At 33.9% G+C, this 48,956-nt stretch carries 50 protein-coding genes and 1 tRNA gene; 27 read left to right on the top strand and 24 right to left on the bottom strand.

Going from position 1 to position 48,956, the window contains the following annotated elements:
• Window positions 1–6 precede the first annotated feature (6 nt).
• Window positions 7–597: a 6-phospho-3-hexuloisomerase gene (hxlB, locus tag IJI93_RS03675; protein WP_292820076.1), complete on the bottom strand. Its 591-nt coding sequence runs from the start codon at window positions 595–597 to the stop codon at window positions 7–9.
• Window positions 598–665: 68 nt separating this feature from the next.
• Between hxlB and IJI93_RS03670 the strand changes: the two genes are divergently transcribed.
• The 5 genes from IJI93_RS03670 to lysS all read left to right on the top strand — a co-directional run bounded on the left by IJI93_RS03670 (window position 666) and on the right by lysS (window position 7,184).
• Window positions 666–1,532, top strand: coding sequence for a LysR family transcriptional regulator (locus tag IJI93_RS03670; protein WP_292820074.1), 867 nt, complete (start codon window positions 666–668; stop codon window positions 1,530–1,532).
• A gap of 177 nt (window positions 1,533–1,709) precedes the next feature.
• Window positions 1,710–2,624: a carbohydrate kinase family protein gene (locus IJI93_RS03665; RefSeq protein WP_292820072.1), complete on the top strand. Its 915-nt coding sequence runs from the start codon at window positions 1,710–1,712 to the stop codon at window positions 2,622–2,624.
• Between the two features lie 243 nt (window positions 2,625–2,867).
• Window positions 2,868–4,166: a phosphomethylpyrimidine synthase gene (thiC, locus tag IJI93_RS03660; RefSeq protein WP_292820070.1), complete on the top strand. Its 1,299-nt coding sequence runs from the start codon at window positions 2,868–2,870 to the stop codon at window positions 4,164–4,166.
• A 157-nt stretch (window positions 4,167–4,323) separates the two neighbouring features.
• Window positions 4,324–5,514, top strand: coding sequence for a proteasome-activating nucleotidase (locus IJI93_RS03655; protein WP_292820069.1), 1,191 nt, complete (start codon window positions 4,324–4,326; stop codon window positions 5,512–5,514).
• An 86-nt stretch (window positions 5,515–5,600) separates the two neighbouring features.
• Window positions 5,601–7,184, top strand: coding sequence for a lysine--tRNA ligase (gene lysS / locus IJI93_RS03650; protein ID WP_292820068.1), 1,584 nt, complete (start codon window positions 5,601–5,603; stop codon window positions 7,182–7,184).
• 26 nt (window positions 7,185–7,210) lie between these two features.
• On the opposite strand, the gene IJI93_RS03645 is transcribed toward lysS, so the two are convergent.
• Genes IJI93_RS03645 through IJI93_RS03635 form a run of 3 tightly spaced genes read right to left on the bottom strand, consistent with a single transcriptional unit; the run spans window position 7,211 to window position 9,190 of the window.
• Complete coding sequence (locus IJI93_RS03645; RefSeq protein WP_292820067.1) at window positions 7,211–7,591, bottom strand: GNAT family N-acetyltransferase; 381 nt, start codon at window positions 7,589–7,591, stop codon at window positions 7,211–7,213.
• On the bottom strand, window positions 7,588–8,058 hold the full coding sequence (locus IJI93_RS03640) for a nucleoside deaminase (protein WP_292820066.1): 471 nt from the start codon (window positions 8,056–8,058) through the stop codon (window positions 7,588–7,590). The genes IJI93_RS03645 and IJI93_RS03640 overlap by 4 nt, the downstream gene beginning before the upstream one ends.
• Before the next feature lie 34 nt (window positions 8,059–8,092).
• The gene (locus IJI93_RS03635) at window positions 8,093–9,190 is read right to left on the bottom strand and encodes a hypothetical protein (RefSeq protein ID WP_292820065.1); all 1,098 of its coding nucleotides are present in this window, start codon (window positions 9,188–9,190) and stop codon (window positions 8,093–8,095) included.
• A 203-nt stretch (window positions 9,191–9,393) separates the two neighbouring features.
• Here IJI93_RS03635 and polC point away from each other — a divergent pair, with 203 nt between their 5' ends.
• From polC to IJI93_RS03595, 8 genes are all read left to right on the top strand, one after another.
• Window positions 9,394–12,690, top strand: a complete 3,297-nt coding sequence (gene polC / locus IJI93_RS03630; protein WP_292820064.1) for a DNA polymerase II large subunit — start codon at window positions 9,394–9,396, stop codon at window positions 12,688–12,690.
• Window positions 12,691–12,907: 217 nt separating this feature from the next.
• Complete coding sequence (gene nrdD, locus IJI93_RS03625; protein WP_292820063.1) at window positions 12,908–15,226, top strand: anaerobic ribonucleoside-triphosphate reductase; 2,319 nt, start codon at window positions 12,908–12,910, stop codon at window positions 15,224–15,226.
• 267 nt (window positions 15,227–15,493) lie between these two features.
• Window positions 15,494–15,784: a 50S ribosomal protein L21e gene (locus IJI93_RS03620; RefSeq protein ID WP_292820062.1), complete on the top strand. Its 291-nt coding sequence runs from the start codon at window positions 15,494–15,496 to the stop codon at window positions 15,782–15,784.
• 5 nt (window positions 15,785–15,789) lie between these two features.
• Window positions 15,790–16,137, top strand: coding sequence for an RNA polymerase Rpb4 family protein (locus tag IJI93_RS03615; RefSeq protein ID WP_292820061.1), 348 nt, complete (start codon window positions 15,790–15,792; stop codon window positions 16,135–16,137).
• 157 nt (window positions 16,138–16,294) lie between these two features.
• Entirely contained in the window at window positions 16,295–16,936 is a 642-nt protein-coding gene (locus IJI93_RS03610; protein ID WP_292820059.1) for a DUF655 domain-containing protein, read from the top strand.
• A gap of 9 nt (window positions 16,937–16,945) precedes the next feature.
• Window positions 16,946–17,818, top strand: a complete 873-nt coding sequence (rsmA, locus tag IJI93_RS03605; protein WP_292820057.1) for a 16S rRNA (adenine(1518)-N(6)/adenine(1519)-N(6))-dimethyltransferase RsmA — start codon at window positions 16,946–16,948, stop codon at window positions 17,816–17,818.
• Between the two features lie 5 nt (window positions 17,819–17,823).
• The gene (locus IJI93_RS03600; protein ID WP_292820055.1) at window positions 17,824–18,408 is read left to right on the top strand and encodes a HemK2/MTQ2 family protein methyltransferase; all 585 of its coding nucleotides are present in this window, start codon (window positions 17,824–17,826) and stop codon (window positions 18,406–18,408) included.
• A gap of 12 nt (window positions 18,409–18,420) precedes the next feature.
• Window positions 18,421–18,579 carry a hypothetical protein gene (locus IJI93_RS03595; RefSeq protein ID WP_292820053.1) on the top strand — a complete coding sequence of 53 codons (159 nt, stop codon included), beginning with the start codon at window positions 18,421–18,423 and terminating at the stop codon, window positions 18,577–18,579.
• An 11-nt stretch (window positions 18,580–18,590) separates the two neighbouring features.
• Here IJI93_RS03595 and dapF read toward each other — a convergent pair whose 3' ends face one another.
• Window positions 18,591–19,451 (bottom strand): diaminopimelate epimerase, encoded by an 861-nt coding sequence (gene dapF, locus IJI93_RS03590; protein ID WP_292820052.1) that lies wholly within the window; start codon window positions 19,449–19,451, stop codon window positions 18,591–18,593.
• 10 nt (window positions 19,452–19,461) lie between these two features.
• The gene (gene lysA, locus IJI93_RS03585) at window positions 19,462–20,745 is read right to left on the bottom strand and encodes a diaminopimelate decarboxylase (RefSeq protein WP_292820050.1); all 1,284 of its coding nucleotides are present in this window, start codon (window positions 20,743–20,745) and stop codon (window positions 19,462–19,464) included.
• A 132-nt stretch (window positions 20,746–20,877) separates the two neighbouring features.
• On the opposite strand from lysA, the gene IJI93_RS03580 reads away from it, so the two are divergent.
• Window positions 20,878–21,282, top strand: a complete 405-nt coding sequence (locus tag IJI93_RS03580) for an NUDIX domain-containing protein (RefSeq protein WP_292820048.1) — start codon at window positions 20,878–20,880, stop codon at window positions 21,280–21,282.
• Here IJI93_RS03580 and IJI93_RS03575 read toward each other — a convergent pair.
• From IJI93_RS03575 to IJI93_RS03565, 3 genes are all read right to left on the bottom strand, one after another.
• Window positions 21,279–21,980 carry a hypothetical protein gene (locus IJI93_RS03575; protein WP_292820046.1) on the bottom strand — a complete coding sequence of 234 codons (702 nt, stop codon included), beginning with the start codon at window positions 21,978–21,980 and terminating at the stop codon, window positions 21,279–21,281. The two genes, IJI93_RS03580 and IJI93_RS03575, sit on opposite strands and share 4 nt — an antisense overlap.
• A gap of 29 nt (window positions 21,981–22,009) precedes the next feature.
• Window positions 22,010–23,170 carry an acetylornithine transaminase gene (locus IJI93_RS03570; protein WP_292820044.1) on the bottom strand — a complete coding sequence of 387 codons (1,161 nt, stop codon included), beginning with the start codon at window positions 23,168–23,170 and terminating at the stop codon, window positions 22,010–22,012.
• 148 nt (window positions 23,171–23,318) lie between these two features.
• Window positions 23,319–23,549, bottom strand: a complete 231-nt coding sequence (locus IJI93_RS03565; RefSeq protein ID WP_292820042.1) for a hypothetical protein — start codon at window positions 23,547–23,549, stop codon at window positions 23,319–23,321.
• A 193-nt stretch (window positions 23,550–23,742) separates the two neighbouring features.
• On the opposite strand from IJI93_RS03565, the gene IJI93_RS03560 reads away from it, so the two are divergent.
• Window positions 23,743–24,174, top strand: coding sequence for a peptidylprolyl isomerase (locus IJI93_RS03560; protein ID WP_292820040.1), 432 nt, complete (start codon window positions 23,743–23,745; stop codon window positions 24,172–24,174).
• Between the two features lie 37 nt (window positions 24,175–24,211).
• Here IJI93_RS03560 and IJI93_RS03555 read toward each other — a convergent pair whose 3' ends face one another.
• From IJI93_RS03555 to IJI93_RS03520, 8 genes are all read right to left on the bottom strand, one after another.
• Window positions 24,212–25,582 carry an MFS transporter gene (locus IJI93_RS03555; protein WP_292820038.1) on the bottom strand — a complete coding sequence of 457 codons (1,371 nt, stop codon included), beginning with the start codon at window positions 25,580–25,582 and terminating at the stop codon, window positions 24,212–24,214.
• Window positions 25,583–25,612: 30 nt separating this feature from the next.
• Complete coding sequence (locus IJI93_RS03550; protein ID WP_292820036.1) at window positions 25,613–25,966, bottom strand: VOC family protein; 354 nt, start codon at window positions 25,964–25,966, stop codon at window positions 25,613–25,615.
• Window positions 25,967–25,995: 29 nt separating this feature from the next.
• Entirely contained in the window at window positions 25,996–26,904 is a 909-nt protein-coding gene (locus tag IJI93_RS03545) for a DNA glycosylase (RefSeq protein WP_292820035.1), read from the bottom strand.
• Window positions 26,901–27,725, bottom strand: a complete 825-nt coding sequence (gene hisF, locus IJI93_RS03540) for an imidazole glycerol phosphate synthase subunit HisF (protein WP_292820080.1) — start codon at window positions 27,723–27,725, stop codon at window positions 26,901–26,903. The genes IJI93_RS03545 and hisF overlap by 4 nt, the downstream gene beginning before the upstream one ends.
• Window positions 27,726–27,775: 50 nt before the next feature.
• Window positions 27,776–27,937, bottom strand: a complete 162-nt coding sequence (locus IJI93_RS03535) for a preprotein translocase subunit Sec61beta (RefSeq protein ID WP_292820033.1) — start codon at window positions 27,935–27,937, stop codon at window positions 27,776–27,778.
• Window positions 27,938–28,007: 70 nt separating this feature from the next.
• The gene (gene moaC, locus IJI93_RS03530) at window positions 28,008–28,475 is read right to left on the bottom strand and encodes a cyclic pyranopterin monophosphate synthase MoaC (RefSeq protein ID WP_292820031.1); all 468 of its coding nucleotides are present in this window, start codon (window positions 28,473–28,475) and stop codon (window positions 28,008–28,010) included.
• A gap of 5 nt (window positions 28,476–28,480) precedes the next feature.
• A complete protein-coding gene (locus tag IJI93_RS03525; protein ID WP_292820029.1) occupies window positions 28,481–29,689 on the bottom strand; it encodes a tRNA pseudouridine(54/55) synthase Pus10 in 1,209 nt (402 codons plus the stop codon).
• A gap of 1 nt (window position 29,690) precedes the next feature.
• Window positions 29,691–31,040 (bottom strand): signal recognition particle protein Srp54, encoded by a 1,350-nt coding sequence (locus IJI93_RS03520; protein ID WP_292820027.1) that lies wholly within the window; start codon window positions 31,038–31,040, stop codon window positions 29,691–29,693.
• 106 nt (window positions 31,041–31,146) lie between these two features.
• On the opposite strand from IJI93_RS03520, the gene hpt reads away from it, so the two are divergent.
• Window positions 31,147–31,716: a hypoxanthine/guanine phosphoribosyltransferase gene (gene hpt, locus IJI93_RS03515; RefSeq protein WP_292820025.1), complete on the top strand. Its 570-nt coding sequence runs from the start codon at window positions 31,147–31,149 to the stop codon at window positions 31,714–31,716.
• 1 nt (window position 31,717) lies between these two features.
• On the top strand, window positions 31,718–32,725 hold the full coding sequence (dph2, locus tag IJI93_RS03510; RefSeq protein ID WP_292820024.1) for a diphthamide biosynthesis enzyme Dph2: 1,008 nt from the start codon (window positions 31,718–31,720) through the stop codon (window positions 32,723–32,725).
• Here the strand turns inward: dph2 and IJI93_RS03505 are convergent, their stop codons facing one another.
• A complete protein-coding gene (locus tag IJI93_RS03505; RefSeq protein ID WP_292820023.1) occupies window positions 32,726–33,433 on the bottom strand; it encodes a hypothetical protein in 708 nt (235 codons plus the stop codon). It abuts the gene before it with no gap.
• Window positions 33,434–33,529: 96 nt separating this feature from the next.
• Window positions 33,530–33,856, bottom strand: coding sequence for a hypothetical protein (locus IJI93_RS03500; protein ID WP_292820022.1), 327 nt, complete (start codon window positions 33,854–33,856; stop codon window positions 33,530–33,532).
• Window positions 33,857–34,167: 311 nt separating this feature from the next.
• Between IJI93_RS03500 and IJI93_RS03495 the strand changes: the two genes are divergently transcribed.
• From IJI93_RS03495 to IJI93_RS03470, 6 genes are all read left to right on the top strand, one after another.
• Window positions 34,168–34,734, top strand: a complete 567-nt coding sequence (locus tag IJI93_RS03495; RefSeq protein WP_292820021.1) for an exosome complex RNA-binding protein Csl4 — start codon at window positions 34,168–34,170, stop codon at window positions 34,732–34,734.
• A 17-nt stretch (window positions 34,735–34,751) separates the two neighbouring features.
• Window positions 34,752–35,033, top strand: a complete 282-nt coding sequence (locus IJI93_RS03490) for a DNA-directed RNA polymerase subunit L (RefSeq protein WP_292820019.1) — start codon at window positions 34,752–34,754, stop codon at window positions 35,031–35,033.
• Between the two features lie 28 nt (window positions 35,034–35,061).
• The gene (locus IJI93_RS03485) at window positions 35,062–35,484 is read left to right on the top strand and encodes an NUDIX hydrolase (RefSeq protein WP_292820017.1); all 423 of its coding nucleotides are present in this window, start codon (window positions 35,062–35,064) and stop codon (window positions 35,482–35,484) included.
• Window positions 35,485–35,558: 74 nt separating this feature from the next.
• Entirely contained in the window at window positions 35,559–35,870 is a 312-nt protein-coding gene (locus IJI93_RS03480) for a transcription factor S (RefSeq protein WP_292820015.1), read from the top strand.
• A 9-nt stretch (window positions 35,871–35,879) separates the two neighbouring features.
• Window positions 35,880–36,878, top strand: coding sequence for a topoisomerase IV (locus tag IJI93_RS03475; protein WP_292820012.1), 999 nt, complete (start codon window positions 35,880–35,882; stop codon window positions 36,876–36,878).
• A 21-nt stretch (window positions 36,879–36,899) separates the two neighbouring features.
• Window positions 36,900–36,973 (top strand) — tRNA-Arg (locus IJI93_RS03470).
• Here IJI93_RS03470 and IJI93_RS03465 read toward each other — a convergent pair.
• Window positions 36,974–38,803 (bottom strand): helicase C-terminal domain-containing protein, encoded by a 1,830-nt coding sequence (locus IJI93_RS03465; protein ID WP_292820009.1) that lies wholly within the window; start codon window positions 38,801–38,803, stop codon window positions 36,974–36,976.
• Window positions 38,804–38,898: 95 nt separating this feature from the next.
• On the opposite strand from IJI93_RS03465, the gene cobI reads away from it, so the two are divergent.
• Entirely contained in the window at window positions 38,899–39,603 is a 705-nt protein-coding gene (cobI, locus tag IJI93_RS03460; protein ID WP_292820006.1) for a precorrin-2 C(20)-methyltransferase, read from the top strand.
• Here cobI and IJI93_RS03455 read toward each other — a convergent pair.
• A complete protein-coding gene (locus IJI93_RS03455) occupies window positions 39,600–40,370 on the bottom strand; it encodes a V4R domain-containing protein (protein ID WP_292820003.1) in 771 nt (256 codons plus the stop codon). The two genes, cobI and IJI93_RS03455, sit on opposite strands and share 4 nt — an antisense overlap.
• A gap of 171 nt (window positions 40,371–40,541) precedes the next feature.
• Entirely contained in the window at window positions 40,542–41,291 is a 750-nt protein-coding gene (locus IJI93_RS03450; protein WP_292820000.1) for a TatD family hydrolase, read from the bottom strand.
• Between the two features lie 120 nt (window positions 41,292–41,411).
• Between IJI93_RS03450 and IJI93_RS03445 the strand changes: the two genes are divergently transcribed.
• The 3 genes from IJI93_RS03445 (at window position 41,412) to IJI93_RS03435 (ending at window position 45,999) form a co-directional block, all read left to right on the top strand.
• Window positions 41,412–42,125, top strand: coding sequence for a tRNA threonylcarbamoyladenosine dehydratase (locus IJI93_RS03445; protein WP_292819997.1), 714 nt, complete (start codon window positions 41,412–41,414; stop codon window positions 42,123–42,125).
• A gap of 266 nt (window positions 42,126–42,391) precedes the next feature.
• A complete protein-coding gene (locus IJI93_RS03440) occupies window positions 42,392–44,233 on the top strand; it encodes an ABC transporter transmembrane domain-containing protein (RefSeq protein ID WP_292819994.1) in 1,842 nt (613 codons plus the stop codon).
• A 77-nt stretch (window positions 44,234–44,310) separates the two neighbouring features.
• Entirely contained in the window at window positions 44,311–45,999 is a 1,689-nt protein-coding gene (locus tag IJI93_RS03435; protein ID WP_292819991.1) for an ATP-grasp domain-containing protein, read from the top strand.
• A gap of 88 nt (window positions 46,000–46,087) precedes the next feature.
• Here the strand turns inward: IJI93_RS03435 and IJI93_RS03430 are convergent, their stop codons facing one another.
• Both IJI93_RS03430 and IJI93_RS03425 read right to left on the bottom strand, forming a co-directional pair.
• A complete protein-coding gene (locus IJI93_RS03430) occupies window positions 46,088–47,680 on the bottom strand; it encodes an AarF/ABC1/UbiB kinase family protein (protein WP_292819988.1) in 1,593 nt (530 codons plus the stop codon).
• A 91-nt stretch (window positions 47,681–47,771) separates the two neighbouring features.
• Complete coding sequence (locus tag IJI93_RS03425; protein ID WP_292820078.1) at window positions 47,772–48,605, bottom strand: amino acid ABC transporter substrate-binding protein; 834 nt, start codon at window positions 48,603–48,605, stop codon at window positions 47,772–47,774.
• Window positions 48,606–48,956 lie beyond the last annotated feature (351 nt).

The raw sequence follows: 48,956 nt of genomic DNA, 5'->3' as shown, positions 1-48,956 counted from the left end.
TTCTAATTATTCCAATACAGTGTGTCTTGCTTTCAAATCACTTTCGGTTTGTTGCATTTTTTCCATTAGCTCAGAAACGATAGCATCCAAAAATACTAAAGTAGTTAACTCAAATGCAGTTCCAAGCGGAGTTAAAGAAGTATAGTTTCCATGAATTTGACGTTTCATATAATTTTCATCATCAACTTCCTTTTTAGTTCTTCCTTTAACCAGAAGATAACCGTCAGCCAATTGACCTAAAGTTGATTCAGGATAAGAAGTAACAGCTAACACTTTAGACCCTCTATTTTTAGCTATTCTTGCAGCAGAAACAATTGTGTTTGTCTCTCCAGAACCTGAAATGGCAATTATGCAGTCTTCTGCGTTAATGGCCGGTGATATTGTCTCACCTACCACATATGAACTTAAACCCAAATGCATTAATCTCATTGCAAATGCTTTAGCTGCAAGTCCGGATCTCCCAGCTCCGGTGACAAAAACATTTTCAGAGTTGATGATAATGTCTTCGAATTGGTTTACTGTTTCTTCATCTAAAAAATCTTGTGCAGTCTCAATATTATCCAATATAGCTCGTATAGAAGTTTTCATTATTTCCATTTTATCTAATTCCCAAAAAGTTTAAAACCAACATTATTAATTATGACAATGATTATTATATATAATTAATGAAATTTCAAAGCGAAGGCCTGATAAGTCTAAATATAAATGGCAACATTTATGATTATAAACTGTATCAAAGTTTAGAATCACTAGCTAGAACCAAATCCCAGAGAAAATCAGCTAAAGAGTTAAATATTTCCCATACTGTCTTCAATAGAAGATTACTGAAAGCTGAAGAAAAATTAGGTTTGAAATTAACTCAAAAAGTGGGAAACGGTACACTATTAACCGAAGATGGAGTTGACCTGCTTAACGAGTATAGGAAATATGTTATTCAAATTGAAAAAACTTCAAATATTAATATTGCCGGAGGACACATTAGTTCTGGGCTTTTGGAAAGTATCAGGCAGCCATTTAACATAAACGTTTACAGCAGCAGCGATAAAGATGCATTTGAACTTGCAAAAAGGGGTGCTGTGGATATTTTAACACTTGACGATCCTTTGATTGCTTATGAATTGAATATTGATTTTACACCAATAGCCTACGATTATCTCGTTTTAATTTCAAATCCGAATTCAAAAGAGATAAAAAGCATTAATGATTTGCAGGGCCTTGAATTTGTAAACGTTGAAGGCTCGGCACAAAGACTTGCCTGGAACAGTCTTGAACATTATGACATAGACTATAATCTAAAATATACCGTCAACTCACAATTCGATGCTTTTAAGATGGTGAAAAACTCCGAAAATTTATACAGCTTTTTAAATGCGAGCTATTTTAAGGGAAATGAAATCTTAAAATTCGATACAAGACATGTAATTAGCGTGATTAAAGTAAATGAAGATAAGCCTGAAGTTGATGAGTTTATTGAATTTCTGCTTAATGACGGCCAGGAACTTATTGAAAAACAAGGATTTACATTAATCTAAAAGTACTTTTCAAATGCTCTTGGATAATAAAATTTTAATTAATAATATATAATTATTTAGTACCTTCATATGAAATTATGATTTTGTGAAAAATCATATCACTGACCAATACGATTTTTCAAAACATTAAATAAGGATAAGGACTAATATTAAATTGTAATAAAAAAAGGCGATATTATGGCGAAAAACAGAGATTTACTAGCAATCGGACACTCTGCTCATGATTATATAATTAGAGTACCTGAATTTCCAAAAGCTAATTTTTCAGCCCCTATAACCAATATGAAAACATTTAATGGCGGAGCGGCTGCAAATGTGGCTTGTGTTGGAGCAAACTTAGGACTGAAAACATCATTGGTATCCGCTGTTGGTGGAGACTTTAAAAAAACCGAATACTATGAACATATGCAGAATCTGGGCATTGATACTAAATCATTGATTATAGTTCCAGGTGAAGCAACACCTACCGCATTCGTTTTGACTGATGATAATGGAGACCAAATCAGTTACTTCTATTGGGGAGCTGCACGTGAATTTGCAGAAAGTAAAGTACCGACATCTGCAATAAAAAATGCTTCAGCGGTTCACCTTGCAACCGGAGACCCTAACTACAACTGGAAATGCTCAGAAGAAGCAAAAAATGAAGACATACTTGTATCCTTTGACCCAGGCCAAGACCTTGGAATGTATGATACCAAAAAATTGAAAGACGTGATTGAAAACACTACAATCCTCTTTGCTAACCATCATGAAATCGAAAGAATTTTGAATGCGTTAGAAGTTGACCTTGACGGTTTAAGGGAATTAGGTCCAAAGATAATTGTTAAAACTTGTGGAGCTAACGGTAGTGAAATTTACTCCAATGAAGAAAAGATTAAAATTGATGCAATAACCAGAGAAGCAGTTGACCCAACCGGAGCTGGAGATTCATACAGGGCAGGATTTTTATCAAGATTCCTGAATGGGGAATCCCTAGAAGAATCTGCCAAATTCGCATCATCTGTCTCATCATTCATTGTAGAGCATCAAGGTTGTCAAACCAACATGCCTAGTTTTGATGATGCATTTGAAAGAATGAATGGATTTTACTAAATCCTTTCTTTTTACTTTTTTTAAAGTACATTTTATTTTTATCAATAATGCTTTAATTTAACTATAAAAAATTACAATAACTTATTTTTTAAAAAAAACTTTATATATCTCAAATATAATAGAATTAAAAATAATCCTATTAATTTAAATAGTATTAAATAAAAATAACAAATTATCAATTAGTATGAGAATATTTTAAAATAAATTTGACTGTTATAAATCTTAATTGAGGGATGATTTAAGATGACACAAATTAGTGATGCAAAAAAAGGTATTTTAACCGATGAAATGAAACATGTTGCAAAAGTAGAAAATGTTTCAGAAGATTTCATTTTAAAATCCGTTGCAAACGGAACTATAGTAATACCAGGAAATGTAAACAGAGATATTGAAGCTGCAGGTATTGGTGCAGGACTTAGAACAAAAGTAAACGCAACCGTTGGAACTTCAACTGACATTGTTAATTTTGATGAAGAAGTATTAAAAGCACAAATTGCTATCGATAATGGTGCTGACTGTTTAATGGAATTGAGTATTGGCGGAGATTTAGACGTGATCAGAAATAGAGTTTTAGATATGTCTCCATTACCAGTTGGTTCCGTGCCGGTATATCAGGCAGCTATTGAAAGCATTAGAAGAGACGGTTCTGTAATTTACATGACTGAAGATGACTTATTTAACACCATCGAAAAACAAGCAAAAGATGGTATTGACTTCATGGCTGTCCATAGTAGTATCAACATTGAAACATTAACCAGACTCAAAAGACAAGGCCGCGTAACCGGACTTGTTTCAAGAGGAGGTTCATTCATGTCCGGATGGATTGTTGAAAATGAAAAAGAAAATCCATTATATGCAAATTTCGATTATGTTTTAGATATTGCAAAAGAACATGATGTTGTTCTTTCACTTGCTAACGGTATGAGAGCAGGATCTATCGCAGACTCAACTGACAGGGCCCAAATACAAGAATTGATCATTTTAGGGGAATTAATTGATAGATCCCGTGAAGCTGGAGTACAATGTATGATTGAAGGACCAGGACACATTCCAATTAATGAAATTCCAACAAACGTAATGATTCAAAAGAAAATGTGTTCCAACGCTCCGTTCTACATGCTAGGACCTATTGTATGTGATGTGGCGCCTGGTTACGATCACATCGTATCCGCTATAGGAGCAGCATCTTCCGCAAAAGCTGGAGCAGACTTCATTTGTTATGTAACTCCTGCAGAACACTTAGCTCTCCCATCCCCAGATGATGTGAGAGAAGGTGTAATTGCAACTAAAATCGGAGCTTATGCTGGAGACCTGGCAAGTGGTCAAATCGACGGTTCACAAGATTTGGCTATGGCTCAAGCAAGGAAAAATCTCGATTGGGAAGCACAATATGCCTGTGCGATGTTCCCTGAAGCTGCACGTGCAAAAAGAGACCAAAGACCTCCTGAAGAAGAGGACACATGTACCATGTGTGGTAACTACTGTGCAGTAAAAATCGTTAACGAATGGTTAGACCAATCCGATTCTGACCTTATTAAATAGATAATTTTATCTATTTTCTCTTCTTTTTTTAATTAATTACTTTTTTTACATTAAAATTGATATTTTTTAACTATTATACTCAAGCCAAAATCTTTTTTAGCAGAATGTATAGCAAATTTTAAAATGTAACAATAACAGAGTTATATTGAGGGGGATTATGGAATCTGTAAAACAAGCTTCAAAGGAAGAATTGATTGAAACAATCGAATCATTAAAAGAAGAAAATGGCAAAACAAAAAAAGAGCTGATGGAGAAAGTCCGAAACCTTGAAGGCGAACAGCTCAAAACAAACATCAGCAATCGCCAGTTAGAAGGAAAAATCAAAGAACTGAAAGGCGAAATCAACTCATTTAAGAAAACCCCATTAATACTTGCAACAATAACAGAAGTTTTTGACAACAACCAAGTTGGAATTAAAGGCAATGTAGGGCACGAATTTCTAGTAAATTACCCAAAATCAATAAAAACAGAACTGCTTGAACCAGGAGCCAGAGTTGCGCTCAATCAGAATACTTTAACTGTCGTTAATGTATTTCCTGCAAAAAAAGACAAAGATGTAACAGCTATGGAAATTGATGAAAAACCTGACGTCACATACGATGATATCGGAGGGCTTGACCCTCAAATCGTTGAGGTTAAAGAAACCGTAGAGCTTCCAATTAAAAAACCTGAACTATTTGAAGAAATCGGAATCGATCCGCCAAAAGGAATATTGCTTTACGGACCTCCCGGAACAGGTAAGACATTGCTTGCAAAAGCAGTAGCTAATGAGACAAACGCCCGATTCATTAAAATAGTTGCTTCGGAATTTGTCAACAAATATCTGGGAGAGGGTTCAAGAATAGTTAGAGACGTTTTTGACCTTGCAAAGGAAAAGACTCCCGCAATAATATTCATAGATGAACTCGATGCTATTGGAACTAAAAGGGTTGGAAACAGCGAAGGTGCCGACAGAGAAGTTCAAAGAACATTGATGCAGCTTCTTGCAGAACTTGACGGATTTGACCCAAGAGGAGACATTGGAATAATCGCCGCTACAAACAGACCGGATATTCTGGATGAAGCACTCTTAAGACCCGGAAGGTTTGACAGGACAATTGAAGTGCCTAATCCAAACAAGGAGAGCCGACAAAAAATCCTTGAAATACACACCCAAAGGATGAAATTAGATGAAAATATTGACTTTGATACCATAAGCGCAATAACAGAAGGTTTTTCCGGTGCTGATTTGAAGGCTGTATGTACCGAAGCTGGAATGTTTGCTATAAGAAGCGAAAGGAAAAAAGTTATTTCTAAAGATTTCCTAGATGCAATCGATAAAATTTTAGGAAATATTAAGGTTAGTTAATTTTAACTAATCTTTTTATATTAATAAAAACAAAATTTAATTATAACTTATTTTATGATAATTTTTTTATTATATGGTGAATTTAGATGACACACTGGATAGAAAATGTTGCTAATGAATTAGCTAAAAGAGATGTAGAAGAACACGTTATTGCAAGTGGTACTTCCATATCCGGGAGTATTCACATTGGAAACTCATGTGACATATTTGTAGCAAATGGAATTGGAAAGAAATTAAGAGAAAAAGGAAAAAAAGCCAAGACAATTTGGATTGCTGATGACCACGACCCATTGAGAAAAGTTCCTTATCCATTGCCTGAAGATTATGACAAATACCTGGGAATGCCTTACTCCATGATTCCATGTCCTGACGGCTGCTGTGCAAACTTTGTAGAGCACTTCGAAAAACCATTGCTTTCAGTAATGGATGATTATGGAATAGAAATGGAAGCTAAATCCGGTTTTGAAATGTATAAAAATGGAGATTACAACGATTACATTAGAACTTCTTTAGAGAAAGTTGAAGAAATCAAAGAAATATTCAACCAATACAGAAGAGAACCTTTAGCTGATGACTGGCTTCCTTACAACCCTATCTGTGAGGAATGTGGACGTGTAAATACCACATATGCCTACGATTACGATGGAGACATCATCAAATACAGATGCGAATGTGGACATGATGGTGAAATGGACATTAAATCCGGAAACGGTAAACTCACCTGGAGAGTTGAATGGGCGGCAAGATGGAAAATATTCGGAACCACCTGCGAACCATTCGGAAAAGACCATGCGGCAAGTGGAGGATCCTATGATGTAAGTAGCGTGATTTCAGAAAAAATCTTTGACTATCCTGCACCATATCCAGTGCCATACGAATGGATTACACTTGACGGGGAAGCGATGAGTAAATCTCACGGAGTATTCTTCGCACCGGATGAATGGTTAAAAATCGGACCTGCTGAAAGTCTACACTATTACCTGTTCAGGTCAAAACCTATGAAAGCAAAAGATTTCTCACCAAAAATGCCTTACTTAGACTTTATTGACCAATTTGATACTGTTGAAAAAGTATTCTACGATGAAGTAGAGGCACCATCTGAAAAAGAAGCAAGAAAATTCAAGGAAATCTATGAAATAGTTCAAATCAACGAAGGTAGTCCTTTACCTTTCAGACCTCCTTTCAGATTCCTGGTCAATGCTTACCAAATTGCGGGAGACGACTTGGAGAAAATCTTTGAAATCTTGAAGAAAAACTCACAATTGACTAAAAGCTTTAAAGATAAGGAATTTGGTGATTTAACCGAAACCGAATTGGCCCAATACAGAGAAAGGGTTGACAATGTAATTTACTGGTTAGATACCTATGCACCTAAATTTGTTAAATTCCAAGTGCAAACTAAAAGTATTCCTAAATTACCATTGACTGATGAACAAACCCAATTCTTAACTGATTTGGCTGATTTAATGGAAAAAACAGAATTCAATGATGCAACAGAGTTGCACGATGCAATGTATGAAATCTTGGAAGGTCAAGGCTTAAAACCTCAAAAAGGTTTCCAAGCAATCTATAAAATGATTCTTGGTCAAAAACAAGGCCCTAGAGCAGCATCATTCTTATTATCCTTAGATAAGGACTTTGTTGTAAAAAGATTAAGACAAGAAGCTTAATCTTTTAATTTTTTATTTTTTAAAAACTAATTAAATATCTTAAACTCTTTTTCCATGCAAACATCATCAATGAACTGATAATCTAATTTTTCAAATATCTCCACCAGGATATCCTCTCTGCTGTCAAAACTAACCCTGACTTTTTTGAAGTCATAGTCAATAGCTATCTTTTCAAGCTGTCTGATTAGTTTATAAGCAATTTTTTCACGATTATCGTATGAATTTAAAAATAAAGTTGTTATTTCACATGAATCTGCATCATAAACCTTAAAACTGGTACAGCCTACGATTTTGCCAAAATTATTTAAAAGTAAAACAACCTGAGGTTCATCCATAGAACAACCGAATGAATCGCAAAATTCAATAAACCTTTCATCCCTTTCATCAGTTACAATAATTTCCATCATTTAACCTCTGTTGTGTTTCCAACCTTTGCAAGTTCATCCTCCCAAACTCCTGGATTATTACAAGCAAATTTTAAAAATAAATCCCTACATTCAATATCATTTAAAACAACGACTTCCACGCCATTGCATTCAAGTAAACTTTCAGCACCCATCAAAGTTGTATTTTCCCCTATTACAACACGGGGAATATTATATAAAATTACTGCACCGGAACACATCGGGCATGGCGAAAGAGTTGTATATAATGTACATTTTACATAATCTTCATAATTTAAGCGACCTGCATTTTCAATTGCATCCATTTCGGCATGTAAAACTACAGAATCGTTTTGAATTAATCTATTATGGCCTCTAGAAATTATTTCACCATCTTTAACAAGGACTGCCCCTATTGGAATTCCTCCTTCAGTCAAAGATTTTTCAGCTTCCTTAATAGCTTCATTCATAAAATAAGCATCATCAGTCATTTTAAAAAAAATAATTAATAGATGAAAAAATCATCTATTTAAATCTGTTAAACAATCCTTTGTTGGATTCTTTTTCTAAAGCTTCCTCTAGTTTAGCTATCTGTTTTTTCAAATCAGAAATAGTTTTATTTGAATCATTGGATAGCTTATCATAACTACTTTCTTTGATTTTCAATTGAGATGTAAGAGAGGAATTTTCTTCTTTGAGCTTAGCGATTGTATGATTGTTCTTCTTATCGACTTCATCCTTATAATCGCCAATTTCTATTAAATCATTTCTCAAATCAATGACTTCATCATTAAGTTTTTTGTTTTCATCTTGGTATTTATTTAATTTATCGTTTACTTCTTTAAGATCATCACGTAATTTCTGATTCATTTCTTTTAAATGATCAGCTTCAGAAGTGTCAAATGACTCTAACTCTTTTTTCAAATCATTGATTTTAGCTTCAAAAGATTCTTTAATAGTGTCAATTTCAGATTCTAATTTGTCTGCCCTTACTTTATTGACAGCACTTTCAGCACCGATTTTTCCAATTTTATCACTTAAATCTTCACTAATATCCAATTGATCAAAGTATTTTCTAGTAGTTTTTTCTAAAGCATTGGTTAATTCAATTTTTACACTTTTAAGCTCTGAATTTTCTTTTTTAAGCTTAGGAATTACTTTATTGGTCAAATAGTTAAGTTCGCTGGATTGATTAGACAATTTTTCTGATTTTTCAGAAATTTCTTTTTTCAATTTATTAACAAGACTGTCATCATTAGATTTTTTTGAAGTTTTCTCAGCAGGTTCTTCCTTTTGAACTGGTTCTTCAATTTCAGGTTCTTCAATTACCTCTTCAGCAGGAGCTTCTTCTTCCTCAACCACTTCCTCAGCAGGAACAACATCTTCCTCTTCAACAGGAACATCCTCATTTTGAGGGGCAATTTCCTCTTCTGCTTCCTCAACCACTTCCTCAACAGGAGCAACATCTTCTTCTTCCACTGAAACTTCTTCAACAACAGGTTCTTCAACAACAGGAGCCTCATCAATAGGCTCTTCTACTACTTCTTTAGATTTTTTAATTTTATCAAGATTTAAACTCATTTTAGTACCATACATGGCATTAATAGGTTTTTTATCAGACATTTATATCACCAAAATAGCAATAATAAAAAAGTTCGACAACAGTATACTAAAAATAACTTTTTCTTTTACAATATATTTAATATTTTTTAAAATGATTTTTCAATAGTGATTTCAATGCATAATTTCACACTTGCAAATAATATTAATATTATGAAAATCAATAGATAATTACTGAATTAATTTTTATAATTTGTGGCGATAAAATGGATTATTTTGACAGATTAGAAGCTGAAACCCATCACCTATACGAAATAGCTAATGAAGCTAGGTCAAAAGGTTTGGATGTTGAAACAAAAACTGAAGTGCCTCTTGCAAAGGATTTAGCTGAAAGAGTAGAGGGGCTTGTTGGTCCCGAAGGTGTGGCAAACCGTATAAAAGAATTAGAACAAGACATAACAAGAGAAGAAGTTGCTTTTGAAATTGCTGCCGAAATCGCTTCCGGAAAATTTGAACTTACCGGCGAAAAGGCAAATTACGACCAAGAACAGAGATGTGACCAAGGTCTAAGGACAGCACTGGCTATCCTAACAGAAGGAGTAGTAGCCGCCCCTCTGGAAGGTATTTCACAAGTGAAAATTAAAGAAAACTTCGATGGAACAAAATATATTGGAGTTTACTTTGCAGGACCTATCAGAAGTGCGGGAGGTACTGCTGCAGCACTTGCGGTCCTTTTAGGAGATAAAATCAGACAAGCTATCAATATTGATGCTTTCAAACCGATTGATGATGAAATAGAAAGATATGTGGAAGAAGTTGAACTTTACGAATCAGAAGTTACAAATCTACAATACTCACCAACACCAGAAGAAGTGAGATTCGCTGCAAACCACATTCCTGTTGAAGTCACAGGAGAACAGACTGATCAAGTTGAAGTATCACACAGGGATTTAGAGCGTGTTGAAACAAATAATATTCGTGGAGGAGCGCTCCTTGCGATGGTAGAGGGAGTTATCCAGAAATCTAAAAAAATTCATAAAATTTCAAAGAAATTGAATCTTGATTGGGAATGGCTTACTGAATATTCAAAACCTAAAGATGATTCCGGAAGTGATGACAGTGCTGATGCAGACATCGTTAGTGAACCAAAATATATCCAGGATATCATTGGCGGAAGACCAATTTTAGGTTATCCTTCTGAAAAGGGAGGTTTCAGATTAAGATATGGAAGAAGCAGAAATACCGGTCTTGCTACAATGGGAGTTCACCCAGCAACCATGGCACTGCTTGATTTTTTGGCTGTCGGAACACAGCTTAAGATTGAATATCCCGGAAAGGGTAACTGTGTTGTTCCGGTGGATTCCATCGAAGGGCCAACAGTGAAACTTAAAAATGGCGACGTTGTAATAATCGATAGCATCAAACAGGCCCGTGAACTTAAAAAAGATGTAGTTGAGATTTTATTCTTGGGAGATATGCTCGTTGCTTTTGGAGAGTTTTTAAGAAACAACCAGCCTTTATACCCTTCAGGATGGTGTGAAGAATGGTGGATTCAATTATTGACAAGAAGCGAAAACTTTGATGAAAGCAATAATGACCTGGATTTGAACAGACTCGAACATGATTACATCCCATCTATTGAAGCATTTAAACTATCTAAGGATTACGACATTCCACTTCATCCAAAATACACTTACTGCTATAACGATGTAACCATCGATGATTTGAATTCATTGATTGATTTATTGAATAAATCCAAATCAGGCTATAAACCTAATGAGGAATTAAAGTTAGATTTGTCTTATCCAAAAAGAATATTGGAAGTTATCGGCGTTCCACATACTGTGCGCGATGGAAAAATCATAATAGACAAAGACCACTCATATTCCCTGCTTGTTACACTGCCTAAAAAATTGCCTCAAAAGAATACAACCCTTGAAGCGTTGAATGAAGTGTCACCAGTTGAAATTAAAGACAAGGCTCCGGCATATATCGGTACTCGTGTCGGTAGGCCTGAAAAGTCTAAAGAGAGGTTAATGAGACCGGCACCTCATGGATTGTTCCCTATTGGTAATTATGGAGGCGCTAGAAGGTTAGTAGCCACCGCAGCTAAAAAAGGAAAAATTAAAGTCGATTTATCAAGAAGAAAATGTACCAATCCCGAATGCGGAATCAGCTCTTTCAATTCAATCTGTCCGAAATGTGGCCATCCAACTGAAATGGGCACACCAAGCACAAAAAACATTCCTCTTGCAAGCATGCTCAAAAAGGCATCAGATAATGTTAAGGTAAGAAGAGTTGACGAGGTAAAAGGAGTAGTCGGAATGATATCCGAAGCAAAACTACCTGAACCTCTTGAAAAAGGAATTTTAAGAGCTAAAAATGAAGTGTTCACATTTAAAGATGGTACAATTCGTCACGATTCAACTGATTTGCCGTTGACCCATTTTATTCCAAAGGAAATTGGAGTTAGTGTTGAAAAATTGCTGGAAATGGGTTATGAAAAAGATTGTTACGGCAATCCTATTGAAAATGAAGATCAAATCATTGAGTTAAAAGTTCAGGATATTGTAATATCCGACAATTGTGGAGAATATCTGCTTAGAACTGCACAATTCATTGATGATGAACTTACAAGATATTACGGAATGGATGCATTCTATAACGTTGATGATAAAAGTGATCTGATCGGACATCTAGTTGCGGGGCTTGCACCCCACACATCTGCTGGAGTTTTAGGCAGAATAGTTGGATTTACAAAGGCATTAGGTTGTTATGCGCATCCTTATTTCCATTCTGCAAAACGTAGAAACTGTGACAGTGACGAAGATGCAATAATGTTGCTTTTAGATGCCCTAATTAACTTTTCAAAGACATACTTGCCAAACACCAGGGGAGGAAGTATGGATGCTCCTTTAGTTTTATCTTCAAGAATCGATCCTGAAGAAATTGACGACGAATCCCATAACCTGGACATATTTGAAAGATTCCCTGTTGAATTCTATGAAAAAACATATAGTCCTCTGAAGCCTGCTGAGGTTTTAGAATATATTGACAATGTAGAAATGCATTTGGGAACACCTGAGCAATATGAAGGACTGATGTTTTCACACCATACCTCAAGCATTCATGCCGGACCGACAGTATGTCTTTACAAAAGATTGCCTTCAATGAGAGAAAAGGTAGAAGCCCAAATTAGTCTTGCCGAGACAATAAGGGCGGTTGACCAAAGAGGGGTTGTGGAGAAAGTCCTGTCATCTCACTTCCTGCCGGACATTATGGGCAATTCCCGTGCATTTTCCAAGCAAAAGGTAAGATGCACAAAATGCGGTGCGAAATACAGGAGAATGCCTCTTACCGGAAAATGCAGATGTGGAGGTAACTTAATCCTTTCAGTTTCAAAAGGTTCCGTTACAAAATATCTGGAAATTTCAAGGGATTTGGTTAGCAGATATCCTGTTTCACATTACCTGAAACAGCGCCTAGAGATACAGGAATTTGGTATTAACTCGCTTTTCGAGAGTGACAAATCAAAACAAAGTTCTTTGGATATTTTCTTCTGAAGAACATAATACTTTTCTTTTGCTCTCGGACTTTTAATTTTTAATATGGAATACATAATAGTTTCAGAGTAAAGAAATATTGTTCGTTACAAGACGAACAATATATATACTAAAAAATACAATATTATTAATTAGAAATATGTTCGTGTTTAAACGAACAATATTTATACAATTAAGTTCAATATTATAATTGACTATATAATTAAGGTGAATAATAATGGAAAGAAGTTCAGAAATCGGAAATAACTTAAATGAATCCGTTAAAATAAACGTAGAGAAAAATAACGGGATCAAAGAAAGGTTCAGTTATGAAAAATTAGTAAAGTCTTTAGTAATGGTTGAAACACCATTCTTTGAATCTGATAAGATTGTGGCAACTGTTGTATCCCAATTATACGATGGAATTACAACAAAAGAAATCAAAAAAATAGTTTATGAATGTTTAGAAGACATCGATAGTGAAATTGCAAACAAATATTTAGCAAGCACTCAATTAAAAGTACGTACTTCAAGAGACACTATCGAATCATTCGACTTATCCAAAATTGCTAACACATTAATTGAAGAAACCGGTGCTAGCCAAGAAACTGCTTTTGAAATTGCTACTGAGACTTGGAAAGAACTCAAAAAATTAAATGTCGAATATTTAACCGCTCCAATGATCAGGGAAATGGTTAACACAAAATTAATTGAATATGGTTTAGAAGATTTAAGAAGCCGTTATACTCGTTTAGGTATTCCTGTATACAACATCACCTCATTAATTGAAAATGGAAACAGGGATAACGCAAACATGATTCACAACCCTGAAAGTATTCACAAACATGTAGCAGACGAAGCTTTAAAACAATATGCACTTTTAAAAATGCTTCCGGCACACTTGGCAGATGCACACATGGCCGGTGACATTCACATTCACGATTTAGAATTCTTCGCAGGCAGACCTTTAAACTGTATGCAACATGATATAAGAACTTTCATCAAATATGGCCTTAAGGTAGACGGTACCGGTGACCACACCTCAATTGCAGGTGCGCCAAACCACATGGAAACCTTAATGAACCACACTGGTGAAATTATGCTTGCAGCACAACAAAACATGTCCGGTGGACAAGGCATGTCCCTCTGGAACGTATTTGTAGCACCATTTGCAAGAGGAAGAACTTACGATGAAATCAAGCAATCCGTTCAAATGCTTGTCTATAACTTGAACATGGCATACGCTGCAAGAGGCTCACAAGTTCCATTTACAAGTATGGCATTGGAATTTGGTGTTCCAGACTTCTTGAAAGATGAAACCGCATACGGACCAAAAGGTAAAGTGGTTGGAACCTACGCTGATTTTGAAGAAGAAACTAGATTAATCCAAAGAGCATTTACCGAAACATTACTCGAAGGAGACAATGAAGGTAAACCTCACTTATTCCCAAATACTATTTACACATTACGTAAAGAAACTATGACCAGCGAATATGAAGATGATATCCGCTTAGTTCACGAATTATCTGCAAAATATGGTTCATCTTACTTTGTAAACATGTTCCCTAAATACAGAGGAAAAATGGCAAACTATATGGGTTGCAGAACTTGTTTACAAGATACCTGGACTGGTGACTGGGATCAAGACTGTTTAAGAACAGGTAACTTAGCTTACGTAACCTTAAACTTCCCAAGAATCGGATACCAATCCAAAGATGAAAACCAAGTATTTGAATACTTGGACGAATACATGGATTTAGCTGTTGAAACTTTAATGCTTAGAAGAGAACAAGGATTAAAATGTTTAAATGATTTCCACATTTTACCATTCTTAAAACAAAAAGTAGCTGAAGAATCATACTACAGAATCCAAAATTCAACTTTATCCTTCGGTTTCGTCGGACTTAACGAAATGTTATTATCCCTATTCGGTGAAGGAATTGAAAATTCTGATGCTAACAAATTCGGTGTAAAATGTCTCGAATATGTTAACCAAAGAGCTGACGAATTGAAAAATGAAACTGGACTCAGATGGAGTGTTTTACAAACTCCTGCAGAATCTACTGCATACAGATTTGCAACACTTGATAAAAAACAATTTGGCGATCAAGCTATTGTGCAAGGTGAAGGAAATGCAAACTACTACACCAACTCTTCACATGTGCCAGTAGATACAGGTGCATCCTTAATTGAAAAAATCAAAATTGAAGAACAATATCACAGTTTAACTCCTGGTGGACACATCTTCCATGCATTCATGGGAGAATCTTACTCAGACCCAGATTCATTAATGAGTTTAACTAACAAAATTGCTAAAAAATCCGATATCGGATTCTGGGCTTACAGTTCTGCTTTAAGTTTCTGTCTTAAATGTAAAACCTTGATGAAAGGTTTAAACAACACTTGCCCTACTTGCGGTGAAAGTGAAGATGTAGAATGGTATGACAGAATTACCGGTTACGTGCAACAAGTAGGACGTGCAAAATCCGCTTCCGGCGGATGGAACCCAGGTAAACGTCAAGAATTAATTGACAGAAGAAGATTTGAAGATAACTAAATTTTAGTTATCTTTATCCACCTTATTTTTTACACCACAACCCTAAACCATAATTTTAAAATATATACTAAAATTTTTAAAAATCACCTAAAAACTAAAAGTATATTAATACCATCAAACTAAAATTATAATATTATCATATCACTGATGATAATTTATTATTTTCACATTCTATGTTACTAGTATTTATGGGCTTTTTAATACTAGGTAGCTGATAACATAGATTAATTATATACCCAGTGCAGAACTGATTAAGAGGTTATTTAAATGCAAAGATCAAGAGGATTAAAAAGTAGATCAAGAAAAAAAATGACTAAAGTACAAAGGCCAGGTAGAACTAATCCAATTACAAACAGACTCCAAAAATTTGAAGAAGGAGACTTAGTTCACATTACCATTAACCCAAGTATTCAAAAAGGACAACCAGCTCCTAGATTCCATGGAAAAACTGGTAAAATTACTGGTCAAAAAGGAAAAGCTTACATCGTATCTTTAAAAGATGGAAACAAACCTAAAGAATTGATTGTTAGACCAGACCACTTAAAATTACAAAACTGATTTTTATGATCGGAAAAGAAATAATTGAAAACGAACCAATACCAAGTGCAAAAGTAAAACAAATTCTTGATGAGTTTTCTGAAGAACATGAATTAAACTATGAACAAAATCTAACTTTAAACCATCTTTCAAGATTTAAAAAATACTCTGTGGAAGATACTGAAGAAATCATGGAAAAACTCCAAGAAGCATTCCCTAACTTAAGGGCTAGAGTGCTGGTTCATATTGTAGATTTAGTTCCACAGGATTTAGCAGATTTAAGATTAATATTTGCTAAAGAACCTTACCAACCAAGCAAAGAAGAAATGGAACAAATTTTAGAAATTTTAGAACCATACGATATTCTCGAATAGTTCTAAAACTATTCTCTTTTTTTTATTTATTTTACAAATTTTTTAAAATTATTAGCTATTTTTAGATATGTTTATTACATTTGAAAAATAAAGTTTAACAGTAAGGTTATCTTTAGTCAATTAGACAAAAGAAAAAAAACAATAGTGAAGTGATAAAATGGATACTAAAAACAAAAAAGATAAAGCTCCAACAGTAAAAAAGGAAGAATATGCTGTTGTACTTGACTATTTAAGTCGTGGATATGTTAAATCAGACATGTCCAAATTTGGTGGAAAAGCTATTGCTCAAGCTATTGGTACAGAACAATTCACTTTACTAGAATTAGCTCCTAAAAATGGAGTGGATTTAGAGATTCAAGATACTGTATATATCGGAAAAGGAAAGAGAGATAAGATATATAGGGTTCTTGGCAGATTAGATTATGAAAACTTAACAGCAACTAGTAGAATTGAATTAGAATATGCAATTCGAGATATTGTTGAACAGCAAGAAGACAAATTTGTTGAATTCTTTAATACTGCTGAAGCATTAAGTACAAGACTTCATAAATTAGAGTTAATTCCGGGAATTGGTAAAAAATACATGTGGGAAATTATTGAAGCAAGGGAAGAAAAACCTTTTGAAAGCTTTGAAGATATTTCAAAAAGACTTCCAACACTTGCAGATCCTGCAGGAATGATTGTAAAAAGAGTACAGCTAGAATTAGATACTACTAATCCTAAAAGAGGCAAAAACAAATACAATCTTTTTACACAACCTCCTAGATCTCAAAGGAGACAACAAAGAAAACCAAGATAAAGTGATAAATTGACTAGTGATACCTCCCAATCCTTATCTAAAACAACCAAAAGTATTTTAAAGCAACATGGGATTACATTAAACAAAAATCTTGGTCAGAATTATTTAATTGATAAGAATAAACGAGACCAAATTGTTCGATTTGGAAACATTGATAAAAAGGATACTGTTTTGGAGATAGGGGCTGGAATAGGTACACTGACAATTGAACTTGCTAAAAAATCTAAAAAAGTAATAGCCATTGAGCAAGATGAAAATATCTATAAGATATTAGCCAAACGACTTAAAGACGAAAAAATCGATAATGTAGAACTAATTAATGATGATGCATTAAGTGTTGATTTTCCAAAATTCAATAAAATCATTTCAAATCTACCTTATCAAATCTCATCACCAATCACCTTTAAATTTTTAGACTATGATTTTGACCTGGCAATTCTAATGTATCAAAAGGAATTTGCCGATAGAATGAATGGTGAAGTCGGAAGCAAGAATTATTCCCGGCTTTCAGCAATGCTATACTTCAAATGCAATGTAGAAAAATTAACCGATGTTAGCGCTGAAAGCTTTATACCAAAACCGAAAATTGACTCCACTGTTGTTAAATTAACGCCGAAAGAAAATAAAATTTCGGATAACGACTTTAAAATCTATTCAAATTTTACAAAAGCACTTTTCCAACATAGAAATAAAAAAATTAGAAATGCTTTGATTGATTCAAGACATATTATAAGCAATATTGATAAAAAAGTTTTAAAACAGAGATTGAATGAGATTGAATCAGAAGAGATTAATGAATATTTATCTGAAAGGGTGGTTACATTAACTCCCGAGGAAATATTAGAATTATCAAGAGAATTAAATCCTATTTTTAATGAGTAGATACTATGCCTGATTTTATAATAAATACAGATGATAACGTTTACATTCCGGCTGAAGATAGCTATTTACTTGCAGATAATTTATTGATTGAAGAAAATCAAAGTGTTTTAGAGATTGGAACCGGATCCGGAATTGTTGCAATGTATGCTTCAAAATTAACGGATAAGATTACAGTGACTGATATAAATTTTGATGCATGCCAGCTTGCAGAGAAAAATTTCAAGGAAAACGGCATCGAAAATATTGAAATATTGTTTGGAAATTTATTTGAACCCGTGGAAAATAGAAAGTTTGATGTAATTTTATTTAATACTCCATATCTGCCAACTGAAGATGGGGAAGTTTTAGAAGACACAATAAATTATGCGTTTGATGGTGGATTAAATGGAAGGAAAGTTATTGATCTTTTTTTAAATGAAGTGAAAAATCATTTAAATGATGGTGGAATTGTGCAGATGATACAGTCTTCACTTTCAGGCAATGAAGAAACTTTGCAAAAGTTAGATGAGTTGGGTTTTATTGCAGAAATAGCTGATAGTGAACACTTCTTTTTTGAAGACATAACATTAATTAATGCTTATAAAATATGATTAGGTGATACTATGGAACAATGGAAAACATCAATACTTATTGGAGTTGCCCTTATAATACTGGCAGCAATATTTGCTCTACTAAGAAACGAATTTAATATTTGGATAATATTGATAATCATACTTGCTGTACTTGATATTATAGCAGGATTATACAGAATGAATAAATAAATAAGGGAGAATTATAATTCTCCATCAAAAACGAGAGTTGCAGGACCTTCCATGAAGGCTCCTAACTTATCTTCTTTTTCATAAACATTGAATTTTAAGTCTCCACCAGGCAAGTGAAGCAAAACATCACTATCAAACAAACCTAGTTTGAAACCTGAAATTGCAGTGGAAGTAGCTCCGGTTCCGCATGCAAGAGTTACGCCAGCACCACGCTCCCAAGTAATCATTTTTCCTTCATTTTTAGAAATAACTTCTACAAAATGTACATTGATTTTTTCGGGAAATACTTCATGGGCTTCAATAGCAGGACCATATTTGTTAATGTCAACTTCATCAACATTGGCGACAAATATAATCGCATGAGGGTTTCCGACGCTGATTGCGGTTACATTGAATGTAGTATCCAAAACATTAAGTTCGCCGTCGAGGAATTCATCTTTATCAGAAGTCATTGGAATTTCAGGTGTTTTGAATGTAGATAAACCCATATCCACTTTAAACAACACTGGCTCATCATTTTCCAAGGTAATTTCAATTGTTTTGATTCCAGCTCTGGTTTCAACAGTCATTTTTTCCTGTTTTAAAATACCTTTTCTGTAAACGAAATCTCCAAAGCATCTGATACCATTTCCACACATTTCAGCTTCGCTTCCATCAGGGTTAAACATTCTATACCCAATATCAGCTACATCAGAAGGTTCGACAAATAATACTCCATCTCCACCTACGCCAAAATTCCTGTGGCACAATATTCTGCATGCTTCAGGTTTATCCGCTTCAGGAATAACTTCCCCTTTACTTTCATCAATTATAGGAAAGTCATTGCCTATTCCATGCATTTTTGAAAATTTTAATCCTTTTAAATCAACCATAATAATCAACTTATTCCAAATGTGGTGGTATGCTTTGTTTTGCATATAAGTCTTCAAAGCTTTCTCTTTCACGTACTAATGAACATTTACCATCAGTTACCAATACTTCTGAAGCTAATGGCCTTGAATTGTAATTTGAAGACATAGTAAATCCATATGCTCCAGCATTTAATATTCCTAAGACATCTCCCTCTTCCACATCAGGCATTGGCCTGTCACGTGCAAACAAGTCTCCGGATTCACATACGTTACCTGCAATGTCAACTTCCTGAGTGTTTTGAGCATCCATTTTGCTTGCATCAACAATGTGGTGATATGAATCATACATTGCAGGTCTGAGAAGGGTGTGGAAACCTGCATCTACACCAATGAATTTTCTATAGCTTTGTTTTACGCTGTTTACGGTTACAAGAAGTACACTTGCATCACCAACCAGGTATCTTCCAGGCTCCAAATACATTGTAGGTGAACCCATGTCATATTGCTCTAATTTTTCTTTAAATAATCCAATGTTGACTTCAGCAAATTTATCCAAATCAACAATGTTTTCTTCTGGAGTGTATGGAATTCCCACACCTCCACCAAAATCAACAAATTCAAAGTCAATGCCTACTTCTTCATGAACTTTACCTGCAATGTCCATTGTTGATTCAATAGCTAATTTGAATGGTTCTGGGTCTAAAATTCCAGATCCTATGTGGGAGTGCATACCAATTGGATTGAATCCTAATTCTTTAGCTAATGCATAAACATCACTGGCTTCTGAATCCATTATACCGAATTTACTCATTACTCCACCAGTAATACAGTGGTCGTGGTGTCCTGCACCAACCATAGGGTTTACCCTAAATGAAATTTTTAATCCTTCAGGATCAACTATTTTTGCCAATCTTTTTAAGGCTGAAACTGAATCTATGTTTAAAACAGCCCCTTCATCATGCACAAATTTCAATTCATCATTGGTAATGTTATTGCCTGTAAACAATATTCTGTCTCCTGAAAATCCAAGCATTTTGGAAATATGGACTTCTCCTGGAGAAACTGCATCAATACAACATCCTTCACTTTCTAAAATTTTCATTACAGCAAGATTGGTATTAGCTTTACATGCATAGAATACTTTAAAATCAGAATAATATTTAGTAAAAGCTGAATAAAATCTATTATAATTATCTCTAATCCTATTTTCATCAATTACATAGGTTGGAGTTCCGAATTCTTCTGCAATATCAATTGCATCTGCACCACCAATATCCAAGTGGTTTTTATCGTTTACTTTAATATTCAAATCCATGATTAAAACTCCTAAAAAAAGTTACATTATGTTTTTACATATTAATTTTATAATATTTATAACTTATTAAGGAAAATGATTTTCCGTTGAAATTAATTACTATTAAAAAATAATATAGTAATAGGTGATAGAATGGATATGCCATATGGCCTTACAGTAAGAGGCATTATCAAAAACGAAAATGATGAAATTTTAATAGTTAAAAGACACCCAAAATCAAGAACTGACCCTGAAATGTGGGAACTGCCGGGCGGAAAAGTGGAAAAAGGTGAATTTTTCACTGATGCCCTTGTTCGTGAAATCAAAGAAGAAACTAACTTGAATGTTAAAGTAGGTGACTTCTGTGAAGCTATTCAAAATGATTACATGCACAAAAGAACCGTGCAAATAATGATGTATCTTACTGACATCACCGGAGAAGTGAAAATAAGCGATGAACATACCGACTGGATGTGGGCCAGTTTAGAAAGGATAAAAAGTTTAGAGCTTTCGACATCACTAAAAAAAGTATTAAAAAAAAGAAAAGGAGAGCTTTAATCGACCACAATATGGTCTGAAATGTGCAATCGGTCTCTTCTGCAATTTGGACATGTTGAATTCTGGTCTAGATAATATATCTCTTCACCGCAATCGGGACATATATCATAATCACTGCGGATAAATATGGTTAAATCATTTGTGTGATCTTCAAGAATCTCTTTTATTTGTGAATCGTTCAGATTTGCATTATTTTCTGTAATAACAAACTTATTAATTTGTTTTTTGCAGTTTGAACAGTAATATCCATGATAAATTCCCGCGAATTTGAAGTCTTTGCCTTTAGAAAAGTCATAGTCATCTTCACCAATATGGAATTCACCATCAACATCTAATGCAAAGGAATAATCTGCTTTTGAAGGTAGTTCTGCACCGCATTTTAAGCATTTTTGAAATACATCATCAAATTGGATAATTTTTGAATTCTCGTTGTATTGTTCCAGTATGTGGATGATCTTTTCATCATCCAAATCAGAAGATTTTTTATAAATAATGAATTTGTTAATGAACTTTTTACATTCATAACAATAATAATTGGTAAAAAATCCCTTAACCGGAGCATTAGAACTTTCAGATGATGCGGACATCACTAAAGGTTTAACTATGACTTGCTCATTTTCATCAATCCAAAATATTTGGTCTACTGAAGTATAACTGAATCCACATGTATGACATAGGTATTCCACTTTCCTTGCCATGATTAAACCGCCAAATTTTAAATTAAAAACTATAAAATTTCATTTAAAGCTTTAACAAATACATCAATGTCCTCTTTAGTAATTATTAATGGAGGAACAAATCTTAAGACGTTTCCAGAAGTGCAGTTTATTAAAAATCCTGCTTCTCTTAATTTGTCCACATATTCCGCTCCAGGTTTGGTTAATTCCAAACCGACCATTAAACCTTTACCTCTTACATCAGCGATGATTTCCTTATCCAGTTTTTTCAATTCTGAGATGAAGTATTCACCGACCTCCTTAACATTATCCAGGATTTTTTCTTCTTCAAATGCATCCAAAACAGCATTTGCTGCAGCACAGACTAAAGGTCCGCCGCCGAAAGTGGTTCCATGATCACCTGGTACAAATGCACCGGCTACCTTTTCTGTTGCAAGAATTCCGCCCATTGGAACTCCTCCACCAATTCCCTTAGCCATTGTCATGATGTCCGGCTTTACGCCAAACTGTTCATAGGCAAAGAGTGTTCCGCATCTTCCAAATCCTGTTTGAACCTCATCAACAATGAACACTATATCATTTTCATGACAGAGCTCCTCAATTTGTTTGAGATAATCCATATCCGGAACATTCACTCCACCTTCACCCTGAATAGGTTCTACAATAATGGCAGCAGTATTTTCTGTTATTGCTTCCTTAATTGCGTCAATATTGTTATATTCAACATTAATGAAACCTTCTGGCATTACTGCTTTAAATGGTTCATGATACTCCTCATGACCTGTTGCGGCAAGAGTCATGATGGTTCTTCCGTGGAATGAATCGACAGTGGAAATCACTTCACTTTTTCCAGTATATTTAACGGCCAATTTAATGGCCCCTTCATTAGCTTCAGCACCGCTGTTTGCATAAAATATTCTGTCAAAGTCTGTCAAGTCAACTAATTTTTTAGCATAAATTAAGGCTGGTTCGTTGTAATAGATGCTTGAAATGTGAATAAGCTTTTCTGCTTGTTCTTGAATAGCCTTTACAAGTTTTGGGTGATTGTGGCCTAATGCATTTACAGCTATTCCAGCAAACATGTCTAAATATTCATTTCTATCAATATCTGTAACTTTTACACCTTCACCGTGATCTAAAACGATTGGTTGTCTTGTAAAAGTGTTAATAAAGTAATCATCTTCAATCTTAATCAATTCTTGAGTTTTCATATAAAAACCTCCACAAACTATTTAATCATAAAATATATTGGATTTCATATATAATAAATACTTCTACGAGTTATTAAGTATTAAAAAATAGTTAACCATGAATAAATAAAAAAAAGAAAAAAATTAAATAAAATACGGATTGTGAATTCTATTCACCATTTACTGCCTTGACTTGTTTGTAAGTTGCATACATTGAATAAATCCAAACAATGAAAACAACCAATCCAAAGATTTGGCTTACAGTATACATTAATATATAACCTATTACAGCCAAAACAGCTAAAATAATACCTTTTTTGATATCTTCAGCATATATCAATCCTAATCCGGACCATATGAACGAAAGAATCAATGCAATAATCAGATTTTTCTTAGCCATGATTAACCTCCTTGATTTAATATACATAAACCATATTATTTAAAAATTGACATGAATGAGGTGTTTTTAAAAATTTCTAAAATAAAATTCCTTTTTCAATATTTATTTTTACAATCAAATTCAATATAAACTACTAAAAATATATTAAATACCTTTAATAATAAATTAAACAATAAAATAATTAGGTGATAAAATGAAAGTCGCAACTATCGAAACTGATAAAGGGGACATTGTACTTGAATTGTTCCCAAATGAAGCACCTGGAACTGTAGCTAACTTTGAAAAGTTGGCTGGTGAAGGTTTCTATGACGGATTAACTTTCCACAGAGTAATTCCAAACTTTGTAATTCAAGGTGGATGCCCTTATGGAAACGGAACCGGTGGACCAGGTTACACCATCAAATGTGAAACCGAAGGAAACCCACACAAACACGGCACTGGTGCATTATCTATGGCACATGCAGGTAAAGACACTGGTGGAAGCCAATTCTTTATTACCCACTCACCACAACCACACTTAGACGGAGTACACACCGTATTTGGTCAAGTCATTGAAGGCCAGGATGTTGTAGATGCAATCCGTCCTGGTGACAAAATGAATAAAGTCACCGTTGAAGAAAGATAATCATTATCTTTCAATTTCTTTTTTTATAAAAAAATGTCTAAACTTCATTTTGAGATTTAATTCCGACAAATGAAGCAAATACAGAAGCTATACACAACACTACACAAATAATACATGTTATTTGGCAGCTGCTTATTAAAAGAGGATAATACTGCTCGACAATCGGCACATTGCCCATCACAAATGCAAATACCAATGTTAATATTCCCAAGCTCATCGCCTGACCGACAGTCCGCATTGTTGCTACGGCCGCGGACGCGACGGATGTGTCTTTTGGCGGAACTGAACTCATTATGACATTTGTATTTGGCGGTGAAAACAATCCGAATCCAATACCGTAAATTACCATAGCAATTATTAAAAATCCGAGGGATGTCGCTTCATTTAAAAATGAGAATAAGATTAATGAAACTGTTCCAAGCCCCATTCCAATAGCTGCTAAAATCTGTGGAACATATTTATCAGACAGCCTTCCAGCAATTGGAGCAAGCACAACTTGACATACTGGTGCTGCAAGCAAAATTATCCCTGCTGTTTGTGAATCGAACCCCTTGATATATTGCAAATGATAATTTAGTATTGTGGTTACAGCAAAAGTGGCCAAATATGCACATAATGACGCGAAATTGGCTGATAGGAATTTACGGTTTTTAAAGAATCTAACATCAAATACAGGATGGGTTTCTTTTAATTCTATAAATCCAAATATTATCAAAAATATAATACCTAAAACAGTCAATATTACTCCCAATGTCTCATTCAGTATTGTAAACCCATATATGAACAACACCATTCCGATTCCATAGCAAAGTGAACCCTTCACATCAAGCGGAACGCCTTCAAAAGTAATCCATTCCTCATCTACTTTAGTCAAAAGCAATGCCAGTATGACAAGTAAAAACGGGACGCCAAATAGAACCACAGATCTCCATCCCAACTGATAATTCAAAATACCTCCAAGAACCGGGGCTAGAGACAGTGCAATATAAACCCCAGTAATGGTTATTCCTAATGCTTTGCCTCGTTCTTCCGGCGCGAATGCTGATACCACCATTGCCATGGATGTGACATTAAAAAATGCTAGAGAAATACCCAATATCAACCGGCATAGCAGAAATTGCTCGGAAGATGTGACCAGCACATTAGCAATAGAAATTAAAATAAATAATATAACGCTTATGATTGTAACTTTTTTAAGACCATATTTTCCGGAAATCTGGCCGGCAGGAACGGACAAGACTGCTACAACCAATAAAAAGATGATAATTGCCCAATTTTGAACAATATTGCTCATGTGAAACTCAGCAGCAATCGTTGGAATGACAACCATGACTGAATTAACCGCAAAAACAGCAAAAAAAGACAATACTGTACAAATCAGAAGTATTAAATTTTTCTTTTCCATCATTTGTATATATTAATTCGATGCCATAAATGATTATCTATTTGTATGCTGTACCAATACAATATTGATTCCATTAGGATCAACCACTCTGGCCATATAACCAACTTGTGTTTCAACTGGATTTAAGGCTATATTAGCTCCCTTCTCTTTCAATTTCCGGATTTCTTCATTAATATCTTCAACATCCATTCCAACTGAGTATAATCCAGTTTCAAACGCATCACTTTGAATTAATTCCAAACCTGCAAATCCCTCACCATCCAAAAGGGTGATTTTACCACCAGGCACATCAAATTCTTCATCAAAAGTGAAATCCAAAGTTTCAGTGTAAAATTTAACACTCTCTTCCATATCATTGACAATCATTGTAGCGTATCTGATTTTCATGAAAAATAGTTTATTTTTTATTTAATATATTATTTTTTCAGTTTATCCATCAATCCGGACATGCGCGCATAATGGAACATATACAATTGAACATAGCCCGCATAGTCTCCAAACTCTTCCATTCCGAAATCACGAACTTTAGAAACACTAATGTCTTTTCCATCAAAATACAAATAGGAAATAATGCGTTTTATCCAAACATCGCTTGGAAAAGCTTCTTTGAAATTAAATCCATAAAGCAATATGCAATCGGCCACCTTCGGTCCGACACCAGGAACCTTTAAAATAGTTTCAAAAGCTTCATCATAATCCATTTCTGGAATGTCAGATAGGTTTATTTCATCTGTAAAAATTTCGCAAGCTTTTTTCATATAAGGTGCCCTATAGCCAACACCGCAAGATTTCAAATTATTGCCGCAGGGATTTTCACTAAACAATGATTCTTCCTCATCATCTTCATATAAATCTTGAATTACGGATTTATCAGGAAATGTGTAATAGGCATCAAAATGATTGTCGCCCCATTTTTCCCTAATATCTGCGATTGATTTTGTCCATCTTTTAATGGAATTGTTTGCAGAACAGATTGAAGAAATGACACATTCAAATGGGTTTGCCGCTAAAAATAACCTCAAGCCATTGCAAAATTCGGACATGTCCTTGAGTTCTTCGCGGTTTGACAAATATTTATAAAACTTACTTAAATCAAAATCCATGTCATAAATATAATTTAACGTGGAAATAGCCTCTTTTTCAGTAATATCTCCAGTGAAACTAAAATCTAAGCAATCTTGAGATTGTCTAACATTAAAAAGAGTCGGTTTTCCTCCAACTAAAACAACATCACTAAAACAATCCCCGACCTGCTTCCAAGGGGGTTGTGAAGTTTGACCGGACAACTGTGTCAATTCTAGATTGATTGGTGAATTAATAATCATAAACGGACAGCCACATTATTTTTTTGTAGATATTCTTTAACGGTGGGAATGGAATATTGGTTAAAATGAAAAATACTGGCTGCAAGAGCCGCTGAGACATCAGTCTTTTCAAACACTTCCAAAATATGTTTTGGCTCTCCAACACCGCCACTGGCTATTACCGGAATGTCAACGGCATCATTAATGGTCTTATTAAGCTCGATATCATAACCTGCTTGGGTTCCGTCACCATCCATACTGGTTAAAAGAATCTCACCGGCACCCAAATCCTGACATTTGACTGCCCATTGAATTGCATCAATACCTGTAAACTCGCGTCCACCGTAAATGCTTGTATCAAACCAGCAATATCCTTTATCAGTTTCAATGACTGTTTTATCCGGTGCATCATCAGGATGTGAAACATATCTTCTTTTTGCATCAATTCCAATTACAACTGCCTGTGATCCCACAACTTTAGAAGCTTCTGTCAAAAGTTCCGGGTTTTTAATGGCTGCAGTATTTGTTGAACATTTATCCGCTCCGGCTTTAAGCATTTTAATATAATCATCAACTTTTCTTATTCCTCCACCAACACAAATCGGCATGAAAACATTTTCTGTTAGCCTGTCAATTACGTCTGCCATGGTTGCTCTTCTTTCATGTGATGCAGTGATGTCTAAAACAACGACTTCATCTGCTCCCTCTTCATAATAGCGAGTTGCCAAATCGACTGGATTGCCGGCATATTTAATCTCTTTAAATTCGACACCTTTTACAACTCTGCCTTCTGGAACTTGTAAATCACAATCTAAGCAAGGAATAATTCTTTTAGTTAACATAATATCCATAAATAAAAAAAGTAGTATTGTTTTTGAAAAAAACAATAATTTTAAGCAGAAAATCTTAAAACAAAACAAAATATTGCTAAAATGACAGTAGCAACAACAATGTGTTCAGGGGAAAGTTTTGGGCCTAAACTTTCTTCATCAAAATATCTTACTAAACCTGCACCTGTCTGAGGCATAGAAATTTTATCATTCTTTTTTGCCATAATAATCTCCCATTAATTTAATTAATTTAAAAATATCATTATAAATTATTTTTCTCATAGTATATAAATGTTAAATTTTCTCTTTTTTAATTACTTTAATATCGCTTATTCTTGTATCTGGATATTGTCCGTTCTCATCTTTTTCAACAGCCTTTACCATATCCCATACAGTAAGTAAAGCAACACTAACACCAGTAATAGCTTCCATTTCAACGCCAGTTTTACCCAAGGTATTAACCGCACAAGTAGCTATAATTTCTGTCTCTTTAACATCAAAATCAAGTTCAATTCCAGTTAAAGCCAAAGGATGGCAAAGTGGAATAATTGAAGATGTATTTTTAACAGCTTGAATTCCTGCAATTTGAGCGGTTGTTAAAACGTTTCCTTTCTTGATTTCTTCATTTTGAATCAAATCTATGGTATTTTTATCTAAAAATATTTTTCCACTAGCAATTGCTCTTCTTTTTTGGTCCGGTTTTGCACCTACTTCAACCATATGCACACCGCTATCTGTTAAATGTGTAAACTCATCAGCCATATTATCTACTTCTCACTCACTTCAATTACATCTAATTGGGCGCATTTAGCATTTACCCCCAAAATTTCACTAACGTTTGGATGGCTTCTGCCGTCATCGCCGGAAATTAATTCCTTAATGTACAATCCACCTTCAGTTTTGATTGTCATGGAAAATGTTTTATCATCAATAATCTCATAGGACAAATCCAAAACGTTTTTAACACGAATCATATCTGCACGTCGTCTTAAAACCCTTAAAGGTGTTTGTTGGTGAATTTCACCTAAATTCAATAAATCTTTTAGTTTATCCTTATCATAATCATCCTCACATTCCACCAATGCATTATAAACCTTATAAGCATCAGGTGAAGACTGTTTTATAATAGCTTTTCGCTTTCTCTCACAAACCTGTAAATTATGATAGGAAGTTTTACCTTCATTAATTTTATTAATTTTATCTTCCAAATCCTTTAAATCAAGTTTTCTGATTTTTGGTTCTTTAATCTCTAAAACAAATTGTCTTCCAGAACCTAACATCAATACGTCAATATCTTCACGGCCGGCACCATGGAATTTAGCTTCCCTACCTTTGGTTGCTTTTAAAAAATGCTCGGAAATTAGCTCTTCAACAGATTCGGGGTATTGCTTTCCTGTAAAGTTACACTCTTCACAGCCTCTGCCTTTGCATTTTGTGCAAGGCCATTTGGTTTGAGGTATTCCGCGCTTCAGCTTATTGTATTTTCCTTCAATATATAATGGATTGATTTGTATTTTGACTTTGGGATCATTGATTAAATCAATGCTGAAAACTATGTCCTGGCTTTCAAACTCCGCTTCCTTATCATAAATTTCCCAAATTCCAAGACCTATTAAGCGATTGACTTCCTTTTTTATGGTTTCAACACCTAAATTGAACTTTTCAGACAGTTCCTCATCTCTTTTTTGGATATCCTTACTGATTTTTGAGCCAACCAAAAATGTGTCAAATTCAATTCCCAACTGATTGATCTTATCGTCGATTTTTTTATATAAGTCATCATCGAGTTTGTCGAATAAGTTATCGCAGATAACGCAATCCACATCATCCAAATCTGTATTTAACTCCTGCGCTACCTTGTCTGCACGTTCGATATTGTTTGATCCGTCAATTGTTTTAGATAGCTTACGGCCAAGACAATGCTTGCAGATTTTTCCATCAGTTTCATCCAAAATTTGTTTTGCTAGTTCAAACATGTTATCTGTTCATGAATTGGCCCATCATACGGTTCATAGCACCGCCGCCTAAACGGCCACCACGTTTTCCAAGTCCTTTCATTGTCTTTTTAGTGTTGTTATAATATTTTAGAAGCTCTTTTACTTCACTTTCTTCAACACCTGACCCTCTGGCAATCCTCTGAATGCGTGACTGTTTAATGATTTTAGGGTTTAGCATTTCCTCTTCGGTCATTGAAGACATCATGATTTTATAAGTTTCAATTTTATCCTCTGTCATCTTAGAGGCTTCTTTTGAAATCTTATTGCCCATGCCAGGAATCATGTTTAGGACCTGCTGCATCGGACCCATCTTATTCATCATTTCAAACTGGTTTTTCATATCAACTAATGTGAATTTACCAGTCAGCATATTATTCATGGTTTTTTCTGCAATGTCCTCATCGATGTTTTCTTCAGCCTTTTCTATAAGGGATTTTATATCTCCCATACCGAGCAATCTTGAAATAAACCTTTCAGGGTCGAACAGTTCAAAGTCATCGATTCTCTCACCGGTACCGATGAATTTAATTGGAGCGCCAGTCTCTGCAACAGCGGACATCGCACCCCCACCTTTAGCTGAACCGTCCAATTTTGTAATAATGATTGAACCTATGTCGGTTGCTTGTGAAAATGCCCTTGCCTGCTCACCGGCTTGTTGGCCTATAGTACCATCAATTACTAAAATAGCTTCAGTCGGATTGATGATATTGTCTAACTCATCCATCTCGGCAATCAAATCTTCTTCATTCTTGTGCCTACCTGCGGTATCGAAAATAATAACTTTCCTATTTTTAAATTCCTGCAAACCTTTTTCGGCCAAATCAAGAGCATCCTTATTGTTAGGATCCCCATACAGTGGAACATCCATTTCTTCTGTGAGTTGCCTCAATTGCTCATACGCTGCAGGCCTCCATGTGTCTGTACAAACAACTGCTGGATTGAAACCTTTTTTCTGCAAATATCTGCATAGCTTTCCGATAGTGGTTGTTTTACCACTACCCTGCAGACCTAAAAATAAAATCTTATAAGGTTTTTCATTAATGTCCAAACCTGCTGCTTCACTACCTAAAAGATTTACCATTTCCTCATAGATAATTGTTATAACATGTTCTCTTGGAGTGATACCCTTAGGAGGTTCCTCTTCAAGAGCCCTGGTTTCAATTTTTTTTGATAAATCTAAAACTAATTTAATATTAACGTCAGATTGAATTAAAGCACGTTGTATATCCTTTACAACTTCTTTTATTGTCTTTTTATCAATAACAGACATTCCTACTAATTTTTTCATCGTATTAGTAAGATTTTCTCCTAAACTTCCGAGCATTGCCATTGTAATCACTTCGATTAATAAGTATGTAAGAAAAATTATTTAATTATTTAAGTATATATTTATATTTAATTAAAGTTTAAAGTTTTTATAATTTTTGTGTGAGACTATGTTAGAAGAAGTAAAAAAATCATTAGAAGCATCCCCAATTGTGAAAAAAGGTGATTACAATTACTTTGTAAATCCTATCAGTGATGGTGTTCCTGCAATGGACCCTAAAATGCTACGTGAACTCTCATTAGCAGTTCATAAACATGCTGACTTAGATGTTGATAAAATAGTGGCTGTTGAAGCTATGGGAATACATCTGGCTACTGCATTATCTCTTGCAACAGATATACCGTTTGTTGTAATCCGTAAAAGACAATATGGCCTTGAAGGAGAACAGGAAGTTTATCAAAAAACCGGATATGGCTCATCTAACCTATATATAAACGATTTGCATGCCGGCGAAAAAATTTTGCTCATTGATGACGTTGTAAGTACCGGCGGAACATTAATAGCATTAATTGAAACTTTAAAGGATTTGGGCTTAGAAATCAAATCTACAGTAGCTGTCATTGAAAAAGGTACCGGAAAGGAATTTGTAGAAAAAGAAACCGGCATGAAAGTATTATCAATAATCAAACTGGATGTCATTGACGGGAAAGTTGTAATTGAAAAAACTATTGAAGATTAAAATGTCACTGTATGATATGGATTTGGATAAGGTAATCCGTAAGATAAATTCCAAAAATGCACAGACCGTAGGGCTTCAGTTTCCAGAAGGATTGAAGATGCAGGCGGTTAAAATTGCCCGTGCTATAGAAAATGAAACAGAAGCCACCGTGATTATTTCAGGAGATCCTTGTTTTGGGGCCTGTGATGTTAGCGACTATAAGATGAAAGGTTCTGTTGATTTGATTGTTCATTATGGACATACCCCACTTCCATTAAAGTACGAAGTGCCCACAATTTTCATTGAAGCCTTTTCAAAAATCGATGTTAAAAAAGACTTAAAGAAATGTTTGGAAGAACTTAAAAGTTATTCTAGAATAGGATTGGTAACTACAACACAACATTTGCATCTTTTAAATGAAATAAAAGACTACCTGGAAGATAACGGTAAAGAAGTGGTTCTCGGTTCTTCTAAATCAACCAGAAAAGGGCAAGTTTTAGGATGCAATTTTTCATCCATTAAAAACCTGGATGTTGAAATATTCTTATTTATAGGCAGCGGAAATTTTCATCCTTTAGGAATCAACTTGTTTTCAAATACGCCCGTTTTGGCCCTGGATCCTTACAATAATGAAATTAGAAGGATGGATGAATATGCAGATAGAATCTTAAGAATTAGATTCGCAAGGATAACAAAGGCAAGAAGCGCTAAAAAATGGGGAATACTGGTGTCTTCTAAAGAAGGGCAATACAGAATGAATCTTGCAAAGGAAACCAAAAAAATTCTTGAAGAACATGGAATGGAAGCATATATAATCCTTGTAGATAACGTGAATCCCGATGTACTATTGCCCTATTTGGAGTTGGAAGCCTTTGTTGTGAGTGCTTGTCCTAGAATTGCTATTGATGACTCCCAAATGTATAAAAAACCTTTATTGACTCCACAAGAATTAGAGATTGTATTGAACAAGCGGGAATGGGAAAATTATCAATTAGACGAAATATTATTCCATGAGCGATACAGGCAATAGTTATTTTAATCTTTTGATAAGTCTCGGAAGTCTGGATGATAAGAAATTATATCTCTTATTTATTTCACCATATTTTTCATTTAAAGATTCGTATCTGCTAGTTAAATCATTATGTGCACTGTTTAAAGAAGCATATCTGCTATTTAAATCATCATACTCTTTATTTAAGGACTCATATTTATTATTTAAAGAATAATATTTGCTGCTTAACTCCTCATACTTCTCATTTAAGGAATCATGTTTCTCATTAAGAAGAACCTTTTCAATGAACAATTTTGAATCTTCAATCTCCTCATTCCATATCATGAAATTTTTATTTGAAATCCCATCAATGATATTTTGGCAATAAATCTTGTCAACAGGCCCATGACCAATATTTTTCCCCTCAATGACAATTTTTATTTTATTTTCCTGGCCTGTAAATGGGAATTCACTTAACTTTTCAAAAAAATCCAAATATTGTAATTTGACATCGGTTTTAGAAGAAAAATCCAATAACAACACCAATTTTGGAACATATTTCTCTTTTTTCATCATTTCCAAAACGTCTATGCGGTATCCATAGCGTTCAATGATTTCATCATCATCCAAATCGTTGAAAACATATCTTTTCAGCCGGTCCCAATAAAGCCATCTGCTCAATTCGAATTGGGGAATTTCGGCTAAAGCAGTAGAATCCTTCATCATGGTTGCAAGCTGAATAGACATAAATCCGCCCATTGAACTGCCATAAAAAAGAATATTCTCGCTGGAAACGGAAATTTTCCTGGCAATAATTGCAAGGATATCCTTGATTTTTTCCAGCTAATAATTGTCTTCATCGCCAACGCCCCAACCTCCAAGAAGCTCAGGATGCAGATAAAGTGTAGGGTCATTATAACAAATATAAGATTCATTATATTCCCAGGACCACCTATTGAAATAAGGCTTTCCGACAATTTTCTTATTTTTAGGAATAGCTGCACTGCTTAAAACAATTAATCTGTCGCTATCAGGTTTAATATTAATTAGAAATTCATATTTTACATTTTTGTGATGAATGCACAATCCAAATTGTTTACCAATAGGCATCTCGAAATACATTAATTCATTGCAGTCCATCTCAAAAATATCATCTACAAGATTTTCCATTAATATCCCCTATTGACTATTGTTTTTGAATAGGTCAACTATTTCATGTCCCAGTTTTTTTGTAATGTGTAGTATTACTGTAATTCTAAAATTAACTTTATAGTTATAATAATTTATTTTCATTAAAATAAATAAAAATTTTGAAAAAAGTAATCAGCCGATTTTTCAAAGACATTTCTAGATAAAAAAAATGTTAGAAAGTAAATTTAATTTAACAGAAATGAAAGATACAATAATTTAAATAGTAATATAAATAAAGTTATTGTATTAAATAAAAATTTTTATTAAATCTTTATTTTGGTGATTTTAATATGAGTATAGAAGATGAAAAAATTGTAATGCCTGGAGATAAATTAGGAATTATAGAACAATATCTTCCAGGAGAAGGTACTTACGATGACAATGGTGAAATTAAATCATCAGTACTTGGTAATGTTAAAATTAATCAAAAAATGAAGGTCATATCTGTTGAATCTGATGCAAAACCCGCCCTATTAAAAATAGGGGATATTGTCTATGGACAAATAACTGATATCAAACCTCAAAGAGCTAATGTAAATATAGAATGCATAAAAGACAATGCAAGGCCATTAGCATTACCATATATGGGTGCAATCCACATATCACAAGCAAAAAAAGATTATCTAGAAAAATTGTCTGATGCTTTTAGAATAGGAGATATTGTACAGGCAAAAGTTGTTAAAATTACAGGAGATAATGTTGATTTAGGTACTGTAGATGATGATTGTGGAGTTTTAAAAGCTATGTGTACTCGCTGCAGAGATTACATGCATACAACCCAAAAAGACAATGAAGTACAATGTAATACCTGTAACAAAAAAGAAAGAAGAAAAGTATCTAAAAACTATGTTAATTAATAAGTAAGGTTGATAGAATGGATGAAAATTTTAAAATTATTGAAGAAAAAACATTAGAATTAACATTTAGTGTTGAAGATGAAAGCCATGGTGTTTTTAACGCACTTAGGCATATTTTAATGCAAAACCCTGATGTTGAATATGCTGTTTATAATATTGATCACCCTCTTACCGGAAAACCAGAAATGACCATCAAAACAAAAAGAGGAAAAAGACCAAGAATAGTCTTAAAACAAGCAGCAGAAGAACTTCAAAAAGAAAGTTCTGAATTTAAAAAACTTGTTGATGAAGCTTTATAGCTTCCTTATTATTTTTTATTGTGGTTAAATGACTAAATACAAGATTCCTTCACTAACTACCGATATTTTTATTTTTGATGATGACTTTAATTTTATTTTGATTAAGCGAAAAAACGATCCCTATAAAGATTGTTGGGCTTTGCCTGGAGGATTTGTTGAATACGGTGAAAGTGTTGAAACCGCGGCAATAAGGGAGGCAAAAGAGGAAACAAACATTGACGTTGAGCTTAAAGATTTGGTTAATGTTTATTCCCAGCCTGATAGAGATCCACGTGGACATACCGTCACAGTAGCTTATATTGCCAAAGGAAACATGTCTGATATGAAAGCTGAAAGTGATGCGAAAGAAATTGATGTATTTTCACAGGAAAAATTAGATGAAATCAATATTGCTTTCGACCATGCGAAAATTATAAAAGATTGTTTAAATAAAGCTAAAAATGATTTTTAAGGTATATATTTAAATAATTTAAAAAAAAAATTACATTAATATAAGTGATTAATATTTTATCAAGGAGGAGTTAAATGGAATTTTGTCCCGAATGTGGAGCAATGTTACTTCCAAAAGATGGAATACTAAAATGTAATTCCTGCAATTATGTAAAAGATTTATCAGATAATGACGAATATAAACTAGATGGAGAACTTAACGAATCTGATAATGTTAAAATGCTCGGTGAAGATGTTGACATGCGTTCAACTATAAAAGAGACTTGTCCTGAATGCGGACATGATGAAGCTTATTATGAATTAAAACAAACCCGTAGTGCTGATGAAGCACCTACCCGTATCTTTACATGTGCCAAATGTAAACATACCTGGAGAGCCTACCACTGAGGTTATTTCATGAAAGATTCTAAAGAAAAAGAGCATAGAATTTCAAATCTCAAAGAAATGATTAATAATGTCAAAGAAGATTCTAAAGAGGAACATATTTTTGATGATATTGAAGAAGATAGCGAATTAATTGATTATCTTAACGAAAGCACCGAAAAATATGATGAATTAGAAATCGATGACGAATTTATTTATCACCCTGGAGATGAAGAAAGCAATGCCATTAATTTAGAAGAGAACAATATCGATGAAAACTTCATTATTAAAACGCCGGATGAATCAGAAGAAAGTTCAGAAGAAGAATTAGAATCTGATGAATTTTCAGATGACTTTGGTGATGAGTTTGCTGGTGAAATAAGTGAAGGTTTCGATGCGATATTCAATGCTAAAATTGGTAGAACCCCAGTAATTGGACTAATAAGCACTATTTTAGGATTGATTTTTATTGTCCTTGCTGCAATTACTTTCCAATCACGCAGCGATAAAATTGTGGACAACGTGATTTCTGGTGAAAATAGTTTTATAGTTGTTATTTTCTTAATTATAGGATTATTATTGTTAATTTATGGATTATACAGAGTAATAGGATTTAAAAATCCTCTGTCTGCTATAACAACAAGTATCGATTCCATTCAAAATGATGAGGATGTTGAAAATGCAGAAAAAGAGGATGAAAATATTATCCCTAAAAGCAATATCCCATTAGACAAGGAATCCTACAAAATCGGAGAATTTAATTTTGATGAATTGAAAAATAACCTTAAAAAACCAAAAACTATTTCTAAACCCAAAACCGCACCAATTGAAGAAAATATCGACGACATACCACCTGCCCGTGAAAAACCTGAAGAAAAAAAAGGTTTGACTGCTGAGGAAATTGAAGAAATTGAATATGAAAAAGCAGTTCTGGACAGCGAGTCTATTGATGATATTTTCGCAGAAGTTGAAAATATTGAAGATATTCCTATAATCTCTGTCGATTCACAAGAAGAGAAAAAAGACGAATAACTTCTTTATTTTAATTTTTTTGGGCCTGTAGTCTAGTCAGGAATGACGCAGGACTTCGGATCCTGAGATCGGGGGTTCAAATCCCTCCAGGTCCGTTAATTTTTAACTCTAACTATTGCCTCTTTGAAAAAGTCAGGTATTAAAGACCTATACATCGGACTTTTAAATAGCATGTTAATATCACTGTCAATTATGTAAGTGTAACAGGAGTCATCTTCCGCACGCATTCCACGTCCGTATGCCTGCATAAGTGTCATTACAGTCTTATAGGCATACCATTTTTTATCCCTTTTCATTCTCATATTCACCTGCTTATCGCCCAGATAAGGGAATGGTATTTTGTAGATAATTTGGAATCTGCATTTGTCATATGGCAAATCAACACCTTCACTCATGGATGGTGAAACTAAAACCAAAGGATTTTCATCTTTTTCAAAGAAATTTAAGATTTGTTCCCTATTCTGTGAAGTGTGTGAAATTAGTCTTGAATTGTGCAAATTATTTGTAATATATTGCTGGCATTTATAGCTGTGAGTGTGAATCAGCCCTTTATCACCCTCATGCTTTTTTAATATTTCCTGCAGGATAGGGATTGTTTTAGGGGCGGTATTTTTTATCCTGTTTGCAGACATTTTTCCAGCCAAGTTAAGAATAATAGGCCTTTTTTCTTTGGTAAAAGGACTGTCAACCTTAATATGATAAACTTCAGCAGGGTTTAAACCTAACCATTTAGAAAACATTTTATGGGAAAGTATGGTAGCACTCATAAAAATAACAATATCCCCATACTTCAATAAATTGTCTTTAGCATAATGATGAACTCGTAATGGCTTAAATGTAACGCCAAAATCATCAGTGTCAATAACCCAATTTTTAGGTTCCTTTTCCAGATTATTTCTAAGGGTCTTCAACCTATAAATTGTGGATCTGATTCTATCTGCCTTATTTTTTGTTACTTCCTTTAAATCAATATCTTCATAACTTTCACAAATGGCTTCAATTTCCATTTTCCAGTCTTCAAGCTCGCCATCCTTCAAAGTTTCCTTAGATATTACCTTGCTTATATCCTTTTCAAGAACCCTATTATATAACGTGACTTCCATGGTTGCCATCAGCTTATTTTCAATGTTATGAGCTTCGTCTAAAATCAATAGGGAACGGGTCCCAAAATGCTTTACATAATTCAGCTCAACAATTGCATAATCATAATTCATTAATGTGATTGGAGAATTGATTGCATTGGCTTTTTGATTCCAATAATGACAGTGACTTCCAGATTGGTAAAATACAGTTCCTCCAAAAGAATCTTCAAAAGCCAATTCGGCATCTAATGTCGGATTTTTGGCAACGCCATACTGGCAGAAGAACTTGCTGTTTGTTGGTGTTGTCTTACATGTACCCATGTCGCAAGTGCTTTCCAAATTATCATTCAAGCATGCGAAATTGCCTCTGCCCTTAACTAATGGAAATTCAAACTCATCCGAATACTGGGATTGCAATTGCTTGGTCATTGTCAGGATATATGCTGATTCATACATTTTTGCTAGAGTGGTTGCAATTGCGGATTTGCCGGTACCTGTGCCGGCTTCCAATATGATATATTTAAATCCTTTCCTTATTGCATCGTTAATGTCTTGAATGATGTCCAGTTGACCTAGTCTAGGCTCTTCAAATGGAAAATTTTCAATTATATCCTCGTCAATGTGAGGATAAATTTCCTTTAGATATGCTGAAGTACCCTCATCTAACTTATGATTATCAACTGAATAAACCTCTGGAATCTCATCATCTAAAATTGATGAAGTGATCTTTTTAGAAAAACTAAACAAATTAGTTGGACCTTCAGATTTCTTCTTATCGCTTATTCCGCAAGTACAGTTACTTTTAAGCATACCACAATTTGGACAAAAAATAGAATTAGACATTAAGATTATATTAGTTAATATACTATAAATAAATTATAGGAAGAGCATTTGAAAAATAAAAATTGAATCAAATAGCTATTAAATAAAGTGATTATATGGCAGGAAAAGGAAAATTGATTGGAATTGGTGTTGGACCGGGAGATACAGAATTACTTACTTTAAAAGCGGCGAAAGTTTTAGAAACAGTCCCAGTTATTTTCTCACCAAAATCCTCAAAAGAAAAGGATAGCATTGCATTATCCATTGTTAAACCAATACTTGAAAAAAGAAAAGACTATAAGAGATTAATGATTGTTGCTCCAATATTCCCTATGATTGAAGATAAGGATGAACTTGAAAAAGTATGGACAAGTGCATCTGAAATGATTGCTCAATATTTGGACAGCGGAAGAGACGTTGCGTTTATAACTCTTGGAGACAGTTCAATATTCAGTACATATTCATATGTGCAAAAAAAATTAATCGGAAAATATGAAATTGAAACTATCCCCGGCATCACTTCATTTACTGCCTGTGCCGCAACAAAAAATGAAGCGCTTGTTGAGCAAAACGAAATTCTAACAATTGTTCCGAAAATCGACGACAGATTAGATGAAGTATTGGACTATAGTGATTCCATTGTACTGATGAAAGCTTCAAGAAATACCACCAAACTAGAAGCTACAATTGAAGAAAAAAATAGGCCAAAAGAAATATATTCTGTTCAAAACTGCACTAGGGAAAATGAAAAGATAATTGAAGGCTTTTCAAATGAAAAACCTTATCTTACAACAACAATTATAAAATTTAAAGATGATTAATAGTTTTTAATAGGCAAAGGCTCTATCTCAAAAACACATTTTTCATCTCCCATGGTGTAACATTGTGTTTCAATTACACTAACGGGCATATTGAAGAATTCTGTGAATAACGCTTCAAATATTCCTGTGTCTAAAAAACAGGCAGGTTTTCCGGTTTTCGGAAGCAATTCACATTCGAAACAATCAAAGGTTGTAATTTTAATAATCTGACCTAATTCGAATGAAACCCTACCCAAACCTTTAGCTTGCCAAAATTCTGTGATATTTTCTATGAAAATATCCAAATCATCATCATAAACCCTTCCAAAAATAGACTTTCCAATGCTATTACCGGTTGATTGTAAAATAGGGTCAATATTTATTCCCTCCTGTATTAACATTGACTTTAAAGTATGGAATAATACTGTTGAGAATTCTGCATCCTCATCAATGAGATTTTCAACCAAATAATCGGCTTGGGTTTCCTTAATTTCTTTTGACTCTGTCGGATTGACAGAACCTAAATATTTGGAATTTAAATAAAATATTTTCTTTCTATTATCAACAGGATGAACTCTATAAGAAATAATTCCGCTTTCCCTTAAACTTTTTAAATGCACTGAAACGGTTGATTTGGATTTTCCAGTGTTATTTACGATTTCATCAAATTCCATATCACTATCTCTAAGCATCTCCAAAATTGTTAACTTGACCGGACTTTTGATAACGTTGACACCAATATTTTCATTAAAATTTGAAAATATTTGGATGGGTTTCTGTTCTTTCATAATTTATCCCCCTATTATACACTAATGTTTAAAATTATTAGTTAATAAATATATCTAAAAAAATAAAATTATAAAATTGTATAAAAAACTTATAGAAAAATTAAACATTTTGAAATAAAATAAAGTTAATAAATACGAACTGTTCGTTTAAAACAAAATAATTAGTTCATTTTATATTTGAAATAGTCTTCTTGCATTTGCCGTGGTTATTTCCGTGACTTCCTTTTCAGTCAAATCCAATTCATCGGCTATTTTTCTTATTACATATTTCAGGTTTAGTGATGTATTCCTTTCTCCCCTCTTTTCCTGAGGGGTCAAATACGGCGAATCAGTTTCAACAAGCATATGACTAATGTCAATTTCTTTAACTGTTTTTCTTATTTTCTTATTGTTGGTGTGAGTGACCGGTCCGGCGATTCCTATATAAAAACCTAACTTAATGAACTCCTGTGCCATTTCGGCCGAACCTTGATAGCAGTGCATTGATCCCACAACATCATGCCTTTTCAATATGTCAAATGTATCCTGCATTGATTTTCTGGAATGTACTATTACCGGCAAATCATGCTTTTTTGCAAGATCCAACATCTTTTCAAACAAATTCTTTTGCCTATCCTTATTTTCTTTTGTATGGTAATAATCAAGACCTATCTCACCTACTGCGATTACATTATCACTGCTGAGCTGTTCATCCAAAAGACAAATGTCTTCCTCCGTTACCTCATCTGCAAATGAATATAAATATCCTAAAGCGGCATGAACATTTTCATATTTTCCTGCCAATTCCAGCACTTCCTCGTTGCTTTGGGGGTCTGTGCCATTCAGTATTACATGTATGTCATTTTCTGCAGCTTTCCTAATTATTTCCTCTGCATTTTCCATTTCACTATAATAAATGTGACAATGTGTATCTATTATCATGAAAAATCCTCATTTTAAAAGAGTATTCTGTATAAAAATTCATTTACATAAGTTTTTATTGTTACGATTCCAATTATTATATAAATAATTAAATTAAATTAAATTTTTTGGTGAACGGATATGGATGAGAAGTTTTCAAGAACAGAAATGTTGATTGGAAATGAAGGAATGGAAAAATTAAAAAACGCTAAAGTCGCGATATTTGGTATTGGGGGCGTGGGCTCATTTGTTTGTGAAGGACTTGCCCGAAGCGGAATAGGCAATTTCATTTTAGTGGACTATGACAAGATAGATGAAAGCAATATCAACCGGCAGCTGATTGCAACAGTAAAAACTGTAGGCAAATGCAAAGTTGATTTGATGAAGGAAAGAATTCTTGAAATCAATCCGGATGCAAACGTTGAAATCTATAAGGAATTTTACATGGCGGACTCACAGACAGACATTATTACCGAAGACCTCTCCTATGCCGTTGACTGTGTGGATACAATAATGGCCAAGATTGCAATCATATGCAAATGCGATTCCCTTGATGTTCCAGTCATCTCTTCAATGGGAACCGGCAACAAATTGGATGCTACAATGTTTGAAGTGGCCGACATTTATGAGACATCAGTGTGCCCGCTTGCCAGAATAATGAAAAAAGATTTAAGAAAGAGAAATATCGAAAAATTAAAGGTAGTCTATTCCAAGGAACATCCAATCAACACCAATGACTGTGCCATAAATCAGGATAATAAGAAATTCAAAGTGAAGGGCAGCGTTTCATTTGTGCCGTCCGTTGCGGGATTAATCATTGCCGGCGAAGTGATAAAAGATATTGTCAGTAAGTGATTTAAATAACATGTGCGTGCAAGAATTCCCCCATTTCTTCAAACAGGGAAGCTTCAATTAGAAACTGAAAATGATGTAATGCTTGTTAAAATATATTAATTTTAAAAATTAAATTATTTACATGAAGAAATTTCTGAAGTTCGCATTAAAGTCCCAATGGAAGACAATATCAGTTATTTTTGTGCTGATAATCCTTCAAACATTTTTTTCAAATAGAAATTATTAATCTGTTTAGTTACGCTTTAATTGATGTTGAAAATCAAAAAATGGATTTGCTTTTTGATGATGCCGAAACAATGCTGATGTTAACCATACTTTCAATGATTACCATTTACGCCATTTCCTATCTCTCAACCAGGGTATCTTCAAAAGCCGCATACAACACACGTGAAAAAGTCTTCCATATCCTGATGAACCTTCCTGATGATGAAATAAACAAATTCAAAATCACAGGCCTGATTACTAGGTCAACCAGAGGAATATATTCCGAACAGGGATTTATAATGCTACTGCTAAAACATTTCATCATAATACCATTCGTATTTATAGGAATTGTATTTGAAATATCCCTGATTGATAAGACCTTTGCTGCATTATTTGCAGCAGTAATCATTATACTCACAATAATTTTAATTTTGAGACTAAAACAAATTACAGAAATATTCTTTAAAGCTAAAAAGACATACGGAAAGCTAAACTTATTGTTCCTATCAAAAATTAACAACATAACCAATAATATTCCCTTTAAAAAAGAGGAATACCGCGCTGAATTTGAAAAAGCATGTGAAGATTCCTATAATAAAAATATTGAATATCAGTTAAGCCAATATTACCTCGGACCGGTGCTATTGCTGGTTTTAGATGTTATCCTTGTGATTTTATTGGCAATGATGAGCTTCGGATACACAATTGGTTTTGAGGTTAATAGTGCATTTGATTCAGTAGTCATCATACAATATATATTGTACTTTATGACCACATTGGTAGTTATTCCGACAATGATTGAACTGTGGCCACGTTCATATGCCACTTCCGTGCGTTTAGAGGAAGTTTTAAACCTTGAAGACAAAATAATAAAAAATAAAAAAACTTCAGAAAGAATCGAGATTGTTAAAAAAGACATCGAAAAAGATTATAAAAACACCCTGGTCGATAGAAAAAGAATCGCCCAAAAATTCAATAGGATACTGAATCAGCATAGGACTCCTGTAATAATTTCAATGATTTTACTTACAGTATCTACATTATGTATTGTCTATGCCCCTAAAATTGCGGGAAACATAATCGATTTAATCCTGCTTAATCAGGACTTATCCAGCAATCCTGCCATTTTCACCAATATTGCATTATTGTTTGCATTATATTCCATCGGTTATCTGTTAAAATTACCTTCAAGGAGATCCATGGCTTTTGTTAGTGAAAAAATAGCTTATAATTTAAGAATAGAGCTGTTTGATAAGCTGGAAACTATTGATTCGGCATTTATCCATAAAAATTCAAAAGGACACTTCCTATCCAGGCTGAATAATGATTTGATGAACATCAGAGAGTTCATTACAATGGACATTACTGAAATATTTGCACAATTCCTATCCATACTTTTTGTAATCGTTCTTATTTTAACAACAGACTGGAGATTGGGGTTAATATATCTGGTTGCATTGCCTGTCTATGTTGTCTGCTTTTATTACAGTGACCTCAAATCCAAAAAGCTATATGAAGACCATCAAAGAAATTTAGGGCTGATGATGAGCTTTTTTGAAAGAAGTCTGAAAAATCGAAGCCAATACCATGAAAAAGGATTTGAGATAATCAATCAAATAGTGACCCGCCATTATATCAAATCAAGAAACATTTCCAATGCAATATTGCCAATTACAACCTTTTTAACAAACCTGAGTAACATTACCGTTTATATCATAGGCGTTTACTTTTTGGCAACTCATGAAATACAGTTAGGAACCCTATTGGCGATTATCCTTTACGGACAATTATTGACAAAACCGATTAAAAAAGTAAGTGCATTATTAATTCCTCTTGAAACTTCCTTTTCAAGCATCAAAAGAATATTTGAAATAATAGAATTTAAAACAATGAAAAAAAGTTAAGTTAATGTTAAAAAAAAACTATAATCATATTAATTATCATGGAAAATTAAAAAATCAATAATGTGGAGGCAAAACTTATGAGAAACATTGTAGTTGTTGACTGCATTTCATCAGGGGTCAATTATATTGAAGATATTGTTAATAGAGGCCATAATCCTGTCATACTAGAATTACAGCCTGGTGAAGCCGATGCAGAAGCATATAAACAGAAAATGCAAAGTAATTATGACCGAATCGAATATGAATATGATCTTGTATTTGAACAGAACACATATAGCGAAACTCTGGAGATGATTCGCGAATTAAATCCTTTACTAATAGTGGCCGGAAGCGAACACGGTGTTGTTTTAACAACTAGATTATCAAATGATTTGGGGCTTTTAGGCACCCCTATAGAAAATCTGGAAGCAATGACTCTGAAAGATAAGATGCATGAACGGCTTGCTGAAGCCGGCCTTAGACACATTAAGGGAAAAGTGGTTACTTCAATCGATGAAGCTGTTGAATTTTATGACTCACAATCACTAAAAGAGGTCGTTGTTAAACCTGTTTACAGTTTTTGTTCCGTTGGTGTGCGCATCTGTCTAAACAAACAGGAAATGATTGATTCTTTAAAAGAAATCTTTAACAAAAACAACGCATATGGTGATGAAAACACTGAACTTTTAGTTCAGGAACGCATTAACGGCGAGGAATATATTGTAAACACCACATCCTGTGAGGGCATTCCCCGCTTAATTTCAATGTGGAAATATGAAAAAATCAAAACCCCGGAAGGAGCCATAGTTTATGATACCATCAAATCCGTCAGTAATTTAACCCTTGGCGAAGTTGAAATGGTGGAATATGCATATGACGTGGTTCGCACAATCGGAATAGAATATGGTCCTGTTCACGGTGAATTCATGATTGATGAAAAAGGACCTGTGTTGATTGAAGTAAATTGTCGCCCGGCTGGTTTAAGCATGAAAGCAGAATATCTGGATATGATTTTCGGCCAGCACGACACAGATTCCATCCTGGATTCCTATTTAAATCCTGAACGATTTAAAGAACAAAGAAAACAGAAATATAGACTTCCCGGATATGGGGCTGTAAAATTATTCATTGCTCCGGAAGATATACTGGCAAAATCCGTTCCGATAATGAACATGACCCCCAAATTAAACAGCTACTATGACAGTACATTGCACAATATAAAAGAAACCGAACTGTTTGTTAAAACTGAAGATTTAAACACAACATGCGGTGTAGTTTTTTTAGCCAATAAAGATGCAAATGCCGTCACAGAAGATATTGAATTCTTAAGAAGCGTTGAGAAAAATGCATTCGAATTGATTTTAAACATGGAAACTAATGAAAACAGCAAGATAAATGAAAAGCAAATCATCAATAGACTTCAAAATCTCGTCAAACCTATAGAAAAATATGGAAATGGCTTACTGATAACCGATCAAGATGTGAGTGACATTAATATTTTGCAAATCACTTTGGAAAATATCCACAGATTACATGGGCATTTTGATTATATCATTGTCAATTTAAATAAGAGTCTGATTAACATGGACAGCGAACAAACGGTGAGAATAATTATCGAACTGTTTTCATACATTAAAATTGGCGGATTGGTCATTATTCCAAAAAGCACTTATAACTATCTTCCTGGTGGGCGGAAGGGAATTGAAGCAATAATCAAAAATTCGAATTTTAACATTGAAGTTCCGCCATTTGGAATCAAAAATGCGGTCATCGCATCAAAAAATTAAGATAAGTTAAAAACTTATCTTTTTTTCAATTTTTAAATCATAATAGTAAGAATCCTCAAGCTTCAAAGCTCGAGGCATTTCAAACCTATTACAACACAAATTTCTTGATACCCATAATGCTTAAAATTATTGCTATTATATAACCCATTAAAGAAATTACAGGCATGTCAAAGATCATTGGTCCAAAAGAAACGATTGAAGAACCTATCAGAAGTGCGCAAATCAATGCAACAATTGAAACCTTATCATTAATGTCAACTTCAAACTTGAATTTTAATTCCTCATTGTCGATCTTGTGAATGGTCCTTGTAAGGAGTTTCGGTAAGGCCTGAAGCATATGTTCATATAAAATTATATTACTCTTCTTACTCCTCAAAAACTGTTTAGGATTGATTCTTTCTCTAGCAATTTGTTTGGCAACTGGTTTAACTGATGCGAAAATATCGATTTCCGGGTCTAAATTCTGTGCAATAGCTTCAACCATTGATATCCCTCTTGCCATAGTAACCAGTTCATTTGGAAGAATAACACCATATTCTTTCATAAGGCTAAGCAGTTCTTCTAAAATTCCATTGAACCGATTGAGTTCGACACCGAAATATCTTGCGAATAAATCATTCAAGTCTCTTTTTAAGGTTCTTGTATCGACATCATAGTCTAGAATATCCATGTACATTAATTGATTTATTAATCCTTCAACATCTTGGTCAACCAACAATATCACTGCTTCAGAAAGGTCCTTTTTAAATTGTTCGTCAAAGAATCCCATCATACCCAAATCAAGATAACATACTACATTATCTTCTAAAATCATTATGTTTCCAGGATGGGGATCTCCATGGAAGAAACCGTCAATGAACAGTTGTTGGAGATAGGAATCAAGAATATTCTTTGCCAAAAGTTTTTTGTCGAATTCTTCGCCATCACTTGCATAAACATCATTTAACTTTGTGCCGTCTATAAATTCCATTGTTAAAACTTTTGATGAACAATACTCGGAATAAGTAGCCGGAATATGTATATAAGGATTATCAACAAAATTCATTTCAATGCGTTGCATATTCATGAATTCGTTGTTATAATCAATTTCCTTGTGAATTGAGCGATCGAATTCTTCCATGATTCCAGGCAAATTTAAGTTTCTAAGATTGGAATTCAATTTATCGGCACGATTGGCAACATATTTCATTATCCTTAAATCAAGGTCAATTTTATCAGTTATGCCTTCTTTTTGCACTTTAACTGCAACTCTCTCACCAGTAACCAATTTAGCTTCATGAACCTGACCTATTGATGCAGTAGCCAAATGTTCATGTGAAAAATCTTCGAATAAATCGTCAATGTTTCCATGAAGTTCGCCTTCGACTATTGCTTTAACTTTGTCATAAGATATGGCAGGATTATCATCCTGCAGATTAGCTAATTCGTTTGCAATTTTTTCACCGACTATATCCGGCCTTGTACTTAACAGTTGCCCCAATTTAATGAAAGTAGTTCCCAATTCCTGAAGCATTAATCTTAATTTTAAAGGGATCTCATCGTCCAATAAAGGATTAGATACCTCATCATCGTCTTTTCTGCTTATCTTGCTTTTTGCGGTTTGACCTAAAATTTCATCGAAGCCATATTTTTTTATAGCTTGCCTAATTTCACCCAAACGCTCTTTTGTTTGCTTATCCATGTTAATCAATCCTTAATAGAGCATTTCATTGCTACTCCTATTTAATAATAGTTAACTAATATTCTAAATTCAAATAAAGTAATTTAAATAGCTACTTACGCATTAATCCTTGAGGAATGCCATAATCACTATATTTCTGAGCGATTTTATCAACAGTTCCATCTTTAAACATTTCATCTAGAGTTTTTTGAACCTGATCTTTCAGTTCAGTGTTTCCCTTTTTAAATCCTATGCCGTATTGTTCATATGTTAACGGTTCATCAAGGATTTTAAAATTGTAACTGTTGAATTTTCCGTCAATATGATAATTTGCTATTCCCACATCCGCAATAACCGCATCACAAACACCGGATTCCAAATCCATGAATCCTGTATTGTATTCTTTAATTTGAGTTAATTGCGCGAAAGTATTTTTTAAGCTTTCATTATGTTCCTCAAGACAGTGCAGTGCAGAACTTCCTTCCTGGACTTCAACGTTTTTTCCTTTCAAATCGCTTGGAGCGTTTATTCCAGAATCGCTTTTTACAACAATTACTTGGGAATTATTGAAGTACGGGTCGGACCAGGTGTAATTGGATTCTCTGCCATCAATAGTAAATTCGCTCCAAATACAATCAATTTCATTGGAATTAAGCTCTACTTCCTTACTGTTCCAATCAATAATGGGTTGAGCTACAAAAGTCCAATTATTTCTTCTGGCCACTTCCTGTGCTAATTCCAAATCAAAACCTGTATAATTACCATTATCATCCTTGTAAGTGAATGGTGGAAATTCAGGGTTAAAACCAACTACAAATTTGCCATCATCTACATTATCCGATGCAGTGTCTTCAAAAAAATCAAAAAACCCTCCTGCACTCACACCGCAAATCATCAATGATGCGGCAAGAATTATTGTTAAAATCAATAATATTTTTTTCATAATACTCACTATTAATAATTTTAATATATACTAGTATTTTGATAATGATTAGATAAATAATTATCTTTAAAATGAAAAATATTCAAAATTTTTATAGGCAACACTTATTAATGATTTTTATTTTACTAATTGTAATGACACTTTAAGAAAATTTAATATCTGATTTTACAGATATGGCATTAAACAAATTTAACCAATTGTTGTTGTTTCATTAATTTGGCTTTGTAGAAATCCTATTTGATTTTTACAAAAAAATTTTTAAAACCTATTTTTATTTCTATTTTTACTTAGAATCTCTTAAAATAATCTGATTATTTTTTATTCAGATTTACACTTGAAATTTCACATCGATTA

Origin of the sequence: Methanobrevibacter sp., assembly GCF_017431965.1 — an archaeon.
Lineage (GTDB): Archaea > Methanobacteriota > Methanobacteria > Methanobacteriales > Methanobacteriaceae > Methanocatella.
The sequence above is the reverse complement of the archived record's forward strand: the minus strand, read 5'-3'. Positions and strand labels throughout refer to the sequence as shown.

Bases quoted from the DNA above. Each gene is read 5' to 3' on its own strand.
- polC (WP_292820064.1), top strand. From the start codon at position 9,394: ATGGATTATTTTGACAGATTAGAAGCTGAAACCCATCACCTATACGAA.
- IJI93_RS03475 (WP_292820012.1), top strand. From the start codon at position 35,880: ATGAAAGATTCTAAAGAAAAAGAGCATAGAATTTCAAATCTCAAAGAA.
- IJI93_RS03455 (WP_292820003.1), bottom strand. From the start codon at position 40,370: ATGAAAGAACAGAAACCCATCCAAATATTTTCAAATTTTAATGAAAAT.
- IJI93_RS03635 (WP_292820065.1), bottom strand. From the start codon at position 9,190: ATGTCTGATAAAAAACCTATTAATGCCATGTATGGTACTAAAATGAGT.
- IJI93_RS03570 (WP_292820044.1), bottom strand. From the start codon at position 23,170: ATGAAAACTCAAGAATTGATTAAGATTGAAGATGATTACTTTATTAAC.
- lysS (WP_292820068.1), top strand. From the start codon at position 5,601: ATGACACACTGGATAGAAAATGTTGCTAATGAATTAGCTAAAAGAGAT.
- IJI93_RS03620 (WP_292820062.1), top strand. From the start codon at position 15,494: ATGCAAAGATCAAGAGGATTAAAAAGTAGATCAAGAAAAAAAATGACT.
- IJI93_RS03500 (WP_292820022.1), bottom strand. From the start codon at position 33,856: ATGGAAAATCTTGTAGATGATATTTTTGAGATGGACTGCAATGAATTA.
- IJI93_RS03575 (WP_292820046.1), bottom strand. From the start codon at position 21,980: ATGGCAAGGAAAGTGGAATACCTATGTCATACATGTGGATTCAGTTAT.
- IJI93_RS03485 (WP_292820017.1), top strand. From the start codon at position 35,062: ATGACTAAATACAAGATTCCTTCACTAACTACCGATATTTTTATTTTT.
- IJI93_RS03545 (WP_292820035.1), bottom strand. From the start codon at position 26,904: ATGATTATTAATTCACCAATCAATCTAGAATTGACACAGTTGTCCGGT.
- hpt (WP_292820025.1), top strand. From the start codon at position 31,147: ATGTTAGAAGAAGTAAAAAAATCATTAGAAGCATCCCCAATTGTGAAA.
- lysA (WP_292820050.1), bottom strand. From the start codon at position 20,745: ATGGATTTGAATATTAAAGTAAACGATAAAAACCACTTGGATATTGGT.
- IJI93_RS03535 (WP_292820033.1), bottom strand. From the start codon at position 27,937: ATGGCAAAAAAGAATGATAAAATTTCTATGCCTCAGACAGGTGCAGGT.
- IJI93_RS03595 (WP_292820053.1), top strand. From the start codon at position 18,421: ATGGAACAATGGAAAACATCAATACTTATTGGAGTTGCCCTTATAATA.
- IJI93_RS03610 (WP_292820059.1), top strand. From the start codon at position 16,295: ATGGATACTAAAAACAAAAAAGATAAAGCTCCAACAGTAAAAAAGGAA.
- IJI93_RS03600 (WP_292820055.1), top strand. From the start codon at position 17,824: ATGCCTGATTTTATAATAAATACAGATGATAACGTTTACATTCCGGCT.
- IJI93_RS03435 (WP_292819991.1), top strand. From the start codon at position 44,311: ATGAGAAACATTGTAGTTGTTGACTGCATTTCATCAGGGGTCAATTAT.
- nrdD (WP_292820063.1), top strand. From the start codon at position 12,908: ATGGAAAGAAGTTCAGAAATCGGAAATAACTTAAATGAATCCGTTAAA.
- IJI93_RS03465 (WP_292820009.1), bottom strand. From the start codon at position 38,803: ATGTCTAATTCTATTTTTTGTCCAAATTGTGGTATGCTTAAAAGTAAC.
- IJI93_RS03565 (WP_292820042.1), bottom strand. From the start codon at position 23,549: ATGGCTAAGAAAAATCTGATTATTGCATTGATTCTTTCGTTCATATGG.
- IJI93_RS03520 (WP_292820027.1), bottom strand. From the start codon at position 31,040: ATGGCAATGCTCGGAAGTTTAGGAGAAAATCTTACTAATACGATGAAA.
- thiC (WP_292820070.1), top strand. From the start codon at position 2,868: ATGACACAAATTAGTGATGCAAAAAAAGGTATTTTAACCGATGAAATG.
- IJI93_RS03490 (WP_292820019.1), top strand. From the start codon at position 34,752: ATGGATGAAAATTTTAAAATTATTGAAGAAAAAACATTAGAATTAACA.
- moaC (WP_292820031.1), bottom strand. From the start codon at position 28,475: ATGGCTGATGAGTTTACACATTTAACAGATAGCGGTGTGCATATGGTT.
- IJI93_RS03555 (WP_292820038.1), bottom strand. From the start codon at position 25,582: ATGATGGAAAAGAAAAATTTAATACTTCTGATTTGTACAGTATTGTCT.
- IJI93_RS03580 (WP_292820048.1), top strand. From the start codon at position 20,878: ATGGATATGCCATATGGCCTTACAGTAAGAGGCATTATCAAAAACGAA.
- IJI93_RS03640 (WP_292820066.1), bottom strand. From the start codon at position 8,058: ATGACTGATGATGCTTATTTTATGAATGAAGCTATTAAGGAAGCTGAA.
- IJI93_RS03480 (WP_292820015.1), top strand. From the start codon at position 35,559: ATGGAATTTTGTCCCGAATGTGGAGCAATGTTACTTCCAAAAGATGGA.
- IJI93_RS03495 (WP_292820021.1), top strand. From the start codon at position 34,168: ATGAGTATAGAAGATGAAAAAATTGTAATGCCTGGAGATAAATTAGGA.
- IJI93_RS03525 (WP_292820029.1), bottom strand. From the start codon at position 29,689: ATGTTTGAACTAGCAAAACAAATTTTGGATGAAACTGATGGAAAAATC.
- IJI93_RS03505 (WP_292820023.1), bottom strand. From the start codon at position 33,433: ATGTCTATTCAGCTTGCAACCATGATGAAGGATTCTACTGCTTTAGCC.
- IJI93_RS03450 (WP_292820000.1), bottom strand. From the start codon at position 41,291: ATGATAATAGATACACATTGTCACATTTATTATAGTGAAATGGAAAAT.
- IJI93_RS03550 (WP_292820036.1), bottom strand. From the start codon at position 25,966: ATGAAAATCAGATACGCTACAATGATTGTCAATGATATGGAAGAGAGT.
- IJI93_RS03430 (WP_292819988.1), bottom strand. From the start codon at position 47,680: ATGGATAAGCAAACAAAAGAGCGTTTGGGTGAAATTAGGCAAGCTATA.
- IJI93_RS03645 (WP_292820067.1), bottom strand. From the start codon at position 7,591: ATGATGGAAATTATTGTAACTGATGAAAGGGATGAAAGGTTTATTGAA.
- cobI (WP_292820006.1), top strand. From the start codon at position 38,899: ATGGCAGGAAAAGGAAAATTGATTGGAATTGGTGTTGGACCGGGAGAT.
- IJI93_RS03445 (WP_292819997.1), top strand. From the start codon at position 41,412: ATGGATGAGAAGTTTTCAAGAACAGAAATGTTGATTGGAAATGAAGGA.
- IJI93_RS03440 (WP_292819994.1), top strand. From the start codon at position 42,392: ATGGATTTGCTTTTTGATGATGCCGAAACAATGCTGATGTTAACCATA.
- dapF (WP_292820052.1), bottom strand. From the start codon at position 19,451: ATGGTTGATTTAAAAGGATTAAAATTTTCAAAAATGCATGGAATAGGC.
- IJI93_RS03615 (WP_292820061.1), top strand. From the start codon at position 15,790: ATGATCGGAAAAGAAATAATTGAAAACGAACCAATACCAAGTGCAAAA.
- dph2 (WP_292820024.1), top strand. From the start codon at position 31,718: ATGTCACTGTATGATATGGATTTGGATAAGGTAATCCGTAAGATAAAT.
- IJI93_RS03560 (WP_292820040.1), top strand. From the start codon at position 23,743: ATGAAAGTCGCAACTATCGAAACTGATAAAGGGGACATTGTACTTGAA.
- hxlB (WP_292820076.1), bottom strand. From the start codon at position 597: ATGGAAATAATGAAAACTTCTATACGAGCTATATTGGATAATATTGAG.
- IJI93_RS03670 (WP_292820074.1), top strand. From the start codon at position 666: ATGAAATTTCAAAGCGAAGGCCTGATAAGTCTAAATATAAATGGCAAC.
- hisF (WP_292820080.1), bottom strand. From the start codon at position 27,725: ATGTTAACTAAAAGAATTATTCCTTGCTTAGATTGTGATTTACAAGTT.
- IJI93_RS03655 (WP_292820069.1), top strand. From the start codon at position 4,324: ATGGAATCTGTAAAACAAGCTTCAAAGGAAGAATTGATTGAAACAATC.
- IJI93_RS03665 (WP_292820072.1), top strand. From the start codon at position 1,710: ATGGCGAAAAACAGAGATTTACTAGCAATCGGACACTCTGCTCATGAT.